This is a genomic window from uncultured Thermanaerothrix sp. (genome assembly GCF_938028735.1).
Classification (GTDB): domain Bacteria; phylum Chloroflexota; class Anaerolineae; order Anaerolineales; family Anaerolineaceae; genus Thermanaerothrix.
On the sequence record NZ_CALIMF010000002.1, the window covers coordinates 1 to 57509 of the forward strand.

Annotated in this window: 54 protein-coding genes, 1 tRNA gene and 1 pseudogene (1 of these 56 running past the window's edge); 25 read left to right on the forward strand and 31 right to left on the reverse strand. The window is 52.3% G+C overall.

Going from position 1 to position 57509, the window contains the following annotated elements; translation table 11 throughout:
- Positions 1-784: COX15/CtaA family protein (locus tag Q0721_RS00725; protein WP_299024282.1), on the reverse strand; the 784-nt coding region annotated here is incomplete at its 3' end.
- 232 nt (positions 785-1016) lie between these two features.
- Here Q0721_RS00725 and Q0721_RS12310 point away from each other — a divergent pair.
- A pseudogene (locus Q0721_RS12310) lies at positions 1017-1211 on the forward strand (4Fe-4S binding protein); the annotation flags it as partial.
- A 310-nt stretch (positions 1212-1521) separates the two neighbouring features.
- Positions 1522-2976, forward strand: coding sequence for an aspartate ammonia-lyase (locus Q0721_RS00735; RefSeq protein WP_299025153.1), 1455 nt, complete (start codon positions 1522-1524; stop codon positions 2974-2976).
- Here the strand turns inward: Q0721_RS00735 and ppgK are convergent.
- Genes ppgK through Q0721_RS00760 form a run of 5 tightly spaced genes read right to left on the reverse strand, consistent with a single transcriptional unit; the run spans position 2973 to position 7479 of the window.
- Positions 2973-3716 carry a polyphosphate--glucose phosphotransferase gene (ppgK, locus tag Q0721_RS00740; protein ID WP_299024287.1) on the reverse strand — a complete coding sequence of 248 codons (744 nt, stop codon included), beginning with the start codon at positions 3714-3716 and terminating at the stop codon, positions 2973-2975. The genes Q0721_RS00735 and ppgK overlap by 4 nt on opposite strands.
- A gap of 24 nt (positions 3717-3740) precedes the next feature.
- Positions 3741-4883 carry an endolytic transglycosylase MltG gene (gene mltG, locus Q0721_RS00745; protein WP_299024289.1) on the reverse strand — a complete coding sequence of 381 codons (1143 nt, stop codon included), beginning with the start codon at positions 4881-4883 and terminating at the stop codon, positions 3741-3743.
- Complete coding sequence (ruvX, locus tag Q0721_RS00750; RefSeq protein ID WP_299024291.1) at positions 4880-5347, reverse strand: Holliday junction resolvase RuvX; 468 nt, start codon at positions 5345-5347, stop codon at positions 4880-4882. Before ruvX ends, mltG begins: the two co-directional genes overlap by 4 nt.
- A 9-nt stretch (positions 5348-5356) precedes the next feature.
- Positions 5357-6868: a baseplate J/gp47 family protein gene (locus tag Q0721_RS00755; protein ID WP_299024293.1), complete on the reverse strand. Its 1512-nt coding sequence runs from the start codon at positions 6866-6868 to the stop codon at positions 5357-5359.
- Positions 6869-6903: 35 nt separating this feature from the next.
- Positions 6904-7479, reverse strand: a complete 576-nt coding sequence (locus Q0721_RS00760) for a pseudouridine synthase (protein ID WP_299024295.1) — start codon at positions 7477-7479, stop codon at positions 6904-6906.
- An 81-nt stretch (positions 7480-7560) separates the two neighbouring features.
- Here Q0721_RS00760 and Q0721_RS00765 point away from each other — a divergent pair, with 81 nt between their 5' ends.
- Both Q0721_RS00765 and Q0721_RS00770 read left to right on the forward strand, forming a co-directional pair.
- Positions 7561-8397, forward strand: coding sequence for a hypothetical protein (locus Q0721_RS00765; protein WP_299024297.1), 837 nt, complete (start codon positions 7561-7563; stop codon positions 8395-8397).
- A gap of 4 nt (positions 8398-8401) precedes the next feature.
- The gene (locus tag Q0721_RS00770; RefSeq protein ID WP_299024299.1) at positions 8402-8974 is read left to right on the forward strand and encodes a 3'-5' exonuclease; all 573 of its coding nucleotides are present in this window, start codon (positions 8402-8404) and stop codon (positions 8972-8974) included.
- Positions 8975-8985: 11 nt separating this feature from the next.
- Here Q0721_RS00770 and Q0721_RS00775 read toward each other — a convergent pair whose 3' ends face one another.
- Complete coding sequence (locus tag Q0721_RS00775) at positions 8986-9666, reverse strand: TIGR00266 family protein (RefSeq protein WP_299024301.1); 681 nt, start codon at positions 9664-9666, stop codon at positions 8986-8988.
- Positions 9667-9867: 201 nt separating this feature from the next.
- Between Q0721_RS00775 and rpsF the strand changes: the two genes are divergently transcribed.
- From rpsF to Q0721_RS00795, 4 genes are all read left to right on the forward strand, one after another.
- On the forward strand, positions 9868-10152 hold the full coding sequence (rpsF, locus tag Q0721_RS00780) for a 30S ribosomal protein S6 (RefSeq protein WP_299024303.1): 285 nt from the start codon (positions 9868-9870) through the stop codon (positions 10150-10152).
- A gap of 36 nt (positions 10153-10188) precedes the next feature.
- Complete coding sequence (gene ssb / locus Q0721_RS00785) at positions 10189-10614, forward strand: single-stranded DNA-binding protein (protein WP_299024305.1); 426 nt, start codon at positions 10189-10191, stop codon at positions 10612-10614.
- A gap of 11 nt (positions 10615-10625) precedes the next feature.
- The gene (rpsR, locus tag Q0721_RS00790) at positions 10626-10910 is read left to right on the forward strand and encodes a 30S ribosomal protein S18 (RefSeq protein ID WP_299024307.1); all 285 of its coding nucleotides are present in this window, start codon (positions 10626-10628) and stop codon (positions 10908-10910) included.
- An 80-nt stretch (positions 10911-10990) separates the two neighbouring features.
- Positions 10991-12310: a peptidylprolyl isomerase gene (locus Q0721_RS00795; protein WP_299024309.1), complete on the forward strand. Its 1320-nt coding sequence runs from the start codon at positions 10991-10993 to the stop codon at positions 12308-12310.
- A 75-nt stretch (positions 12311-12385) separates the two neighbouring features.
- Here Q0721_RS00795 and smc read toward each other — a convergent pair whose 3' ends face one another.
- The 5 genes from smc to moaC form a co-directional block, all read right to left on the reverse strand.
- Positions 12386-15988, reverse strand: coding sequence for a chromosome segregation protein SMC (gene smc / locus Q0721_RS00800; RefSeq protein ID WP_299024313.1), 3603 nt, complete (start codon positions 15986-15988; stop codon positions 12386-12388).
- A 19-nt stretch (positions 15989-16007) separates the two neighbouring features.
- Complete coding sequence (rnc, locus tag Q0721_RS00805) at positions 16008-16739, reverse strand: ribonuclease III (RefSeq protein ID WP_299024314.1); 732 nt, start codon at positions 16737-16739, stop codon at positions 16008-16010.
- Between the two features lie 83 nt (positions 16740-16822).
- Positions 16823-17926: a pyridoxal-phosphate dependent enzyme gene (locus tag Q0721_RS00810; RefSeq protein WP_299024316.1), complete on the reverse strand. Its 1104-nt coding sequence runs from the start codon at positions 17924-17926 to the stop codon at positions 16823-16825.
- A gap of 4 nt (positions 17927-17930) precedes the next feature.
- Positions 17931-18635: a molybdopterin converting factor subunit 1 gene (gene moaD, locus Q0721_RS00815; protein WP_299024318.1), complete on the reverse strand. Its 705-nt coding sequence runs from the start codon at positions 18633-18635 to the stop codon at positions 17931-17933.
- Positions 18636-18657: 22 nt separating this feature from the next.
- Positions 18658-19140, reverse strand: a complete 483-nt coding sequence (gene moaC / locus Q0721_RS00820; protein WP_299024319.1) for a cyclic pyranopterin monophosphate synthase MoaC — start codon at positions 19138-19140, stop codon at positions 18658-18660.
- Positions 19141-19324: 184 nt separating this feature from the next.
- Between moaC and Q0721_RS00825 the strand changes: the two genes are divergently transcribed.
- The 6 genes from Q0721_RS00825 to Q0721_RS00850 are packed head-to-tail and all read left to right on the forward strand — an operon-like array spanning position 19325 to position 24256.
- Positions 19325-19915, forward strand: a complete 591-nt coding sequence (locus tag Q0721_RS00825; protein WP_299024321.1) for a class II aldolase/adducin family protein — start codon at positions 19325-19327, stop codon at positions 19913-19915.
- 24 nt (positions 19916-19939) lie between these two features.
- Positions 19940-20881 carry a hexose kinase gene (locus tag Q0721_RS00830; protein WP_299024323.1) on the forward strand — a complete coding sequence of 314 codons (942 nt, stop codon included), beginning with the start codon at positions 19940-19942 and terminating at the stop codon, positions 20879-20881.
- Positions 20882-20909: 28 nt separating this feature from the next.
- Entirely contained in the window at positions 20910-21479 is a 570-nt protein-coding gene (locus tag Q0721_RS00835; RefSeq protein ID WP_299024325.1) for a glucose-6-phosphate isomerase family protein, read from the forward strand.
- 31 nt (positions 21480-21510) lie between these two features.
- Positions 21511-22503, forward strand: a complete 993-nt coding sequence (locus tag Q0721_RS00840; protein ID WP_299024327.1) for an ROK family protein — start codon at positions 21511-21513, stop codon at positions 22501-22503.
- A complete protein-coding gene (locus Q0721_RS00845) occupies positions 22504-23478 on the forward strand; it encodes a sugar-binding transcriptional regulator (RefSeq protein ID WP_299024329.1) in 975 nt (324 codons plus the stop codon).
- A 22-nt stretch (positions 23479-23500) separates the two neighbouring features.
- On the forward strand, positions 23501-24256 hold the full coding sequence (locus tag Q0721_RS00850; protein ID WP_299024332.1) for an SDR family oxidoreductase: 756 nt from the start codon (positions 23501-23503) through the stop codon (positions 24254-24256).
- Here the strand turns inward: Q0721_RS00850 and Q0721_RS00855 are convergent.
- The 4 genes from Q0721_RS00855 to Q0721_RS00870 all read right to left on the reverse strand — a co-directional run bounded on the left by Q0721_RS00855 (position 24253) and on the right by Q0721_RS00870 (position 27431).
- Complete coding sequence (locus Q0721_RS00855) at positions 24253-24864, reverse strand: hypothetical protein (protein ID WP_299024334.1); 612 nt, start codon at positions 24862-24864, stop codon at positions 24253-24255. The two genes, Q0721_RS00850 and Q0721_RS00855, sit on opposite strands and share 4 nt — an antisense overlap.
- Entirely contained in the window at positions 24809-25492 is a 684-nt protein-coding gene (locus Q0721_RS00860; protein ID WP_299024336.1) for an FGGY family carbohydrate kinase, read from the reverse strand. The genes Q0721_RS00855 and Q0721_RS00860 overlap by 56 nt, the downstream gene beginning before the upstream one ends.
- 68 nt (positions 25493-25560) lie before the next feature.
- Positions 25561-26577, reverse strand: a complete 1017-nt coding sequence (locus Q0721_RS00865) for a transketolase C-terminal domain-containing protein (protein WP_299024338.1) — start codon at positions 26575-26577, stop codon at positions 25561-25563.
- Positions 26574-27431 (reverse strand): transketolase, encoded by an 858-nt coding sequence (locus Q0721_RS00870; RefSeq protein WP_299024340.1) that lies wholly within the window; start codon positions 27429-27431, stop codon positions 26574-26576. Before Q0721_RS00870 ends, Q0721_RS00865 begins: the two co-directional genes overlap by 4 nt.
- Positions 27432-27616: 185 nt before the next feature.
- On the opposite strand from Q0721_RS00870, the gene Q0721_RS00875 reads away from it, so the two are divergent.
- A complete protein-coding gene (locus Q0721_RS00875) occupies positions 27617-28417 on the forward strand; it encodes a segregation/condensation protein A (RefSeq protein ID WP_299024342.1) in 801 nt (266 codons plus the stop codon).
- 9 nt (positions 28418-28426) lie between these two features.
- On the opposite strand, the gene Q0721_RS00880 is transcribed toward Q0721_RS00875, so the two are convergent.
- A complete protein-coding gene (locus Q0721_RS00880; protein WP_299024344.1) occupies positions 28427-29371 on the reverse strand; it encodes an aldo/keto reductase in 945 nt (314 codons plus the stop codon).
- 105 nt (positions 29372-29476) lie between these two features.
- Here Q0721_RS00880 and mutS point away from each other — a divergent pair, with 105 nt between their 5' ends.
- Positions 29477-32056: a DNA mismatch repair protein MutS gene (mutS, locus tag Q0721_RS00885; RefSeq protein ID WP_299024346.1), complete on the forward strand. Its 2580-nt coding sequence runs from the start codon at positions 29477-29479 to the stop codon at positions 32054-32056.
- Positions 32057-32069: 13 nt separating this feature from the next.
- Here mutS and Q0721_RS00890 read toward each other — a convergent pair whose 3' ends face one another.
- Entirely contained in the window at positions 32070-33524 is a 1455-nt protein-coding gene (locus tag Q0721_RS00890) for a DUF3536 domain-containing protein (protein ID WP_299024348.1), read from the reverse strand.
- Positions 33521-34453 (reverse strand): NAD(P)H-binding protein, encoded by a 933-nt coding sequence (locus tag Q0721_RS00895; RefSeq protein ID WP_299024350.1) that lies wholly within the window; start codon positions 34451-34453, stop codon positions 33521-33523. Before Q0721_RS00895 ends, Q0721_RS00890 begins: the two co-directional genes overlap by 4 nt.
- Before the next feature lie 119 nt (positions 34454-34572).
- Here Q0721_RS00895 and Q0721_RS00900 point away from each other — a divergent pair, with 119 nt between their 5' ends.
- From Q0721_RS00900 to Q0721_RS00920, 5 genes are all read left to right on the forward strand, one after another.
- Entirely contained in the window at positions 34573-35679 is a 1107-nt protein-coding gene (locus Q0721_RS00900) for a Xaa-Pro peptidase family protein (protein WP_299024352.1), read from the forward strand.
- A 20-nt stretch (positions 35680-35699) separates the two neighbouring features.
- Positions 35700-36464, forward strand: coding sequence for an alpha/beta fold hydrolase (locus Q0721_RS00905; protein WP_299024354.1), 765 nt, complete (start codon positions 35700-35702; stop codon positions 36462-36464).
- Positions 36461-37615 carry an MFS transporter gene (locus tag Q0721_RS00910; RefSeq protein WP_299024356.1) on the forward strand — a complete coding sequence of 385 codons (1155 nt, stop codon included), beginning with the start codon at positions 36461-36463 and terminating at the stop codon, positions 37613-37615. Before Q0721_RS00905 ends, Q0721_RS00910 begins: the two co-directional genes overlap by 4 nt.
- Before the next feature lie 3 nt (positions 37616-37618).
- A complete protein-coding gene (locus Q0721_RS00915) occupies positions 37619-38266 on the forward strand; it encodes an MBL fold metallo-hydrolase (RefSeq protein WP_299024358.1) in 648 nt (215 codons plus the stop codon).
- A gap of 118 nt (positions 38267-38384) precedes the next feature.
- On the forward strand, positions 38385-40310 hold the full coding sequence (locus Q0721_RS00920) for an immune inhibitor A domain-containing protein (protein WP_299024359.1): 1926 nt from the start codon (positions 38385-38387) through the stop codon (positions 40308-40310).
- 15 nt (positions 40311-40325) lie between these two features.
- Here Q0721_RS00920 and Q0721_RS00925 read toward each other — a convergent pair whose 3' ends face one another.
- Positions 40326-40553 (reverse strand): YtxH domain-containing protein, encoded by a 228-nt coding sequence (locus Q0721_RS00925; RefSeq protein WP_299024361.1) that lies wholly within the window; start codon positions 40551-40553, stop codon positions 40326-40328.
- A gap of 3 nt (positions 40554-40556) precedes the next feature.
- Positions 40557-41558 carry a phosphatase PAP2 family protein gene (locus tag Q0721_RS00930; RefSeq protein ID WP_299024363.1) on the reverse strand — a complete coding sequence of 334 codons (1002 nt, stop codon included), beginning with the start codon at positions 41556-41558 and terminating at the stop codon, positions 40557-40559.
- Positions 41559-41691: 133 nt separating this feature from the next.
- On the opposite strand from Q0721_RS00930, the gene Q0721_RS00935 reads away from it, so the two are divergent.
- Complete coding sequence (locus tag Q0721_RS00935) at positions 41692-43992, forward strand: transglutaminase domain-containing protein (RefSeq protein ID WP_299024365.1); 2301 nt, start codon at positions 41692-41694, stop codon at positions 43990-43992.
- 9 nt (positions 43993-44001) lie between these two features.
- On the opposite strand, the gene Q0721_RS00940 is transcribed toward Q0721_RS00935, so the two are convergent.
- The 5 genes from Q0721_RS00940 to clpB all read right to left on the reverse strand — a co-directional run bounded on the left by Q0721_RS00940 (position 44002) and on the right by clpB (position 49532).
- On the reverse strand, positions 44002-45126 hold the full coding sequence (locus tag Q0721_RS00940) for a M20/M25/M40 family metallo-hydrolase (protein ID WP_299024367.1): 1125 nt from the start codon (positions 45124-45126) through the stop codon (positions 44002-44004).
- On the reverse strand, positions 45123-46133 hold the full coding sequence (locus Q0721_RS00945) for a carbohydrate kinase family protein (protein WP_299024369.1): 1011 nt from the start codon (positions 46131-46133) through the stop codon (positions 45123-45125). The genes Q0721_RS00940 and Q0721_RS00945 overlap by 4 nt, the downstream gene beginning before the upstream one ends.
- Positions 46134-46174: 41 nt before the next feature.
- The gene (locus tag Q0721_RS00950) at positions 46175-46381 is read right to left on the reverse strand and encodes a hypothetical protein (RefSeq protein WP_299024371.1); all 207 of its coding nucleotides are present in this window, start codon (positions 46379-46381) and stop codon (positions 46175-46177) included.
- A 13-nt stretch (positions 46382-46394) separates the two neighbouring features.
- Positions 46395-46853 carry a hypothetical protein gene (locus tag Q0721_RS00955; protein ID WP_299024373.1) on the reverse strand — a complete coding sequence of 153 codons (459 nt, stop codon included), beginning with the start codon at positions 46851-46853 and terminating at the stop codon, positions 46395-46397.
- 87 nt (positions 46854-46940) lie between these two features.
- Positions 46941-49532 (reverse strand): ATP-dependent chaperone ClpB, encoded by a 2592-nt coding sequence (clpB, locus tag Q0721_RS00960; protein ID WP_299024375.1) that lies wholly within the window; start codon positions 49530-49532, stop codon positions 46941-46943.
- 137 nt (positions 49533-49669) lie between these two features.
- On the opposite strand from clpB, the gene lipB reads away from it, so the two are divergent.
- On the forward strand, positions 49670-50425 hold the full coding sequence (lipB, locus tag Q0721_RS00965) for a lipoyl(octanoyl) transferase LipB (protein ID WP_299024377.1): 756 nt from the start codon (positions 49670-49672) through the stop codon (positions 50423-50425).
- Here lipB and Q0721_RS00970 read toward each other — a convergent pair.
- The 4 genes from Q0721_RS00970 to Q0721_RS00985 all read right to left on the reverse strand — a co-directional run bounded on the left by Q0721_RS00970 (position 50420) and on the right by Q0721_RS00985 (position 55626).
- Complete coding sequence (locus Q0721_RS00970) at positions 50420-52144, reverse strand: alpha-glucosidase (protein ID WP_299024379.1); 1725 nt, start codon at positions 52142-52144, stop codon at positions 50420-50422. The two genes, lipB and Q0721_RS00970, sit on opposite strands and share 6 nt — an antisense overlap.
- Before the next feature lie 67 nt (positions 52145-52211).
- The gene (mtaB, locus tag Q0721_RS00975) at positions 52212-53501 is read right to left on the reverse strand and encodes a tRNA (N(6)-L-threonylcarbamoyladenosine(37)-C(2))-methylthiotransferase MtaB (RefSeq protein ID WP_299024381.1); all 1290 of its coding nucleotides are present in this window, start codon (positions 53499-53501) and stop codon (positions 52212-52214) included.
- 9 nt (positions 53502-53510) lie between these two features.
- Positions 53511-54092 carry a hypothetical protein gene (locus Q0721_RS00980; RefSeq protein ID WP_299024384.1) on the reverse strand — a complete coding sequence of 194 codons (582 nt, stop codon included), beginning with the start codon at positions 54090-54092 and terminating at the stop codon, positions 53511-53513.
- 52 nt (positions 54093-54144) lie between these two features.
- The gene (locus tag Q0721_RS00985) at positions 54145-55626 is read right to left on the reverse strand and encodes a tetratricopeptide repeat protein (RefSeq protein ID WP_299024386.1); all 1482 of its coding nucleotides are present in this window, start codon (positions 55624-55626) and stop codon (positions 54145-54147) included.
- A gap of 55 nt (positions 55627-55681) precedes the next feature.
- Between Q0721_RS00985 and Q0721_RS00990 the strand changes: the two genes are divergently transcribed.
- A complete protein-coding gene (locus Q0721_RS00990) occupies positions 55682-56149 on the forward strand; it encodes an NUDIX domain-containing protein (protein ID WP_299024388.1) in 468 nt (155 codons plus the stop codon).
- 43 nt (positions 56150-56192) lie between these two features.
- Here Q0721_RS00990 and Q0721_RS00995 read toward each other — a convergent pair.
- Positions 56193-56265: transfer RNA gene (locus tag Q0721_RS00995), tRNA-Thr, on the reverse strand.
- 48 nt (positions 56266-56313) lie between these two features.
- Between Q0721_RS00995 and Q0721_RS01000 the strand changes: the two genes are divergently transcribed.
- Positions 56314-57509: the 5' portion of a glycosyltransferase gene (locus Q0721_RS01000; RefSeq protein WP_299024390.1), read on the forward strand. The gene runs 88 nt beyond the window's last position; only the first 1196 of its 1284 coding nucleotides appear in the window; the start codon lies at positions 56314-56316; the stop codon falls past the right edge of the window.

Sequence of the window (57509 nt, forward strand, 5' to 3'; positions counted from 1 at the left end):
CGATCCCCACCCCCCACTGTAAAAGGATCAGCGCCACCAGAACGCGTTCAAGGAGCAAGAAAGACCCTCTCCTTGCCCGAAGGGCTAACACCACTCCAATAATATACCCCCCGACCAGGACCGCAATTCCAGGATGGAAAACCCGCAACCGCAAAAAGAGATGGGCCGAGGGAGAGAAATCCTGGGCCAGGCCTTCATGTAGGCTAGATGCTGGAAAAAGGGTATCTCCCAGAGCCGTAATCGCTCCACTGACTCCCAAGAGTCCCATTCCCAACCAAGCCCCTAGAAACAATACCCAATTGGAACGATCCCAGCGCCAGGACTGCCCCTCTGCCCATCCTGAAAACCACGCTGCTCCTGTTAGGGCAGCCAAGAGGAACAAGGTGTTAAGCAGATGTAATGACATTGCCCAGCCGCGTTCTAACGAGGTATTGTCGGCTACCAGTTCAAACAGTACTAACCCCGCCCCGATCAGGGCTTCGGTAAGGGTAAAAAATAGCGAGGCATAGGCCGCAAAGCGGATCGGATGGCGACGAGAATAGAGCTTAATTGCCCCACCTACCAGGATGATCACCAAAAGCAGAGCCAAACCGCTGGTCACACGATGGGCGAATTCAATGAGAGTCTCAACCTGAGGCGAGCGCGGAAGCACCTCACCATTACATAATGGCCAATGCGAACCACAACCCGCCCCTGATCCGGTAGCCCGTACATAAGCCCCCCACAGAATTACCAAAACGTTGTACGCCAGAACGCTCCAGGCAAAGCGGCTAAAACCTTTCATAATCACCTTGCAAGAATTTATAAGTAGTGTCAAAGCGGTTGATAATATATCACAAAGTATACACATATTCACCCCCGAAAATCATCACATCCTCGCGCTTGACACTGTCCTTGGCGAAGGCTAAAATCGTTTTTAGTTGGATAATCCCTTAACCCATCGCCGCTAGGGAAGGAATCGATTATCCACGTCTAATGCGTAGGGTTCACCTTCAATTTCAAGAAAGGAGGATCTCATGAGCCATATTATCACCAGCCTCTGCCTGCGTGATGCAGGCTGCACCACTGTATGTCCTGTGGATTGCATCGTCCCCGGTAAACCGGTTGAACAGTGGCCGTGGTACTACATTGACCCCGACACCTGCATTGATTGTGGGGCCTGTGTCCCCGAATGTCCTTTCGCCGCCATCTTTCCTGAGGATGAGGTGCCTTCCGCCTACGTTGCTAAAGGTGGTGAGCGGCTCTCCATGCCTGTGGGCACACCCGGCTTTACTGAAGTTTACGATGGTGTGAATCACTTTGGTGAACCTGTTCATCTGGAAGCGACCCGCACCCTGAAACCAGGCGAAACGGTGGATCTCACCCCCGATATTGCCAAAAATTACGCGTACTTCAAAGAGGGGCCCGGCTACAGCGCCTTGGAGAAGTAAAAAAGGTGGGTCAACCAACAAGAGGGAGTCGTCAAACGGCTTCCTCTTTTGTTCATCCCTATTTGCACCAAGGAGGTTCCCTTTGTCCGCTATGCAAGAGGTCTATCGCATCGAACGTGACTCCTTGGGGGAAGTTCGTGTGCCTGTTCAAGCCCTATATGGAGCACAGACACAACGTGCTGTGGAGAACTTCCCCGTCTCCGGTCGCAGACCCTATCGAGCATTCATCTGGTCCATGGGACTAATCAAACGGGCTGCGGCAGAAGTTAACAGCGCCCTTGGGTTGCTCGATTCCACCCGTGCCCAGGCGATCGTTCAGGCTGCCACTGAGGTCATGGAAGGACGCTGGGACGAACAGTTTGTGGTGGATCCTTTCCAAGCCGGTGCCGGCACCAGCCACAACATGAACACCAACGAGGTCATCGCCAACCGTGCCACTATAATCCTAGGCGGCAATCTGGGTGAGTATCGTGTTCATCCCAACGACCACGTTAATATGTCCCAGTCCACCAATGACACCATCCCCACCGCCATTCGTTTAGGATGTTTATGGCGGCTGGATGAGTTGTTGCAAACGATTGACGAATTAGCCGGCGCCCTTCGCGAAAAGGCTGTGGCGTTTGATGATATCGTCAAATCCGGGCGTACCCACCTCCAAGATGCAGTTCCCGTGCGCTTGGGCCAAGAATTTGGCGCCTATGCACGAGCAGTTGAACGTGATCGTGAGCGCATTGAGCGTGCAGCCGAAGGGCTGCGGCGACTAGGCATCGGGGGCACCGCGACGGGTACTGGCCTGAATGCTCATCCGGAGTACCATCCTCGCATGGTGGCGCGTCTCTCCGAGATTAGTGGGCTACGCCTCTACACCTCGGACGATCTTTTTGAGTCCATGCAATCCATGGCAGACATGGCCGATTTCTCCGCTGCCATGCGCACCCTGGCGTTAACCCTAACCCGCATCGCCAACGATATCCGCCTGCTTTCCTCGGGGCCAACTACCGGTTTGGACGAGATTCGCCTACCGCCGGTCCAGCCCGGTTCTTCTATCATGCCCGGGAAGGTCAACCCCGTCCTGGCCGAGATGCTCAACATGGCCATGTACCACATCATCGGCCTGGATACAGCCGTAGCTCTGGCCTCTCAGGCAGGACAGCTTGAGCTCAATGTAATGATGCCCATTATTGCACATGATCTCTTTGAAATGATGCATGTCATGATCGGCGCTGTGCGTGCCTTCACCCAGAAATGCGTGGTCGGCATCCAGGCTAACCGGGAGAAAGCCGAAGGATGGTTGGCTCGCAACCCCATCCTGGTGACTGCTCTCAATCCCTTGATCGGCTATATGGCGGGTGCCGCGCTAGTCAAGGAGGCACTGAGCCGTAATCTGACCATTCAAGAAGTGGCTCTAGAGAAGGCGCGTAAGGGAGAACTGCACCACAAAGACACTGGTCTCGCCTTAAGCGAGGAAGATATTCGAGCGGTGTTCCGCGATCTACGGCGCTTGACCGAAGGAGGGCTTGTGGGGGGTGGCGGGGGCGGGGGTTAAACCCTTTCCCCCGCATACAAGGCAGCCCCAATAATTCCCGCCAAGTTTTGGAGTTGGGCGGGCACAATACGGGTACGTAGAGAGAGCAAGGGCAGGAATTTGTCTGCCTGCTTGCTCAGCCCGCCCCCCACAATAAACAAATCGGGCCAGAAAAGATTCTCCATCTCATTAAGGAATTCCTGCAAGCGTTTAGCGTATTTCTTCCAGGTCAATTTTTTGCGCTTACGGGCAGCATCCGAAGCACGCCATTCCGCATCTTTGCCGCGAATTTTGAGATGTCCAAATTCTGTATTCGGCACCAGGTGCCCATCGGTAAAAATTGCGGAGCCAATTCCCGTGCCCAGCGTGAGCATGATCACTACTCCCCGCGAATTCTCCCGCCCCACCCCAAAACGCATTTCAGCAATCCCAGCCGCATCGGCATCATTGAGCGTATAAGTAGGGCAACCGGTTGCTTCACTCAGCAAGCGGTTAACATCGGTGCCAATCCAGTTCTTATGCACGTTGGCCGCTGTCAGGGCAACCCCTTGATGGACGACAGCCGGAAAACCACAGCCTATCACCCCGTTCCAGCGCAGAGAACGCACCAAATCCGCCACGACCTCTGCCACAGCCTCGGGCTTGGCCTGATCGGGTGTTGGCAGACGCACTCGCTCGGTGAGTAATTCCCCACTCTCCAGGTTAACCACCGCCCCTTTGATCCCGCTCCCGCCAATATCAATTCCCAAGGCCGTTTTCATGATTCACCTCCGCCCCAATTTATCTCACTGACATGCATTGGATAAATGTTCATTATAAGTCTCCGCAAAAATATGGCGTCCTGACTGATCACAACGTGCCCGGAAGTAATAATAGGGCGTTTGAGCCGGATGGGCCACAGACTGCAACGCATCCAGCCCAGGGTTACAAATAGGTGTTGGGGGCAACCCCGAATAGATATAAGTATTATAGGGGGAATCAGCCCTTAAGTCGTCTGCAGATAGCGGATTTTTCCACCAGGTCTGCGCACGAGCATCATACCCCAAGGCATATTGCACTGTCGGATCGCTATCTAATTTCATGCCTGCCTTAAGGCGATTGAGAAATACTGAGGCGATTAATGGGTATTCTTCCTTAACAACCCCCTCCCGCTCCACAATAGACGCTAAGATAATCCCCTGATACAGAGTTAGGCCTTGTTGCATAAACCCCGTGCGAATCTCGGGGGTAAGTGTTTGTGCAAAGCGCTCCAGCATTTGCTCAATAATCTGCTGAACAGGCGCGTCTCGCCGAAAGGTATAGGTGCCTGGCATCAGAAATCCTTCCAACATCTGCGGATGTTCGAGAGATTCGAGCACTGGTAAAGCAGGCGGATTGCGCACCATATCTAAAAACTCCATCTCATTATCCAGCAATCCCGAAAGACGCAGCACTTGGGCAATTTCCTCAGCACGCCAACCCGCTAGGATGGTAACCGTCACCTCAAAGCGCCCACCCTTTTGGAGAGCATAAGCCACTTGAATCGCATCCATGGTGGGTGAAAGTTCGTACTGTCCCGCTTGAATGCCTTTGTCCAATCCCGAGTAAATTAGAAATGTGCGAAAGGTCTCAGCATCACGAATGATCCCGACCTGCTCAAGGCGTTGGATGACAGAAAGGGCTGATTCCCCCTCATTTACCGTGAAAAGCAGCCCAGATACCCCTTGAGCACTCGAGGGTGCAGACAACTGCGACTCGTTCAGAAACAATATCCAGGCTAGATACTTTCGTTCGGGCCAAGAAAGATGTGTAGCTGGGGGACCCAATCGGTCGGCGACTTGCTGGGGAACATCCACCAACACAACTAACCCCACCAGTGCGAATAAACATCCCAGTAGCAGAAAAATGAAAAGCCCTAAACGAAAAGGTTGTTTCCTGTGCGAAGTCATACAAATTGATCTCCTTGTTTAGAGCTACCCTTGCCGGAAAGATCTTTCTTCAAGGTGGCTTGGGTATCTAGGAAATCTTGGAGAATGATAGCAGCCGCTCGATGATCTAATGGCTCACGTCGCTTCTTACGAGAATGTCCCATCTCACGCAATAGGGCTTGAACCCGCTGAGTGCTTCCGCTTTCATCCCAGGTAGCGACAGGGATAGGGGTAATGTTACGAATGGCTTCAGCCAGCCGTAGCGCACGCCGCGCGGCAGGGCCTATCTCTATGCCCAAGTCATAAGGAACGCCAACGACAATCAGACCCACCTCCATGGATTCGGCCAAAGCCACAATCTCGCGCGCATCCTCGTCCCGTGAAACGTGGTCAAGAATCGTCAACGGTCGAGCAACAACTCCGTTCGGATCACTGATGGCAAGACCAATGCGCTTTTCGCCCGGATCAACACACAGCACACGCATCGCCGAGTTTTACCTCAAGACAACCTGGATTCGCCAGGGTAAAAATGGAAAACGTCCCCACCATGCTGGCGTCAGTGCAATCTGGGTCACTTTTCCTCCCTTTATGAGCGGATTCAAAATTTCCTCGGTCTCTTCTACAGGTTTGCCCACTAGTAGCTGAGTTATATCATCGGTTCGGATCGAGGGAATCAGCCACCAGCTTCCCCGCAATCTCAATCCCACGGAATCGGTTTTTGCAATTGCGCGTTCCTCGAGGCGTTCAACTCTCACCTCGTCGCCCAATGCCCGATATTCACTGGGAATCTGCACCCTAAGCATTGCCCGAGTTAGATCCTCTAAATCATTTTGCCTGACCACACACCCACGATAACGAGCTTTCATCCGTACCTGGAACCGATTAGCAGGCTGCCCCACATTGGGGAAAACATGCTCTTCTAAAATCTCCTGCAATTGCACGGTAGATGCCACAAGAATCTCGTCTGCTTCCAACCTCTCTTCCATTATCCTAATGGCCTCACGTGGCTGAACGATCAACACCCGCTCACGAGCCCGCTGCAAGTCCATTTCACTCACCACTGTTACGGTGGATTCGGTTCCACCAAGGGCGGGTGTGGGGTTAGAAAGACGTATAACTAGGCCTAAAGCCCCCTCAGCTTCCCAGGTGACGCCAGCAGGCACATTTCCACCACTCCCCGCCTGAATCGCCTGTACCGGAACCGAAGCAGACTGACCGATCCCAGCTGGGAGAACCACCTCTTCCAAGGCCTCGAAGCGCACCGGCTGCGTTCCGATTGCTACAAAGGGGCTTCCTTTTGGGATGAGATGAGAAACATCGGTCAGGTTTTGGGCTATAAGGGTAGCCCGAGCATAAGTCGCAGGCCACGGAGCTATCCCGCTGGCAGTTTCCTCTACCTGAGAATCAACCTCGGCATCTACTTCTTTACAGGGCACCACACCGCTCATCTGCACAACTCGTGTCTGAGGTGAGAGACGAACATACATCTCCACTTGTTGCTCACGCTTAGGTAACTCGATCTCAAGAATGGCGCTAGGTAAAAGCAACGCCATTAATACCAGAACAGCCCCCACGCCCAGCAAGAAGAACCCCACGCGCCGCCCCACTGAAAGGGGCTTAGGAGTTATCGCAAGAAGCAAAGCCCGGGCTTCTTCCCTTTGACGTCGAACGGATTGGAGTCGCGCAGAAAGCCAGGCATGGCTCAAAAGAAACGATGTCCTGTGGCGCCGCCAACGTCCTTTTTGGGCTGCTTCCACAGTCCTAAAAACAGGAATACCCACCTCCCTACACAACCGGGCAGTTTCAGGATCCCGATTAACGACTGCGAGCAGAGCACCTAAACTTTGAGCATGATGCTGTAAGCGTACCCAATCTAGACGGGTAAACCGAGGGGAACGCTTCAGCGGCAGGATCAGGATGATGCGTTGAGCTTGCGCCCAGGCCATTTTATCCCCCACTGAAATCACGTCATCATAAGGTTCAACCCGAATCATATAGGTCTTCATACTTGGTTATTATAACAATCCCGCGGCTGGCGTTGTCATCGCGAAACCCTTTGAAGGCGCTCGATTTCCAGCGGAGAAAGAAAACGCCACTGACCCGGCAACAAACCTTCCAAAGTAATAGGCCCGACAGCTACGCGGACAAGACGCAACGTGGGGAATCCTACAGCCGCAGTCATGTGGCGAATCTGACGCTTCATCCCTTCAAAAAGCACTATACGTAACCAGCTGGTAGGCCCATGAGGCGTCACCGGCTTCTGGCGCGGGGGCAGGGCTGGTTCCGGGATCACTACCACTTGGCAACGCTGCGTTCGCCGACCTTTGACAACCACCCCGCGCTGCAAGGCAGCTACCGCCTCGGGGGTAATAATCCCCTCAACTTGCACTAGATACGTCTTAGGTACATGATGACGTGGATGGGTCAAACGATGGATCAGATCACCGTCATTGGAGAGAAGAAGCAAACCCTCACTATCTAGATCCAGACGTCCCACCGGATAAACATCTGGCACATGGATGTAATCTTTCAAGGTGGAGCGGCCGGCTGTATCGGTAAAGGCGCTCAACACACCATCCGGTTTGTAAAACGCAATGACTACACAGGGCTTTGACATCAGTAGAGAGTGGCCTCTTGAGGAGATCTGCCCCAATTTTAGACTATAATTCCCGATAATATGATCCCTGAGGAGACTCTCGTGCCTAAAGCAATTTTTCTGATATTGGGCTTATTACTGATCACAGGCCTGGCCTGCAATCTGCCGGTAAGCACTTTACGTGCTACTCCGGACGAGATTGGAACCCAGGTGGCCCAAACCCTAACCCAGCATGCCTTGCAACCCATTTCCACGCCATCTTCTCCGCCCGCACCGCCTCCTAATACCCCTTTCCCATCACCCACCCCAACCTCAGAAACGTCACCAACCCTTACACCCGCATCAGCCGAAGATCCTCGCATAATCTTGGGGGCTCCCATTTATGTGGATACCCTGGATAGTGGCCGCTCATTTGGGCTTGAGGGTAAAATTTACGAGGACGAGAACACATTAATTCGCGTTCAAAACGGCTCCATGATTCTGACCAGTAAATATGCCACTGGGTATCATGGTTGGCGAACAGGGGGGCGTAAGCTTCAGAATGGTTACGTAGAAGGGCTCTTCCGCACAGGAGATTGCAATGGACAGGATACTTACGGGCTTATCGTTCGCTCGCCAGATTTTATCCAGGGATACTGGTTCACGCTTACTTGTGATGGACAGTATGGATTCGGATACTGGAATGGCGAAAAATATGTTAACCTCCTCAGCCAGAAAGACGATCGCTCTATTCTGCACACTGGGTCTCAGCAAACCAATCGCATTGGGGTGTGGATGAAAGATAGCATCTATCGCCTTTTCGTCAATGGAGCCTTCATGAATGAAATCAGCGATGACCAATTTATTGTTGAGGGGTATACCGGTGCCGTCATTGCAGCTCACAGCACACCTGGTTTCACCGTGTTTCTTGACGAAATTTCCTACTGGAATCTGCCCTAGCACCATGAATGAGATGACTTACCGCAATCAGATTAGAGAATTTGCACGACGACAAATTGAAAAGCGCCCCGTGTACCTGGATACAGAAACCACTGGCCTAGATAAAAACGCCGAGATTGTTGAAGTTGCCGTAGTGGAGTATGATGGAAGTCTTTTGTTTCAGTCTCTGGTCCGTCCTTCTCGCCCCATCCCTCCAGAAGTCATCGCGGTTCACGGGATTCGAGACGAGGAAGTGAAAACCGCTCCGCCCTGGCCAGTGGTGTGGAACACTTTACGCCCTCTAATAAGAGATCGATTGGTTGCTGCTTACAATGCTGACTTTGATCGCCGCATAATGGAACAATCCCTCACGCGCTATGGCCTCAGATGGCAGGATACCCTCAGCACCTTGGATATTATGCAGGTTTTTGCTGAGTTCCGTGGAGAGTGGGATCCCGCTCGGCGCGCCTACCGTTACTTTAAACTGGAAGAAGCGGGACGCTATCTGGGCATCCCGCTTCCTAACAGCCACCGCGCTTTCGATGATGCTCTACTGGCGCGCGCCGTTCTCCATGCAATTGCTGGGTTGCCTTACTGAACCCAATCCTTTCAATCTGACGATCGCTTGGGAATTTTGGGGATCAACCAATCCAGGAAGGCGCCTTCGCTCCGGGTCTGAAGCAGAACTTTTCCCGGCCCGGTCAGATCCACCACAAGTCCCTCACCACCGAACAGGGTGGATTTTAATCCCCCTACTGTTCGGACGTGGAAGCCAATGTTCTCCTTGAAAGCCACCAGGTGTCCGGTATCTACTGTGTAGGTCTCACCTGCCTTGAGATCCAGTTCGTGCATAGCACCATAACTGGATAACAGAAGCACACCGCTCCCGCTACACCGAAGCATGATGAGACCTTCCCCGCCAAAAAAGGTTCGCGCTCCCGACCACTTGGTATCGGTTTGTACTCCCTCGCTAGAGGCCATAAATGAACCCGATTGTACCAGATAGGTTTCATTGTTGAGGGACAACATAAAGACATCACCGGGAAGGGTAGGGGCGAGCAGGAGCTCCCCACCTTGGGAAGGAGCTCGGAAGGTGTTGACAAAGAACGACTCCCCTCCTAACACAGAACGGCTCAAGGACTTTAGGAACCCCCCGCGCATTTTGGTCTCCAACTGAACCCCCGCCGACATCCCCACCATGGCTCCGGTTTCGGCTAGCAAGGCTTCATTAGGCGCAAGCTTCACCCGGGCTACTGAGTAAGATGGACGATATAAAATTTCCACTTCCATGCGTCTCCTCCAAGAACTAAGAATTAGCAGATCAACACTTCAATGATTGTAGCACACCCCTTCATTCTTCAAACACCCTTTCCGAATCCCAGGATTCATAGTAAACTAAGGCTCGCCAAAGCAGACCTCATGGCTGCTTTCCACCCTTCGTCTTAAAGACGAAGGGCAAACCCAAGGAAAGTAAGGAGGAATAACTTTTACATGCGAGCGTACGAATTGGTTTTCATTGTCCAGCCCGAACTGGACGAAGCGGCCCTTCAGGGCGTGATCGAAAAGGTCAAGGGGTGGATAACCGAAGCAGGCGGAACCATCAATAAAATCGACTTATGGGGCAAACGCCGTTTGGCCTATCCGATTCGCAAACGCCACGAAGGCCACTATGTGCTCCTCGAGATGCAAATGCCCCCCACCTACAGCGCCGAACTCGAGCGCAACCTACGCTATTTTGAACCCGTTATGCGCTTTCTAATTGTCAACCGTGCCTAAAACAGATTTGCAGGGGAATCTCAGCGGAGTGTAGAAATGAGTCGGGGCTTGAATAAAGTCATGTTGATTGGCCATCTCGGCCGTGACCCAGAAATGCGTTATACGCCTTCAGGGCGACCCGTGACCACGTTTACCATTGCTACGACGCGCACCTGGAATACCTCCAACGGTGAACGCCACACTGAAACCGAGTGGTTCAACGTAGTAACCTGGGGAAACCTAGCTGAAATTTGCAAACAATATCTGAGTAAAGGCCAGCAAGTCTATGTGGAAGGACGGTTGCAAACGCGTCGCTGGGAAGATAGCGAGGGCAATAAACACACCTCCGTAGAAATCGTGGCTAACGAGATGATGATCTTGGGCGAACGTCGCGAGCCCCTCTCAAACAATCATTTCACAGAGCCGCTGCAGAATACTCATAGTGCAGACGAAGAAATTGAAGAAGACGAATACCCTTTTTAGGAGTTTGAAGCATGACCGACGTGGAATTAATTGAACATGAACAGGTAGCGGCTCCGCGCCGCTTTGCTGCACGACCCAAAATTTGTCAGTTTTGCGCCGACAAAAACGCTACCATTGATTACAAGCAGGTAGACTTACTGCGCCGTTTCCTTACCGAGGAAGGCAAAATCCGCCCGCGGCGTCAGACAGGTACCTGCGCCAAACATCAGCGCCTGTTGGCCCGCGAAATCAAACGGGCTCGTCACTTGGCTTTGCTACCTTTTGTGGCTAAGGATCTGAGTGAGGGCTTGCTCTAAGTATATCGTTGGTCTCCCCAAGGGCATGTAGCCGACTGCGCATGCCCTTTATTTATGTATGTCTCTTTTGAGGCTCACTCATGGCAAAAAGAACAAAAACCAAAGTCGTCTCGCGTAGGCAACAAAGTCGGGTTGAGCGTGAACTGCGCAATCGCCGCCTCGTGTTATGGGGAACGCTAAGCGTCATTGCCCTCACTGTTTTAATAATCGTTTACGGGCTGCTGGATCAATTTGTCTTGCAACAGCAGCGTCCTGTGGCCCGGGTTGCCGGCAACCCCATCTCGCTAGCCGAATTGCAAAAACGCGTCAAGTTTGAGCGCTACCAGCTCATTCAAAGCATCACCACACTAGCTCAATATAAACAACTATTCAACTTTGATCCCGCTTCCCAAGCCTACTTTGACGCGCAGATTCAACAAAGTGTCTCTGCGCTCAACGATACCAATGCTCTGGGCTCAAAAGCCCTGGATGCATTGATCGAAGCCCGCATCCTTGAGCACGAAGCAGCCTCACTGGGGATTGCTGTGAGTGAGGAGGAAATCACCCAGGCCATCCAGGAAGCCTTTGGATATTATCCTCACGGAACACCCACCCCGATTCCTACGAATACCCCATATGCAACCGCTACCCTAAATGCCCTCCAACGGACTCTCATCCCCCCCACTGCTACGCCCACGGCCACCCTCACTCCCACCGAAGGGCCAACCTCGACACCGGTGCCAACCAGCACGCCAACGGCCACCCCAGACTCCAACGTAACCCCAACCCCCACAGAGACTCCTGTTCCCACCCCAACGCCCCTCACCGAAGAGGGTTTTCGCACCAGTTACACCCAATATTTAGAGGGACTAACCTCAGCCACAGGATTGAGTGAGGCCGACCTACGAGCGCTCTTCAAAGCGTTCCTGTTGCGGGATAGGCTTATGAAGAAATTGGAAGCCGAAATTCCTTATGAAGAGGAACAGGTATGGGCGCGACACATTCTGGTTAAGACCGAGGAAGAGGCCAAAAGGGTTTTGGATCGCCTCACTGCAGGGGAAGATTGGGTCAAAATTGCTGCCGAGGTCTCTCAGGATACCAGTAACAAGGACCGTGGGGGAGACTTGGGGTGGTTTGGCAGAGGCGAAATGACCCAGGCCTTTGAAGATGCTGCTTTTGCTCTGACCGAGATTGGTCAGATCAGTCAACCAGTCCAAACAGAGTATGGGTGGCACATTATCCAGCTCCTGGGACGGGAGGTGCGCCCCATCTCCGCCGACCGCCGCCAACAATTACTGAATCAGAAATATAAGGAGTGGCTCGACGGTAAGAAAACCGAGCTCAAAGTTGAGCGCTATGACAGTGTCTGGCAGAGCAAACTACCCGCCGAACCCACCCTGCCCCCTGGCATCCTTCAATAAAATTTGGATCACAAAACAGCCCTCGTTCAGATTGCGAGGGTTGTTTTTTCCTTCTTCTCCTCTTTTCAAGCTGGTTCAGACCAGCACTTCAGCCAAGTTTTCTAGACGCAATGAGATCACCTGACTGGTCATGTCTTTCCCCATGGTCACTCCATAAATCACATCTGCCGTTTGTACGGTGTTGCGATTATGGGTGATAACGATAAACTGAGTCTCCTGACTTAATTCCTTGAGCAAGTCGCAGAAACGGCCAACATTAGCCTCATCTAGCATGGCATCCACCTCGTCCAGGATGCAGAACGGCGGAGGGGAGACTTTCAGCAAGGAAAACACCAGTGCCACCGAGGTCAAACTACGTTCTCCTCCAGATAGTAGGGCTAAGCCTTGTTCACGTCTGCCAGGTAAACGCACTTCAATTTCAATGCCCGACTCCCCTGGTTGAGATTCATCCTCCAAATACAAACGTGCCTCCCCACCCCCAAACAAACGCACAAAATTCTGCTGAAATTCGCGTGCTACGGCCTTGAAGGTCCTCATAAAGGCCTCTCTAATCAATCCGTCTAGTTCCGCTATGATCTCGCGCACGTCACTCTCGGCTTTTTTCAGGTCCTCCATCTGACCGCGCAAGTAATCATAGCGCGTCTTAAGTTCCTGATACTCTTTTAGCAGATCGGGGGAAATATGCCCAATACGTTTCAACTGGCTTCGATAACGGGCGATGCTCTCCTCAATATCCGGGGGCAATTGTTGAAGTGCTGGCAGGGCTTCTACCATGCCATTAAGAGGTAGAGGCTCCTGGCCGGCGACTGTTTCAATGTAGGTGAAGGACACCAGCCCCAAATCCTCCTCGATGCGCCGTTGTAAAGAAGCCAATGCTTCTTCCTCGCGCGCATGCTCAAGTTGGGCCTGTTGCGCTTGCTTTTCAAGAAAAGCAAGTTGTTGTTGCTGAGCACGCCACTCCGCCGTGACTCGCTCCTGCTCAGTCTGGAGGCGACGATATTCGGCTTCCAAAGGCACCCATTGCTCCCGCAATTCAACTTCCATCCGTTCAAATTCATTCAGACGGAGTTGAAGGCCCTCCGCTTCTTGCTCCAAAGCAACTAAAGCCGATTGGGTCTGAAGCATCCTCGCTTCCAGTTCATTCAGGCGGGATGTTGTGCGCTGCAGGGCTTGCTGGTAATCACTCAGACGCTGGGATAGGTGATTTAGGCGTTGCGTGGCCATCCGCTCTACCGACCGCCAATGATTTATTTGGTCCTTAAGCGTCCCCACCGCCAGCGCTTGGATGGCCACATTGACCTGCTCTAGCTGTGTCTGCAATTCTTTTATTTCCATTTGTGCAGTTTGGGCACTTTGTTCCAGAGCCTGCATTTGCTGCTCAATCACAGCCCTCTGGGCCTCCGTCTGACGCAGAGTCTCTTCCGCGCGTTGCAAATCCTCTTCCTGGCGGCGCATCCGTCCCACGAAGCCTTCATATTCTCGCCGTCTCTGCTCCAATTCTCCGCGCAGACGCTTGAGTTCACGCTCGACCGCCACGCGTTCGTTCTCCAGCCGCGCCAGTTCGGCCTCTCGGACAGCCCTACTCTGCCCAAAAGAGGCCATTTTCTGTTCCAGCCGTTGTAGCGTTGCCTGAAGCTCACGCTGTCGCCGACTCCGCGAGATCAACATGGCACGTTGATCTAGACCAGCAATGATCATGCCATCTGCAGTAAAAACTTCGCCCTGGAGGGTTACCAATCGTCCCCCCGCCGGGAGAGCGTCCCACAAATGGCTAGCATCACGGCGGTGGCGAACTATCCAGGTGTTTTCCAAAAGCGTCTGAAGTACTTCTTGATTGATGGTCCCCACCTGTACAAAATCAATCGCCCGCCCGAGACAGGCCTCATCATTAGGAAAGGTAGCCTTGAGCCCAGAGGTCTTCTTTCGCCCAAGCAATAGAATCACACGTCCCTTCTCGTGGCCCTCCAAAAATGCCAGTACTGCCTCTGCGGACTCCGGGTCTTCTAGTACCAAGCCCTCAATGCGCTCTCCCAACGCCGCGGCAATAGCCCGTTCGTAGTCCGGGGCAATGCTCAGGATTTGACTTAGACGTTGAACACGCCCTGGCAATCGTCCATCTTGGATGGCGCGGAGCAATGTCTGGGTACCTTGGCTTAATCCATCAAAGGTTGCCTCAGCTTGCTCAAGCACAGAAAGTTCTGCACGGGCTTTCAAAATGGCGGCTTCAACAGCATCTTGTTCCTTCTGAAACCCCCTTAGCGCTTCACGCGCTGCCTCAAGGTGCTGCAAAAGAGCCCCCAACTCTGTAGAAAGTTCGCGGACCCTGGTTTCCAGCGCCTCTACCCCTTGGCGTCGCTGAGCCAATCGTTCTTTTACATCCTCTAGAACCTGAAGATGTTCCCCTTTCTGCTGTGTAGCGCGTTTGATTTGATCCTGCAGGTCAGAAAGTCGGCGTTTATAAGATTCGTATTCAACTTCATAGGCATACTGGCGCTTTGCCAGCCCGCTCAGCGTCACTTGAAGCGAATTTTTCTGTACGATCAATGCTCGTTCCTCAGATTCCCGACTTTCGAGTTGCTGACTCAGGGCTCGAATCTCTCGCTGGGCCGCACCTAACTCAGCCTGAACTTGCTCATGCTCACGTTGCAGGGCTAGAATCTGCACCTGGATCTCAGTGCGTTCGGCTTCCAAGCGCTCCCGATCTGTGACGATGCTCTGCTGCTGAGTCAACAAAGCTGCGCGACGTTCCTCAAGCACAGCGGCACTCCGCTCCAATTGGGTCTTCTCACGCTCCAGCCTTAGCGCGCGTTCTTTCAAAGCCTCGATTTGAGATCCTACCTCAGTCCATGCTTCGCGAATTTCCTTGAGACGATTTTCCTGTTCTTCAGTGCGCGCGCGTTGCTCGGCTAAACGTTGCTCAATCTTGCGAACAGTCTCCCGGCTTTGAACCACCCGTTGTTGGCTTTGGAACCAGTGGTACCCATACCATTCCCGCAATAGTAATTTCAGATCCGCAGAAATACGCTCATACTCCTGGGCTCGCTGTGCCTGTCGCTCAAGGCTCTTCACACGTGGCTCGAGTTCGACCAGGATGTCTTGAACGCGCTCTAAATTACGGCGTGTAGCATCCAGGCGATTGAGGGCTTCCTCCCGTCGAATACGATAAAGCCCAACTCCCGCCGCTTCTTCAAAGAAACGCCGCCGCTCCTCAGGGCGCAACGAGAGAGCGGCATCTATTAACCCTTGTCCGATGATCGTATAGGTGCGCTCTGAAAGCCCGGCGCGTGAAAGTAGCTCAGTAATCTCTTTTAGGCGGACGCGTTGCCCGTTGAGTAGATACTCGTTCTGACCATCTCGATAAGCCCGCCGGGTAATACTGATCTCGCTAAATTCGAGGGGTAACCATTGATCCTCATTATCAAAAACGATGCTTGCCAGCGCCATTCCAGCCCGTGGACGATGCTCCGAGCCCGAAAAGATCATGTCCTCAGTTTTGCGTGCCCGCAATAGTGAAAAAGACTGTTCGCCCAATACCCAACGAATGGCATCCGCAATATTTGACTTCCCCGATCCATTCGGCCCTACGATAGCCGTAATGCGCCCAGGAAACTCAAACAAAATGCGTGAGGCAAAAGTTTTATACCCTTGCAATTCCAACGACTTAAGCCGAGAAGCCATAGACAGCGCTTTCACTCCTTCAGGACATGGTTTCGGAAACGATGCCCAACCGCCGAATCGCATCGCGCGCTGCCGACTTAGTGGCTGCGTGTTTGCTTGACCCACTGCCCCAACCACATACTTTGCCGTTGATCAATACCTCTACTTCAAACACTTTGGCGTGCTCAGGACCGTAGACATTACGGGTCACATAGCGCGGCGCAGCCAACCCCTGTGACTGTGCCCACTCCTGTAACAGGCTCTTGGGGTCTTCGATACGATGATGTAGAAGAACATCCTCTGCGGCTTCCTCCAGAAAGGGGGCGAGGAAGGCTTCTACCACTTCAAGGCCCTGATCCAAGTACAACGCCCCAATGAGCGCCTCAAAAGTATCGCAGAGCAAAGAAGGGCGATCTCTTCCGCCGGCCTGGGCTTCACCTCGCCCCAAACGCATAGCCCGCCCCAGTTCAATCCGCCGCGCAAACTCGGCCAGTTGCTCGGTATGTACCAAGGCCGAACGCATGCGGGTAAGATCACCTTCGGGCATCTCGGGGTAACGATGGTAAAGCCACACCGCCACCAAGAAATCCAGCACGGCATCCCCTAAAAACTCCAGACGCTCATTGTCTTCAAGCGCTTCAGGATGCTCATTGAGATAGGAACGGTGAGTCAACGCGCGGCTAAGCAGTAGCCAATCTTTAAAGTTTAAATTTAGACGTTTGGCCAGTTCCTGAGGGGACTCCACTTTTTCCATGGGGGTCTCGTTTCCCATGTTTTACCTCCTCGGAACCCGAGAAGCGCAAACCTCCTACCCGGTTGGAGTAAGTGAGTTGCGTTCCGCCGGTTCCCATCACCTTAAGATGCGTATTTCAAACCTGAGCCAGTCATGATCAGAACAATGGGCTCCGGTAACTGTGCGTCTAAGCGCTCCAGCGCTGCCCAGGTCAACGCGCTGGTCGGCTCGACATAGATTCCGCTATGACATAATGTGATAAAAGCACGTTCAATTTCAGCCTCGTCAACCGCCAGAAAAGTGCCTTGATCCGGCCCAATCTCCTTGAACAAAGCCTCCATACGCACAGGCTGGCGCACCCGCACCCCCTCAGCTAGGGTTGGACGCTCCTCCACATCATCACGGATATCTCGGCCCCCTCGTTGTTCAAAGGCCGCGACAACCGGCGCACATGCTGCTGCTTGAACCCCCACAAAATAGGGCAATTGAGGGATTCCCCCCCCTTGCCGTAGTGCTTGGAATCCCCGCACTAAACCCAGCAGAAGCCCTCCATGTCCCACCGGGGCGATAACTGTCCCGGGCATGCGTTGTCCTAACTGTTCCCACACCTCATAAGCAATTGTGGCAATGCCAGGCAAACCAAAAGGCAGATAAGCATGGCTGGCATAAACAGCACCTTGCCGAACAACCTCCAGTACGGCCTGCGCAGCCGCCGACCGTGGGCCAGGCACACGAATGAGAGTCGCTCCATAACGCTCTATCTGCAAGCGCTTGGGCCCTGAAGCACTTTCTGGCACATAAACCACGGCGCGCAAACCGGCCCGTGCGGCATAAGCCGCAAAAGAGGCCCCAGCATTCCCAGAAGAGTCCTCAACTGCTTCTGTCACTCCGCGCGCACGTAACCAGCTTACCAGCACAGCACTTCCACGGTCTTTATACGAACCGCTCGGATTGAGCGACTCGAGTTTCAGATGAACCGTATGGCCTCGATAGGATTGAGGGACCAGAGGAGTATTCCCCTCACCTAGCCAAAACACCCCCGCCCCTGGAGGCAGGGCTAATGCCATCCAGAATCGCCACAGGCCAGGGAGATCATTACGCAGGGTGCCCCAATCAAGAAGGGGCGGGGCATCAAAATCGTAAATGCCACCACAACGGATACACCGATAGGGAACCCCTTGTTCAGGATAGGGTTGACCGCACTGTGTGCATATGACTCGCCCCATGGGTTTACTCCCCCCGCTCCGGGTGATAGTGCCCTTCGACCCAAGTCTCACCCAAAGGGCCTATTTCTTTTTTCCAAACGGGCACAATCTCTTTGAGACGATCAATTCCATAACGTGCTGCCTCGAAGACGCCCATATCCCGATGAGCGGCTGCACAAGCGATTGCCACCGTTGGGCTACCGGGTTGAAGCCTCCCCACACGTTGGATCATAGCAATCCCTTCTACATTCGGCCAGCGCTGGCGGATCTCATCGGCGATCTGACGCATTTTGGCTTCGGCCATGGGGATATAGGCCTCATACTCGAGAGCAACCGTCTGATGAGGATTGCCACGTTGCGTTTCTCCGCGCACAATGCCAGTAAACACACAGACAGCGCCCGTATTAGGCTGAACGATCTGAGCCACCAGCACATTCAGATCAAAAGCCTCATCTGTAACCGCTACAATGGTGGGGGACAATGCCCCCCCACTAACCGGAGGGAAAAGAGCCACCTCTGCCCCATCCTCAAGAAGATCCCCATCATCTGCAAAAACCTGATTCACCGCCACGATGATATTGTCCAACCTTGAGCCCAATTCTGGATAACGATTCTGCAGAACCTGTTTCAGATCCCGCACGGATGAGCCCTGGGGAAGAGAGAACGCCAGATGATTCTGCCCTACTGCCTCGCGCAGATGAGCAAAAAGAAGCACTCGGATATGGACCAAGGATATCTCCTCGTGCTGTGGGTTATTCGTTGATGACATCACCACTTTGTCCACCGTGTTTTTCAACTAGGCGAATATTGGTAATTTGCGCTGTCTTCTCAACCGCTTTCACCATGTCATACACAGTCAAAGCGCTAACCGCCACTGCGGTTAACACTTCCATCTCTACACCTGTTTTAGCAGTTGTGCGAGCTGTTGCCGTGATAATAACACCAGGAAGCGCATCTTCAAGAGACACGTGAACATCCACCTGATCCAAGGGCAATGGATGACACAAAGGGATTAATTCTGCAGTGCGCTTGGCTGCCATGATTCCGGCCACCTGAGCCACGGCCAATACATCGCCTTTCTTCATCAATCCCTGCCGGATCAAAGTCAGCGTCTCGGGCTTAAGTCTGACCTCGCCCTTCGCGACAGCAACCCGCACCGTCTCGGGCTTGGCAGAAACATCCACCATATGCGCCCGACCTTGCTCATCTAGATGGGTTAGCGCCTTTTCACTCATATACTCTAATTATACCCAATTGGGACAGAGGCCTCAGCATTTGCTTTTACTACCTACGACACCTATTCACGCCTAGAAGAGGGCCCATGAAGCAAGTCAAAAAGTACTTCTTGACTTTTGACACTAACTTTTGACAATATGCTATAATTTTCTAAATAAAAATTGCACCAACGGAGGTTCTTTTATGGCTTCCCTTCCCGAACTGATTGCTCAAATTGGGCAGAGGATGTTTGAACGAAAACTTACTGATATGTCAGGGGGAAATATTAGTGCCCGTGATGGAAACACACTTTACATCACTCCCAAATTCAGCGGAAGTCGCCACCATTGGCAACTCTCTCCAGAAGATATTTTAAGTGGCCCCCTTAATCTTACCTACTGGCAACAACAACCCCTTTTCTCACGAGAAGGTAAAGCCCACTTGTTAATCTACAAAACCTTCCCCGAGGCTCAAGCGGTTATTCACGCCCACCCATTTCACGTCCTCCCCTTTTGCACAGTATCTCGCCCCATTCCTCCAGTGTTGGAAAATACCCAAAAATTTGGCGTCATTGAGGTAATACCACCAGCACCTGCCCACAGTCAGGAATTAGCAGATAATATAGTGCTGGGTCTGCGAGGCAAAGAAGCCCGTATTCGACAGCACGCAGCGGCTGTGCTTATCCCGCAGCACGGTATCATTGTGGCTGCCAAGGATTTGTGGGCTGCCATTGACACTGTGGAACGAATTGATTGGAACGCCTGGTGCATTTTAGCCAGCAAATGGCTGGATTAGATGATCCAAGAGAGGTAGCCATTAATGTTCCTAACCGTTACTCCAAACTCCGCTTTGGATCGAGTTTACTTTATCGATTCGTTTATGCCTGGAACTCGGATGGTGGCTATAAAAAGCGTGGAAAGCGTAGGTGGGAAGGGATTTGATACTTCTGTAGCGCTAAGAGGATTAAACCTTGAAACCTTAGCCCTAGGTTTTGTTGCAGGGAACAACGGACGCACGCTCGTTAGTCTTTTAGATCAATATGGTATCCACCATGATCTTATATGGGTGGAAGGAGAAACCCGCTTAGCAATGGTTATCGTGGAACAAAACTATCATCGCCATAGTCATATTATGGTTGGAGGTTATACCGTCCCCGTATCGGCTCAGGAAGAACTGATCAACCGCCTTAAGCGCCACCTTAGTGAAGCACATTGGGTGATCCTGGCTGGCTCCTTGCCCCAGGGGGTTAGTTCCGACCTCTATGCTCGCTTAGCCCTCACAGCCAAGCAGTTCGGAAGATCCGTATTGATTGATTGTCCCGGTGAGCCAGCCCTCCAATCTATCCAAGCCTCTCCCACGGTGCTTAAGATGAATTGGCAGGAATTCAGTCAAACCTTTGGGGTTTTCGCAGACTCCTTGGGAACGCTCGCAAGACAAGCCATAGAGATTCGACTTTCACAGAAGATACCTTCCCTTGTCATTACCTGTGGTGAGGACGGGATATTGGCAATAACTCCCGAAAAATCCCTTTTAGCCACCGCCCCTAAACAGAATGCCATCAACGCTGCTGGCGCAGGCGATGCCACTTCAGCAGCGTTAGCATGGCGACTTTCACTGGGTGATCCATGGTCTGAAGCACTGCGATGGGCTGCTGCTACTGGTGCTGCCGCTGTATTGACTGAGAGGACCGGTGAATGCAATTCTGAGGATATATTGAGAATATATCCTTCGGTTCAAGTCCGCGAAATTCAATTGTCCTGAGTCCTAGTACCATGAGGAGAGCCTAACAATGCTCAGTAGCACAGATTATCCGGTCAGTCTAAATTTTGACACCGAGAACGGTACTTTTGATCCATGCCCTCAAGTAACTCCTCGCCATCTTAGTGATCTAAAAAAGATGTTCAGAGATCAACACCTTGTTGAGAAAATTCTTCGAGATGATGATCCTTTAATTTATGAGATACGTTACTATCCCTTCACCACTACCAAGTCTGATATGGCATTAGCCGTCACACGCATTTTTCCTGGCACTATTGGCGATGAATACTATATGACCAAAGGGCATAAACACCAACGAGATGACCAAGCCGAGGTATACTATTGTGTAAAAGGAGAGGGTTTCCTGCTTTTAGACACCCTAGAGGGAGATTTTCAAGCCATCCCTTGGCAAGCGGGAATTATCACCCATATCCCCCCTATGTGGGCTCACCGCGTAGTAAATACTGGGAATGACTTACTCGTGTTTATTGGCATTTTTCACTTAAGTGCAGGTCACGATTACGACATTGTCGCCTGTAAAGGATTCTCATATCGTGTGCTTTCCAGGAACGGCAGGCCCCAATTGGTAAAGCAGGGTTAATTCATTCCAGAGTATCATTAAGGCAGGCTCTATGCCTCAGGAATCAGTATTTTGCATTGGAATAGATATAGGGGGTACGAAGATATCTCTTGGGGTGTTTGACTCAAACGGCACGTTGTATGGTCAAATACAGAACATACCTGTTCCCTTTGACGAAAGAAGAGTCGCCGACCCCAACCGTATGATAAATCTGATTACCCCATTCATAGAGGAAGCCAAAGAGCATTACTCACCGCTTATCGGTATTGGTCTCAGTATATGTGGAAATGTCAACAAGCAGACCGGGGAAGCGGTCTTGACCCCTAACCTACATTGGTCTCATATGCCTTTCGGTGCTATGGTCAGAGAAGCATTCAATTTGCCTGTGTTTGCAGGTACTGACGTACGGGCAGCCGCCTTGGCAGAGCGTTTGTGGGGAGTGGCAAAACACACTCGTTTCTTTGCCTGGTGCACAGTAGGTACAGGTTACGGAGGATACTTTTTTCTAGACGGGAAACTCTACGACGGTTTTCATGGGTTTGCTGGGCCATTTGGACATATTATCTGGGATGAAGAAGGTTACCCGTGTGGCTGTGGTGGACGCGGTTGCTTCGAGACGTTTGTTGCCGGGCCGGCTATTGCTCGCGCTGGACAGGCTGCGGTTGATGCTGGTCAGAGTCCTTTGATGGCATCTCTCAGCCACGGAAGTCGAGTTACGACACATATTGTCATTCAAGCGTACTATCAAAATGATCCTGCTGCCGTGGCCATTATTGAAAAAGTGGCTCGCCTAATCGCCATTAACCTCTCGGGGCTAGTGAATGCTCTAGATTTGGAAATGATCGTTTTAGGTGGGGGTGTAATTCAGGCCTGTCCTGAATTAATTGATCGTATTGATCACCATATTCGAAAATACCTTATGTCCGATGAAGCGCGACGTGATTTACGCCTAGAACGAGAAACTTTTGTTAATTCTGCCCTTTACGGGGCCGCTGCCGACGTATTTGCTCGAAGTGGGATAATCTGCGAGATATTAGGAGCATAGGTGAGACGGCTCTCAACAGAGGACAAGAAATCAGCCAATCGTCCAGATTTATTAGCAACCCTGGTCGAGGTCGCGCATCTCTACTATGAAGAAAATCTATCTCAGCAGGAGATCGCGGATCGTCTAAATGTTTCCCGGTCCTTGATCGCGCTCTATCTCAAAAAAGCCCGCGAACAAGGAATTGTCCAAATAACCATTCGTGACCCTCAAAACGTATTCCAAAATCTTGCCCTTCAACTGCAAGAACGTTATCACCTGCGCTATGCAGAAGTGGTATCCAGCGCTCATCTTTCAAACATTTTGACTCGCCGTGCATTGGGTAATGCCGTAGCACAATACCTTGACCGTGTTCTCCAAGATGGCGATGTCTTGGGTTTAGATTGGGGACGGACAATTATGGAAGTGGTAAACCTTCTAGCCCCCAGTCGCCCTCGGCAAATCGAAATAGTGCCTCTTCTTGGAGAGAGCAGCTCTACTGGAAGTTACACCCAGCTCAACCAAATCGTATTACAGGCTGCACGAGCCTTCAATGCCACACCCTACTTTCTCTTGGTTCCCCTGCTGGTAGGATCAAAGGCTCTACGGGATGCTCTTATGGCAGATATTACTACTCAAGAGGTCATCTCACGCTGGAATCGCTTAACGTATGCCTGTGTAGGAATTGGTCCTATCCCCCTAATAGAAGGGCAAGTGGTCTATATTGGAGATGAAAACCTATCTGAACTAATTCGACAAAAAGCAGTAGGAAATATCTGCGCCCATTATTTTGATCAAGAAGGGCGCATATTGTCTCAGGAATTTAAGGACCGCATAATTGGGATCAGTGCAGAGCAATTAAAAAGCGCAAAAAATGTTATTGCCGCTGCGGGAGGCATTGAAAAAGGGCGTGCTGTCGCAGCGGCACTCCGCACAGGCTTGATTACCCACCTTTTTGTGGATGAGGCACTAGCTCGCTTATTGCTGGACAAACCCTAAATAATCGTGGAGGAGGAAGACGGTGGAACTAAAAAATAGAGTAGCCATTATCACTGGAGCAAGCGGTGGCATAGGGCGCAGCATTGCCCTGGAATTAGCAAACGCTGGGGTGCGGATGATGTTAGTTGGGCGCTCCAGGCAAAAACTGGAAACAGTTGCCCAAGAGGCAGCCTCAAAGGGTGCTCTCATTGCTTGGCGTTCAATCGATATTCGAGATGCAACCGCCGTGGAACATATGGTAAACGAAACACTTGAGTATTTTGGTCAAATTGACATTCTTGTTAATTCCGCTTTCTGGGGTCCACCTGCTAGCCTAGAAGACACCACAGAGGATTTTTGGGATCAAACTTTAGACACTACGCTGAAAGCTGCTTTCCTGTGCACCCGTGCGGTTGTCCCTCAGATGAAACGACAAGGATATGGACGCATTGTGAATATAGGTTCACGGGCCGGGAAAGTTGGAGAAGATAACCGAAGCGCTTACTGCGCAGCCAAGTGGGGATTAGAAGGATTAACGGCGGCTCTCTCTGAGGAACTCCACCGTTACAATATTCATGTTCACTTGATATCCCCCGCGGCTACGAATACTCCCTGGTGGCGAGAAGTCTCTGCCAATCTAACCCCTGAGGTTGTTGAGAAAATGATCCCACCTGAGGTCATCGCCCAAGCCGTTCGATGGGTGCTGAGTTTGCCGGATCAAGTCCATGTTCCCGACCTACCAATCTACAATTTTCAAAATCCCTTTGAGGGGAAAAGATCTCCTTTTGAAGGCCTCTAACAAGTTCGCCTATGACATATAGTACAGATTTGAAAGGCCTCAGCCAGGACCTCCGGCACATTACCCAACGTAATAGCCACATGATGTTCAAATCCATTTTTATAGACATACTTGAGCAAAGTCTGCAAATTCTTAACATGTGCAACTGCCCGTTGCCCAAAAGTATCCAAAGGGTCATCAGTTAACTCGCCAGCGCCAACATAGGCTCGGATACATCCATTTGCATCATCCGTACTGATGCGGGCAAAGGTGAAAGGACCGCTCTTTGCTCGCCCACTTAAAGCTCCAAATGTATTCTCTTCACCCAGGGTAGTACCCAGAATAGGAGCAGTTTTAATCTCAAGATCAGGGGTGAAAGTTTTAGCCCAGTTACCACAATGGAAAATCATACATCGTTCAGGATCATCCCCATAATTGTTGTTCCAATCTACGAGTGCACCAGGATTTCCAGAAGCCAGTTGCAGCGCATACATTGAAAGTACCCCGGTCACATCCGTCTCGCAGGCAGAGGGCATTAAGTGCTCACTCATCATGCTCATCAAGGTACACACATTAATGCCATAGTTTAATCGAAGACCAACATTGAAGAGCAGTTGCGTGAATATCATTGTCTTGCATCCATTTTTCAATGACGATCGCCAATTTGGCCATACGGATCATAGACCGGGAGGATAATTGCGTCCGTGAGGCGTTTGTGTGATCACATGCAAACACTTTTCCCCCTGTTAAGTTCCACAAAATCCAACTATCCACAGTGCCAAGACAGATTTCTCCCGCACCAGCCCCAGTTTGCCCATCCATGATATTCTCAAGCAACCAACGCATCTTACTGCCAGAGAACATCGGATCAATGGTCAAACCGGTGCGCTCACGAATAAACGGTTCGTGACCAGCCTCGATAAGGGCGTTGCAAAAGGGTAAAGAACGGCGACATTGCCAAATCACCGCAGGACCAAGGGGTTTGCCACTAATTCGATCCCAAGCCACCGTGGTCTCGCGCTGGTTAGTAATGGCAATCGCCACAATTTCTCCCAGCGCCTTTTTTACGCAGTCACTGATAGCACAATATGTGGTCTCCCAGAGATCCAATGGGTCTTGTTCAACCCAGTCGGGCTGAGGGTAAAAAATTTTGGGGGCGTAACTGGCATGTGCTATGACTTCGCCCCTTTGGTTCACCAAAACGGCTTTGGTGTTTGTGGTTCCCTGATCAATAGCCAGAATGAGTGGTTCCTTCATAGATTGACCATCACACACAAGGTTAGTTTGGGTCTGAAAAACTCACTGAGCATAAGCAAGAACTCCCTTTAATCCGAAGGCGCATCTGGTCTTAATTGTTCATCAAGCCGCTCTGGCACGTAAAGGAAGGTTTGGTGCGAGGCTTCCAATAGAGCCAGTGCCGTTTGAGCCAAGCCCCCTGGTGTGATTCCATAATGATTGAAAATCTCTTCCTGACTCCCCGTCACTATATATTCATCTGGAATGCCTACCCGTTTAAACGGGCGAAAAAGTCCTGCTTCCATAAGAATTGCTGCAACGGTACTTCCCAATCCCCCATAAACGCTATGTTCCTCCACAGTGATAAGCGCACGGGAGGATGCGGCTACCTCAAACAAGGTTCCCTTGTCAAAAGGACGCAGAGTATGGAAGCTTACTACGCCGCAAGAAATCCCATTTTCTTCAAGCAGATAACTGGCGAGCACAGCAGGAGCAACGGTTTCACCCATCGCAATGAACGTAACATCTCTGCCTTCTCGAATGGGGATGGCGTTACCTATTTTGAAAGGAGTGCTGGGGCCATGTAAATGATAAACTGGGCGTTTGCCGAAGCGCAGATAAATAGGACGCCCATAATCTACCGCCTGAAGAATCGCCTGCGCGGTCTCAAAATTATCTGCCGGCACCACAATATCAATGTTATTGATGGCTTGCAAGGCAGCCAGATCGTGTAATGAGTGATGCGTGCCACCCAATGCACCATAAGATACCCCAGCACTAATCCCGACCAGCCGTACTGGTTGATCAGAATATGCCACGTCGTTCTTAATCTGCTCCAAAGATCGCGCAGTAAGAAAGCAGGCTGGTGAAAAGGCAAACACTTTCTTACCGGTCGAGGCCAAACCCGCTGCAATGCCTACCAGATTTTGCTCAGCTATACCAACCTCCACAAGTTTGTCGGGAAACTCTTTTCCAAATCCAGTCATTTTAGCAGAACCGCGCGAATCGCCTGTTACCACTACTATATCTGGATCCTGGCGGGCTACCCTGGATAGGATTTCAGCCACCACATCTTGATTGGGCTTGCCTAATTCTAAAGTGTTCATCGCAATCTGGTCCCCGACAATTGAGTTTCCACCTGCTCTAACTCTTCGACGGCCTGTTCATATTCCTGATCGTTGGGTACCCGATGGTGCCACAATGCGTTGCTCTCCATAAAACTCACGCCCTTCCCTTTAACGGTAAACGCCAGGATCAAGCTTGGTTTGCCTTTCTCAAAAGGTATCTGCTCAAACACCTGAAGTAATTGGGGAATGCTATTACCATCAACGCTACGTACCGCCAAGCCAAAAGCCCTGAACTTTTCCTCCAGGGGTTCCAAACGCATGACCTCTTCGGTAGGCCCGGTTATTTGCAGACCATTTCGATCCACAATAACAACTAGATTATCCAGTTGATAATGTGAAGCACTCATACAGGCTTCCCAGACTGAGCCCTCGGTCAATTCCCCATCGCCCAATAAGGTGAAGACTCGATAATTACGCTGATCCTTTTTCGCTGCTAGGGCCATCCCCACCGCAACCGAAAGCCCATGTCCTAACGCACCTGTGTTTTGCTCAATTCCTGGTACCTTGCGGGTTGGATGCCCAATCAGTCGTGACCCATATTGCTCAAAAGTGTAGATCTCCTCTGCGGGCAAAAAACCGCGATCAGCCAACACAACGTATAACGCTTCGACCGAATGACCCTTGGAATGAATGTAACGATCCCGGTCAGGATCACTAGGGGAGTTAGGATCAACGTTTAACACATGGTTATAAAGCACATTCAAAATATCAATACATGACAGGCTCCCCCCTGTATGCCCTGAATTGGCATGCTTAATCATTGAGAGAATAGATTTCCGATAGCGAACCGACTTTAATTCTAGGTCATGGATCAAAGAGGATAGTTCTGACATTGGGATACCCATGGCCAAACAAAGTAAGGATAATTATTCCATAAGACATTTTTTATTCTTGCGCTCACTTTACTGATTTGAGGAATTAGCGTCAATAGGGCTCGAATAAATAATCTATATTGAATATTTATTCACATTCCCGTGCCAAAGGACGCCCCTCATAATGTTATATAATTCAAAAAGTTATGCTCTCCTCTGCTATCCATCCTGGTGTTGCATATACGGTGGTCACCGAGGTCTTTCAAGGACCACTCGACCTCTTACTTTATCTAATCGAACGCGCAGAGCTGGACATTACTCGCCTTTCATTGGCTCAGGTCACCGACCAGTACCTTGAGCACCTTAAACATCTTGAGAATCGGGATCCAGAAGAAGTTTCCGCTTTTCTGGTAATCGCTGCGCGCTTGCTTCAAATTAAGTCAACTGCATTACTCCCTCGCTTGGCCGCTAATTCCGAACTCAACCTACAACCCGAAACGGAGACCGAAACGGGTGAAGATCTAGTAGTGCAACTGAAACGCTACAAGCGTTTCAAAACAGCGGCCGAGCACCTGCAGACGCGCGAACAGCAAAACCTACGTACCTATACCCGCAACAGACCACTTGCTCTTCACCATCTCAATCTCAGGCCCCATCTAGAGGGGCTATCTCTTGAAGAACTAGTGGCCGCTGCTCGCAACATCTTGACCAGTCAGCCCTCTCCTGAAGATCTTGAAAAGGTGGTGATGTTTCCACGTATTACTATTCGGGAGAAAATTTCCCATCTGCTACGCACGCTACGCCAAATCCCCCGCGTTTCCTTTCGCCACCTCCTGGGCCCCCGGGCAACCCATACTGAGGTAGTGGTGACCTTCTTAGCAATGCTAGAACTTATCAAACAACGCCTGATCATTGCCCACCAGCCAGCCCTCTTCGCCGAAATTGAGGTGGAATCTACTGGTGAGCTCCCAGACGAGCAAAACCTGGCAATAGAATTTGAAGACTAGTCCCTCAGCCTACTCAAAGCGAGCCACACGAGCGCTCGTCTCATCTAGTTGAGCCACTTCCTCCTCAGAAAGTCGCCAGCCCAGTGCCCCCAGATTTTGCTCGGCCTGGGCGCGATTTTTAACGCCAGGAATCGGTAATGCTCCCTTGCAAATGAGCCAGTTAAGTGCCACCTGTGCAGGTGTGCGTCCGCCGCGTGCATAACCTATATCTCGTAATGCTTGAAGCAGAGGCTGTATTCTCCTTAAGTACTGACGGTTATAGCGTCGCCCACGAAAACCTGAGGGAGGATTTTCAGGGGTATATTTTCCGGTTAATGCTCCCATAGCCAATGGACTATACGCAATCAGTGTGATTCCAAGCTCCTGACAGGCACGCAGAATACCATTCCTCTCCACACTGCGATTTAGCAGATGATACTCAACTTGATTGGAAACCAGCGGAATGCCATGGCGGGTCAACACCTCATAGGCCCGCATCATTTGATCGTAGTTGTAGTTAGAGACCCCCACTGCCAGTGCCAATCCCCTTTGGACTGCCTCTATTAAGCCTTCCATCCACACCTCAATCCGTACAGGCGGGAGTGGCCAGTGGATCTGATAGAGATCCACCCGTTCCCGGCGCAAACGGCGTAAACTACGCTGCAACGCTCGCAATAAATCTTGCCGACGCAACCGCCACGGATAGGGCATGAATTTGGTCGCGATACGAATGGGCTGTTCGCGTTCAGCCGCAAACTCTCCCAAAAGGCTTTCAGAGAGCCCCTGCCCGTAAACCTCGGCTGTATCAAAAAAGGTCAACCCCGAGTTCACACAAAAAATGAAGGCCTCTCTAAGATCTTCGCGTTGATAGCTACGCCCAAACCCCCACACCAGACGATCCCCCCACGACCACGTGCCCACTCCCATCTCTACGCCCGAAAAAACAGAAGGCCGAGATTGCACATTACTATCCATGTTGCCTCCAGTCAAACTAAAGGGCTTTTGTCTTCAAAGATTATATAGCCGATCCTCTCAATTGCACCCTTGCCGAAAACCATTGAAGTTCATAGAATGATAAGCATGACTCAAGATGACGTCTCTCCCATTCGCCAGCAATATCTGGAGATCAAGCGTCAGTACCCCCATGCCATTCTATTCTTTCGTCTGGGCGATTTCTATGAAACCTTTGATGAGGATGCCGAGATCACAGCGCGTGAGCTCGATATTGTGCTCACCTCGCGGAATGTTGCCAAAGGGGTACGCGTACCCATGGCGGGCATTCCCTATCATGCAGTTGAGAATTATCTTTCGCGACTGATTGAAAAGGGCTACCATGTGGCTATCTGCGAACAAGTGGGGGAACAACCCACGCGAGGTCTATTCCCGCGCGAGGTTGTGCGCGTGGTGACGCCTGGGACGGTTGTTGAGCCCGCCTTGCTCAAGACCGACTACAACAATTACCTAGCCGCATTGATTGTCCAGGAAAATGCGGCAGGGATTGCTTATGTGGACATCACTACGGGGGAATTCCGTGCTACTGAACTAAACGGAGGCAATCTGGAAACCCTTCTCCGGGCAGAACTCACCCGCATTCAACCCACCGAAACCCTCCTGCCCGAAAACCAAACAGCGCTTGGCGAGCTCATCCCCAACCATACCACCACTCTCCCGGCCTGGCGCTTCGAACCCGCCCGTTGTCAGGAGATATTAAAAGATCATTTTGGTGTAGCCTTGCTGGATGGCTACGGCCTCACAAAGAAACCCTTGGCAATCGGAGCAGCGGGGGCAATCCTCCAGTATTTACAGGAAACCCAGCCTAATGCTCTCAGGCTACTGACCAGCCTTGCTACTTACACAGCCTCCGATTTTATGCTGTTAGATGCTAACACCCGGCGCAGCCTGGAACTCACTGAAACCATGCGTCAAGGAGAGTCGCAGGGGTCGTTGCTCAGTGTATTGGATTACACTGTTACCCCCATGGGGCGGCGCTTGCTGCGCCAGTGGCTGAGCAAGCCCCTCATCAACCCTGAGGCCATCCGCCAACGCCAGGACATTATCGAGTACTTTTTCATCCGGGGGATACTTCGGGCTGACTTGCGTGTCCGCCTGCGTGGCTTGGGCGACCTTGAGCGTCTGACCAATCGCGTGATTGCCGGGCACGCCGGCCCTCGCGATCTAGCGAGCCTGCGCAATATTTTACGGGCGCTACCAGCAGTGCAAGGTCTGTTTGAAGAAGGAACAGAGTCCCCCCTCCAAGCCGTGCTTGCACGGTTTCATCTCGAAACCGATCTGCGTGAGGCCCTGGAAACCGCTCTTGTGGAAGATCCCCCTGCCACGCTCCAAACCACCGGCGTCATTCGAGCGGGGTACTCTGTAGAACTGGATGACCTTATTCAGACCACTCAGCACGCCCGTGACTGGATCGCTAACTTGGAAGCCACCGAGCGTGAGCGCACTGGCATTAAGACTCTCAAGGTGGGTTATAACAAAGTTTTTGGCTACTACATTGAGATCTCGCGCGCCCTGGCTTCACAAGCCCCTCCCGAATACATACGCAAGCAAACCCTGGTTAACGCTGAGCGCTTTATCACCCCAGAGATGAAGGAATACGAGGCGCTCATTTTGAACGCAGAGGATCGCATCCGCGAGTTGGAGTCCCAATTATTCAAAGAATTGTGCCAAAAGGTTATCGCCAAAAGCCGCGACCTCCTGGAAACCGCACAAGCCCTGGCGGAACTGGATGTTTATGCCGCACTAGCCGAAGCAGCTGCGCTAAATGGGTACACCCGCCCCGAAATCACAGAGGATCTGACCCTAGATATTCGTGAGGGACGCCACCCGGTCGTGGAAAAGATGCTCAAAGGCGAGCGTTTTGTCCCTAACGACGCCGTTTTTGAAGAGGGTGAGATCATTCGTATCATCACCGGCCCTAATATGAGCGGGAAATCTACCTTTTTACGCCAAGTCGCCCTCATTGTGTTAATGGCCCAGATCGGCGCCTTTGTCCCAGCGGCCTCGGCTCGCATCGGGTGGGTAGATCGCATCTTCACTCGCATCGGCGCCCAGGATGAAATCTTCGCCGGCCAATCTACCTTCATGGTCGAGATGACCGAAACTGCCAACATTCTCAACCACGCCACTCAGCGTAGTCTCTTGATCCTGGATGAAATTGGGCGTGGTACTTCAACTTACGATGGGCTTTCGATCGCCTGGGCCGTCGTAGAATATCTTCATAATCACCCTCGCCTGCGCCCACGAACCCTATTTGCCACCCACTACCACGAGTTAACCCAGCTGGCTGATCTTCTTCCTGGGGTACGCAACTACAATGTGGCAGTCACCGAAGCCGAGAATCGGGTCGTCTTTCTGCACAAAATTGTCCCCGGTGGCGCCGACCGCTCCTACGGGATTCATGTAGCCCAACTGGCCGGCCTACCACGGCCGGTTATTCAACGCGCCAGCGAAATTCTTGAACAACTTGAACGCACTTCGGGACGCGCAATTACCCTCAAACCCGCCTTGCCTCAGCAACTCGCTCTCTTTCCTGAAACCAATCCCCTGCTTGAAGAGTTAAAAGCGCTGGATCTCAACGTGCTAACCCCCCTTGAAGCGCTCAATAAACTCTACGAGTGGCAAAGAAAATATCTGGATTCCAAATAAACCCAGGTACCCCTTAAGAATGGCTCGGCTTGATATTGGCAAAATGAAACGGCAACGCTCGCTCAAAGAGCGGAAACGGGGCTTGAGCCGCGCGAGCATAGTGGGCGGTAAAAACATCGGCAGCACATAAATCCGTGGAGTTACTGCGAACTCCCGCCAGCGCATTGAGGGTCTCATCAAAAAGATTCACCCCAGTTGCCAGCCCATTCCACCACACTGCCTGGGCTGCATAACGCACGTTAATCTGGGGCTCCGGCCGATCAAAGTCGTCGAAGAACCACCCACACGAGGTGTACATGCGTTGTTTGTTGAGCTGGGCGCGCAACAAATAATCCACCTGACACAGCACTCGCGCTCGAGGTGTTTCGCCAGTTAACCAGAAGAACAATTCGCTCAAACTCACGCGGCCCATCAACACCTCAATATAACGCTCAACCAGCATCCAGGGATTAGTTAGATAACGCCCTACAACTTGAACAAAGAGGCCATCCAATTGCTCACCCAAATGACGCAATGCCTGCCAGAAGAGCGCTTTCCAATCGCTTCGCGGAGTGCACGCGCAACCATATGACCATCGTCCCAGACCGTGGGGACAACTCCATGAAGTGGCTGGAACGATAGCCATCTCTTCCCGGGGAGGGTGATCCTTCAGCCAGAGCCCCAAAAACGTCCTCTGCAATCTCTCGTTCCCCTTCTCTGTGAGATGAGCCAAGAAATGATCGCGGAAGGGTTGATGATGCCCGTATAACTCACCATCTGAGGCAACCAGAACCAGGCGATTCTCTCCACTCCCACGAGCAATGGCTTCTATTATGAAATCTCGAAAGTGTTCTGCATTTAACGTGGCTTGAGGATCGAAACTCACCCGGCTACTGAGATCAGCGTGGTAGAAGAAGAGCACCAAAGGTCTATCAGTCTGATGGTCTTTCCACCTGTAAGGTTGGGTTACATCTGGATTGGGATCTGCTGCTTGCCAGGGGGCAAGAATAGTGTATTGCACGCCCAGTTCAGTACACAGCCTCAAGGTTTCCTCGTCTACTGCGGTCTCAGGCAGCCACAACCCGCCAGCCCGATGACCAAAACGATGTTCAAAGGCTCGCAATCCCCACAGGATTTCGACCTTGCGATCATACAAGGGCAATAGGGGTAGGATAACGTGAAAGTAAGGCTGCGCCATGCCATTTCCCACACCATGGTGCCGATAACACTGGCGCTCCTGGGCTACGATCTTAGCCAGGGTAATCGGATCATAGCCACTCATCCAGTTTAACAAGGTCGGGCCAAAGTCAAAGGAGATGCGCTCAAAGTTACCGAGTTCAGCATTGGGTTGATAACAGTGGGCATGGATGCGCTGGTTCCAGTTCTGGAAGGGGGCTGCACCACGCTCATCTGGGATTTCTCCCGTAATGGGATCCTCGCGCGGGGGTTGGTAGAAGTGACCATGGACACAAAACGCGGAAATGCTCACAAGACCTCCTGCATTCCCAGCCACTCGGTAGAGGTTCTTAATGGCCTTGTCAAAAAGGAAATTTGCTGATGAAAACGCGCCGGCATAATTCCAAACACCCGCGGTAAGCCGTCCAACGAGGTTGTACGATCAGAGGAGAGATAGTCCAACCAATAAATTGGTATGGGAAAACCGCGCCACTGGTCTAGAATCAAGGCCAAGATTTTGAGGTTTCCCAACGGAATGTTGAGGACCCAACGCCTTAAGTGCAACGTTTCCATAATGAGCCCTACAATCTGGCGCAACGAAAGATACTCCGGACCACCAATAGAGACAACCTGATTTTCTAAAGGCGGATAATCGAGAGCAATATCCAGGGCTTCAACCAAATCCCCCACCCACAGGGGTTGAAGCAGCATTTCCCCATCTCCAGGCATCAGAAAAAAACCAGGAACTCGGCGCAGCAGTGTGACCAGCCCGGTAATAAATTGATCGCCCGGGCCATAAGTTACTGCCGAACGCAGAATGGTATAAGGTACCCCACTGTTAATCACCAGCGCCTCAGCAATCCCTTTGGCTTTGAGCAAAGGAAAGGCAGAGGCACGATCAGCCCCCAAATGGCTTAGATAAACCAACCGCCGCACCCCGGCTTTGGCAGCCGCCTCGGCCAGGGTGCGCGTGAGGCGCACATCTACTCGCTCAAACGAAGCCCGACTCCCCTCACGTTCTGCACCTACTAGATGAACAATGTGAGTCACACCCTTGAGGGCTGCTGCCAGTGCCCGTTCGTCCCCAAGATCACACACAACCGCATCAATAACCACCCCTTTAGGCAACTGAAGAGACTTACGTCCTGGCCTCAATAACAAACGTATCGGTCGCTGCCGCGCCACCAGATGACGCACCAACGCCCGACCGACAAATCCCGTCGCACCAGTCACCAGGATCATGACTAGCATTATTATACTTGCATTGCCCGATTCACCCCGTTCGCTCATCATCCCATTTGCGTGCCAGCCAACGCCACAGACGGATTGCGATATAATCTCCCTTGGAGGCTTAACCCATCATGGCAACGACTTTAGAGCGCTTATTGGATTCTCTACGACATGCTGGACTGGATGCCCTGGTACTCATTCCAGGCCCCAACTTTTTCTATTTGACCCGCCTTCAGATGCACTTATTAGAACGCCCAATCGCCCTTCTTCTGATCCCGGGCGAATCCCCACGGCTTGTTGTTCCGGCTTTTGAGATTCACAACGCGGAGAAGAGCAGCATTGATCTACAAGTCGTGCCCTATCCGGATGACCCCATGGCTTGGGAAGGCGCTTTTACTCAAGCCGTTCGCCCTCTCCAAGGGAAATCCTGCCGTATTGGAGTGGAGCCCACGCGTCTGCGATTTTTAGAACTAAGTTTGCTACAGAAAGTGCTTCCTACCGCCACTTTTCTCTCTGCAGAAGAGGCACTATCCTCTCTCCGCATTCAAAAATCCGACACAGAAATTGCCGATTTGCGCAAAGCCGTTGCAATCGCCCAGACAGCACTTCAGGCCACCCTTCCGGCTATCCGTCCAGGCGTCTCGGAACGTGAGATTGCCAGTGAGCTATACATTCAACTTTTGCGCGCGGGTTCAGAACCTGTGCTCCCATTCGCACCCATCGTTGCCAGCGGCCCTAACGCTGCCAACCCCCATGCCACGCCAGGAGACCGCCTTTTACAACTAGGGGACGTAATATTGATAGATTGGGGCGCCACTTGGAATGGGTACTGCGCCGACCTGACTCGGGTATTTGCGTTAGGAAACATCCCCCCAGACCTCAAGGTGGCGCATGAAATTGTTATGACGGCTAATCAGGTAGCCCGTTCCAAAGTACGCCCAGGCATCCCGACAGGCGAGATTGATCGAGCCGCGCGTAGCGTGATAGAGCGCGCCGGCTATGGAACCTATTTCACCCACCGTACTGGTCATGGTTTGGGCTTAGAAGCCCACGAACCACCTTACATCTATACTGAGAACACCCTATCTCTGGCAGTAGGAATGGTCTTCACGATTGAACCCGGGCTATACTTTCCCGGTCTGGGTGGCATCCGAATCGAGGATAATGTGGTTGTAACCGAAACGGGTTGCCTGACGCTTTCCGATTTCCCTCGAGAATTGATCAATCTTCTCGAATAGATCCCGGAGGAAAAATCCCCATGCTTGTAATGCCTGACGCCCAACCCTTCTTCTTTCCCCGTGGCCGTACGGCATGTCTGTTGATCCATGGCTTTACTGGCACTCCCAAAGAGATGCGCGGGCTGGGTGAATTCCTGGCTAATCTTGACTATACGGTGCTGGGAATCCGCCTAGCAGGACACGCCACACGCGTGGAAGACCTGATGCGCTGTCACTGGGAAGATTGGCTGGCAAGTGTCGAGGACGGACTAGCCCTCCTTCATTCCACCTACGAGCAAGTGTTTGTCATCGGACTTTCAATGGGTGGAATCCTGGCGCTTTTAGCGGCAGCCAATTATCCTGTAAACGGGGCAGTAGCCCTCTCAACCCCCTATGCTCTGCCTGCCGATTGGCGTCTGAATTTCATCCGCTGGTTTAAGTATCTGCAGCCCTTTGTGCCCAAGGGAAATCCTGACTGGCATAATCCTGCTTTGGCAAAGGAGCATCGCGAATACCCGGCTTATCCCACAGCGGGCATTGAGCAGTTACGCACTCTGCTAGCCAAAATGCGCCAAGAGCTTCCCCTTATCCACGTCCCGGTATTACTCATACACTCCCGACAGGATCGTGCCGTGTCTCCCGAAAACGCCATCCGCATTTTTGAGACACTGGAAACCCCTGAGAAAAAACTCATCTGGGTAGAAAACAGCGGTCATGTGCTCACCTGCGATACCGACCACCCAATTGTCTTTCATGAGATTGCGACCTTTTTGAAATCCTTCTCCCAACCCAATTCGGTGACATGACCCGCGACCTGGCCTTGGTGATCATTTCCTTATTCGCCTGGGGCGTTGGGGAAGGGGCTTTCACCTTTTTCCAAACCCTTTATATGGAAACCCTGGGGGCTACGCCTCTGCTTATTGGGGCGATTCTGAGTGTCTGGGGGCTGGCCATGGCTTTAACCCAGCTTCCGGCCGGCTATTTGACCGATCGCCTGGGACCGCGTCCATTGATGTGGTTCTCGTGGATTATGGGAACGGTAGCCGCAGCCTTAATGGCTGCAGCACGTAATCTGCAGGGATTTGTCATCGGCCTGGTCATCTACGGCCTCACCTCTTCCGTACTGGCACCCATGAACACCTACATCACTGCGGCACGCGGCACATGGACACCTGCGCGAGCGCTAAGCGTTGCCTCCGCCAGTTTCACCCTGGGTGCCGCCTTGGGACCCATGGTAGGTGGTTTCATTGCCCAAACCTGGGGGCTACGTCAAATTTACGTTTTCGGCTTCTTCACGTTTGGGCTTTCCACCTTGCTAGTGCTATTTATTCGTTGCATTGCCCCTACTTCATCCGCGCCCCTGCCACGTTTGACGCTGCCCACAACGCGCCCTTTCCTCAACCTGTTGGCATTCAACGGACTGGGAATTATTGCGCTTTACCTTGCACAACCCCTCACCCCCAATTACCTGACCAGCTATCATGGTATCACCATGGAGCAAATTGGACTCTTTGGGAGCCTATGCAGCCTAGGTACCACCACGCTGGCACTCGCCTTTGGGCATCTCAAACCAACTTCGGGGATGATATTAGGGTTGGTAACTAGCATGTCCTTCGCCCTCATTACTTGGTTAAGCCACTCGTTATGGGGGTTCGGAGTGGGATACTTTCTCCTCGGAGGGTTCCGGTTTTATCGGTCAATGATCCTGGCTTGGGCACGTTCGTTGGTAGGAAGCCACCAGGTAGGATCTGCCTATGGGCTGATCGAAACTGTCAACGCCTTGGGAATTGTGATTAGTGCTGCGCTTGCGGGTTGGCTATATCAGCGCTCCCCATCACTGGTATATCTGGCGACCCTGCTACTAGGTGCGCTCGCTCTTGGGATCAGTCAACGTTTTAGCGCTGGAGAATCTCTTCACCCCGGTCCTGCATTGGTTCCCGGTCGGGGGGAGGATTGATTTATGCCCGTTGAGGTCCGCTCATTCCAATTAGGCCCCTTAGCCAATAACACTTACCTGCTTGTCGAAACTAGCCACCGCGAGGCCATCATTATTGATCCATCCTTCGAGTGCGAGGCTCTCCTCGACCTATTAGAGCAGGAACATCTCCAACTTACCCAAATCTGGATCACACATGCGCACTTTGATCACATCGCTGGGGTACAATCCCTTGCCGACCATGTCGCCCATCTTCAGATCGGATTACACCCTGCCGATTTACCCCTTTGGCGCGCCAACGGCGGAGCCAATTGGCTGGGTTGGCTACTGACCCTCCAGGTGGAGCCCAACATGGCCTTCTCCCATGCTCAGATTCTGACTTGGGGAGACAATTTGATTGAGGTACGCCATACTCCCGGCCATTCCCCCGGTCATGTGATTTTCTGGCTGCCCTCACTGAACCTTGCTTTTTGTGGCGATCTTATTTTCTACCACGGCATCGGTCGAACCGACCTCCCCGGTGGTGATTTTGAACAACTCCGCCACAGTATCATCCGAGAGGTGTTCACTTTGCCTCCACACACGCGTTTGCTTCCAGGGCATGGCGCGGAAACATCGGTCGCCGAAGAACGTTTACACAATCCTTGGCTGAAAGACGAACTGTTTCCTTGATAAACCTAACTTTACAGGTAAAGGAGATCCTATGAATCGGAATATTTGGTGGATTGTCCTCGGTATGATCCCCCTCATACTGTGCTGCTGTTTGGTTCCAGTTCTGTCAGGTACAACCATGGGATGGCTCTTGTTCCAGGTCACCCCTTCCCCCTCTGTGCCTACCCCCCTAGTTCACCTTAACACACCACCCACTCTCCAGATTACCTTTACCCCCCACCCCACCCCTCTAGATCCGGCTTTCGGTGAGGCTCTCGAAACGTTAGAACGCCTGCGTAATACCACGGTTCCCAGCCGTAACTTAAACGACTTGGCACGTCGCCTTGAAGGCAAACGCTCCATTCCCTCCGTACAACCAGCACGCTCCTATCGCCAAGGAGATCGTGAACATTTCTGGGTGGCTAATGTCGATACTAATCAAAACTTCAACGTGGCGGCTAACCTTGCCTACGTCGCCGATTGCGCCTATTTCTGGATCGAAGAGGGAATTAGGTACAACGCTAGCGATCTGCAAGATTTGGCCGAGACATTCTGTAAGCACATTTACCCCACTACACGTGAATTCTTCGGCAGCGAGTGGAATCCAGGGATTGATAACGATCCGCGTATTTACATCCTCTACACTTCCGGCCTAGGTAACTCGGTAGCCGCTTACTTCTCTTCCTCCGACTCAATACATCCTCTGGCTCAGGAATATTCCAACGCCCATGAAATGTTTATCGTCAACGCTGACAATACTCCCCTGGATGATCCTTACACTTACGGCGTTCTGGCCCATGAATTTCAGCACATGATCCATTGGTACCGTGACCGCAACGAGGAATCCTGGCTGAATGAGGGTTTCTCAGAATTGGCTGCCTTTCTCAACGACTATGACCCTGGGGGCTTCGACTATCTATTTGCCCGCGAACCCGACTTACAGCTAAATGACTGGCCAAATGATCCTAATGCCACCACACCCCATTATGGCGCCTCATTTTTATTTGTTGCCTATTTTCTGGATCGCTTTGGTGAAGAGGCTACCCAAGCCTTGGTGGCACACCCGGATAACGGTATGGACAGCCTCGACGCCGTACTTAGGGATCTAGGAGCCACCGACCCGCTGACAGGGCAACCTTACACCGCCGATGATGTCTTCGTGGACTGGACAGTTACCAATTATTTGCAAGACCCATCACTGAACGATGGGCGATATGCCTACTACCGCTATAAGATCCCACCGGTTTTTTCCGCTACCGAAAACCTTCAGCAATGCAACACCACGGAGATCTCCGGAACGGTCAACCAATACGGCGCTGATTACATTCGGATTGCCTGCCCCGGGCGCCTGCGCTTGCTTTTCGAGGGCAACCAGAAAGTTGGTGTGCTTCCCGAAGGCGCCTACTCGGGAAACTATGCCTTCTGGTCGAACAAAGGGGACGAATCGGATATGACATTAACCCAAACATTCGATTTTACAACCGTTGAAGGGCCCATTACGCTCACTTACTGGACTTGGTACGACTTAGAAAAAGATTACGACTACCTTTATCTACTGGCTTCCGAGAACGGCGAGGACTGGCAAATTCTCACCACTCCCTCCTGCACGACCGACGATCCTTCAGGAAACTCGTACGGATGCGGATACAACGGCAGCAGTTCGGGTTACATTCAAGAACACGTTGATCTATCTCAATTTGCCGGCAAGCGCGTGACCCTTCGCTTTGAGTATATTACAGATGCCGCTGTCAACGGTGAGGGTTTCTTGCTGGACGATGTAGCCATCCCGGCCATTGGCTACTTTAGCGACTTTGAAAAAGATGACGGAGGTTGGCAGGCAGAGGGGTTCGTGCGCATCCAAAACCAGTTGCCCCAGACTTTCCGCCTCACCCTTATCCGTCAGGGCCCAACCACAGTCATTGAGCCTCTGGTTTTAGATGCAAACCAGCGTGCCGAATTTGAATTCACCTTGAATACACAAGAAACGGCCACGCTAATTATCAGCGGTACCACCCGCTTTACCCGCCAACCTGCCTCCTACCGCTTGTTCGTAGAGCAACGATGAGAACAAGAGACGCTCCTACAGTGTTGAGGAGCCTCCAGCTCTGCGCAAGCGCTCTAGTTCCTGTTCCAATTCCTGTCGCCGTGCCTTTGCGGCTTCTTGAATATCCGCCAAAAACTTTTGGTAAGCCTGGACAATCCGCTGTTGCGTGCTTGGACCCGGCGCTGGCGCCAACAGCAGGCCCACCAAACTCCCCACAACCCAGCCGACCAGTAGACCCATTAAGAAACGACCAATCTGGCGCATGGTTCAACCTCCTTCTGCACCGTACAGACGTAGCATTTTGAAAATCCAGGGAGCACCTGCAGTCACCCATACCCCCACGATCCCATACCTAAAATAACGCAAGGCCATTGCGAACAGGCCCTCACTACTGCCTCCCAGCGCGCTTAAGAGCTGCCCAAAGACCATGCCCAATCCCGCATAGAACACTCCAAGTCCGACCAAGCCAATGCTGTAACGCAGGACCCGCTGTGCTAGAGTGCCTCCTGAGGGATAACTTTTCCATTGGTGGGTGCAGATAATCCATCCCACCAGAGCTCCAAGCCACGTCCCCGCGACGGTAACCAACCCCTCCAGCGAGAAGGGATGAAGGTGAATTAATCCAATTTTACTCTGGGCAATTGTCACCCACTCTTCAGGTAGCCTCCAGGTTCGAAAGATCATGGTGAAGCCCCAACCAATAACCGGAATAGCCACCGAAGAGAGCACCGCCATCGCCAATTGCCCTGTCACCGACAGGGTAACCCACCATTTAGAAATGCGCGGCGCTATTCGCAAGAAAACCCACAACAAGATAGCTCCGACCAGCCACCCTACGATTACATCACCAACAAAATGAACCCCTAGATAGACGCGCGAGATCCCAATAGCAAGAATAATCAACCCGATCAACCACTTTACTGCCTTGTTCTTGATCAGCACAGCCCCAAACCCCCATAAACTGGCAGCATTTTGGGCATGCCCCGAGGGAATGCCAAACGAAGTCTCCACCGCCAGTGCCTGAACCCGGCTATCCACCCAGAAAGGGCGCGGAGCATGGAAGATAAATTTCAGATAGGCGTTGAGTGCACTGCTAACTAATAACAATAGGGCAAACTGCAGGCCAATCGTGGCATCCACACACCAGAATATCCACGGCATCACTAGCAAATAAAATTGCTCGGTTCCTAACGTTGAAATAAAGGACATCAAAGGCTGTAGCCACAACCCCAGATTTTGGAAGACGATCACCCAGGCGATCTGATCCATAAAAGGACACCTCTGGTATGATTTTCGACCAGGACAATTGACGAACTAATTGATATTATTGTACACTCAAATTATGAAGGCTACCCCGAAACGCTGGTTTTCCTTTCCAAGCGCGGTTTGCCTTATTGCCACGATGACAGTAGCTGCCTCGCACTTGAGCAGCACTGGCTGGACCGACAACCTCGAGAAAGTGACCCAGGCCGCTCTAGTGGGTGGAGTATTGGGACTGGCGTTGGGATATAGCCGTTTTCCCCGCCGACTGGCTTCAGCTATTGGGGGAGCATATACGGCCTTTTTCATTCCCTGGCAGTTGGGGCTATTGATTCAAGATCAATCTCTCTGGCTCGCCCGCTTAAATGTGCTCTATGCCCGCCTATATTGGGCCACCCAACAGTTTCTCAGCAACCGGCCTGTGACCGATCCGCTGCTTTTCTTGAGCAGTATGCTGTTGCTTTTTTGGGGAACTAGCCTAAGCGCGGGTTATTTACAGGTTCGCTATGGCCGTCCCTGGATTCCCCTGATTATCGGTGGTGTTTCCATCGTACTGGTGGACATCTACCATCCCACTTTGGGGCAAAAAGGTACCGCCCTCGCAACTTATGGGGTTCTGAGCCTGCTCTTAGTCACCTTGCTCCATTACCAACGCAACGCTGTCCAATGGGAGCAAAATGCCACAGCCGTGGATATGGAAACCGAGTTTACGCTTGGCAAATGGGCACTGGGCATTGCTCTGGCGATGGTACTGCTGGCCTGGAACGCTGCCAATCTGACCACTTCTGTTGTTGAGACACCGGAGGGGGCAACGTGGTTGCGCTCCTCCTGGTTGACTATGCGCAAACGCATGGAAAACCTCTTTGCGCCTCTGCGTGGGCCGGCTGTGATCACGGTACAGGTTTACTCAGCCAACCTGAATCTGGGTACAGGCGTTCCCATCTCTGAAGATGTGGTGTTCACCGCCCGGGCCAGCCAACCCCGCCCCGAGGGAGCAGTATATTATTGGCGCGCCTATACCTACAACGAGTACGAGAACGGCGTCTGGAGGAACACCTTTGAAGAAGAGGTACCCTTTGAAGCGGAGGAATTCCTTACGTCTCCCGATCTTTACCGAGATCGTGCTAACATCGAATTTACCATTGAGGCTAAACATCACCTGGAGACCCTTTATGCGCCTACCATCCCCCTCCGCATCGATCGTTCTGTCACTGGCCTGATTGATCAGCGCCCAATGCCAGATGTTCCTCCAACCGAAACCCTTGCCATCAAAGTACAACCCTTGCTTCGCCCTGGCGAACGCTATACCGTCCAATCCTTGATCGCCCATCCTACGGAGGCCGACTTGCGTGCGGCGGGCCGCGATTACCCAGACTGGATACGTGAGCGTTACCTAAGTGTGCCAATACCCTTCACCTTTTCTAAACTAGCTGGCGCCATCGCTGGGGGATTGGATAACCCCTATGATCAGGTAGTTGCCATCACCCAATACCTACGCGAAAATTACACATATTCAGCCACAATCCCCACCCCTCCGCGCGGTCGCGATCCGATTCTGTGGTTTTTATTCGACCTCAAACGTGGGTTCTGTAATTATTATGCGACTGCCGAAGTGTTGTTGGTGCGTTCCTTGGGAATTCCTGCCCGCCTGGCGGTGGGTTATGCCCAAGGAGAGCCTGACCCCACCAATACTCAGTTTACGGTTCGCCAGAAACACAGCCACGCCTGGCCAGAAGTTTACTTTCCTGGAATCGGATGGGTTGAATTTGAACCCACTTCGGCCCAGCCGCTTATTACCCGTCCTTCGGGTGTCCGTCTGGAAGAAGGCAGTCTCCCGCCTGTGGCCAACCCCTCCCGCGGCAATACACGCGAACTGGCTGAGCAATTTAATCGCCTTGAAGAAGCAGAGATAGACGGGAACAGCAACATTTCCCCTTCCCCACCAAGTCCCACCTTTATTGATCAATATGGGTCAATTTTTCTGCTTGGTCTTGCTCTAGGGGCACTAGTGTATGCCGTGCTACGCTTAAGTCAAGTTCTACGTACCACGCCGGAGCGCTCCTTCCCCGTTTATCTCGAACAACAACTCCTGAACCGGGGCTGGCAAGCTCCCAAATGGCTACATTTATGGGCCAACTACGTCCGCCTTACTCCCATGGAGCGCTTGTTCCTTCAGGTTGAACTGATCGGTCGATTGCTTCATCAGGCTATTCCTTCTGGCACAACCCCCGCAGAACATATTTATGAGTTGATTCGTAGCCATCCCCACCTCGAAGCTCCTGCACGGGCATTTCTGGCCGAGTACGAAAAAGCACTTTATAGTCTCTACACTGCCGACCTCACCAGCGCGCGCCAGGCGCTCAAGATGCTTTGGCGAGAGGCCCTACGTCTGTGGCTTAGGTGGAAACCCCAATCCGACGAGGTTAAACCAAGCCTTCCCTAAACCAGCCTCTTAGTTCCACAGACTCTGAAGTAGGCATACAACCTGCTGAAGCCCAATGGCTACACTTTCGGTTTCAATATATTCATTGGGGGTGTGAGCGTGACCGCCGCGTGCAAGACCAATGCAAATAGCCGCATAACCCTGGCTCAGCGGAACATTGGCATCAGTCGAGGCTTGCTCTAAGGCCGCATTCACCCCTAGGCGAGCTAAGCATTGCCGGGCTTTCTGCACCAAAGGATGAGATGATAGTATCGCCCCCGCCGGTCGATGCCCCATCCGCATCAACTCAATGCTTATCCCCCTACCCCACCCTTTGTACTGGCGTAATAATCGTTGCATCTCCTCCTCAAACGCGGCAAGAGAGTCCTCTTCTTCACTACGTAACTCCACGTCCATCCAGGCTTCCGGAGCGCGGGTGTTCACAGAAACACCCCCTTGAATAACCCCAATGTTTAGAACGGTGCGAGACGAGGCAGGCAACGGCAAACGCAATATCTCGTGGGCAACAGCAATTAGAGTATGAATAGCCGAGGGGGTCTCCGGCACTGCCCAGGGATGCCCGCCAGGCGCCCGCACATAAATTCGGTAGCGCCTAACCGCCAGAGCGCGATGCACCACTCGCCCTAATCCAATCCCCTCCAGCACTAAATACGCCACTGGGCGATCCATAAAACGCCGTACAATAGCCTTCATGCCCCTTAAGTCGCCATGCCCCTCCTCCCCAACCGTAGCCACCAACCACAGATCACCGGATAGCCGCCATCCATGGCATACTCCAAGACGCCCAATTCCAAGAAGGGTTGCCACTCCCAAGGCATTATCCCCGATGCCGGGACCGGTTATCTTGCTTTCAGAACGATTCAAAGATAAGGCTTGCCCCTCCGGAAACACCGAGTCCATGTGCGCCGTCAGAAGCAACGGGGCGCCACTTCCGCCGGGCAAACGAGCCAACACGTTACCCACTTCATCCTGTTCAACGTCCAGAAGGCCCAATTGGGTAAACTGTTCTTTTAGATAACTGGCACGCCGGGACTCGCTTAGCGAAGGCGCAGGGATAGCTTGAATAGTACAGGCTTGTTGCAAAACATATAGGCTAAGCTCTTTGATCAGAGAAGTGGGAACGGAGTCGCTCACGGCACGCTGACAGAATCCCGTAGAATCTCAAGACGAGCCCGGGCAAGCCCGGGCAAGGTGTCTAATGCATAAAATGGACCACTTCCTTCCACCACTAGAGAGGCTGAGATATTTCCATACAAGGTTGCCTCGAGAGGATCATACGTTTGGCGATACCCAGCCAAAAATCCTCCCCCAAACGCATCTCCGGCACCGGTTGGATCAGTAACCCGCGCCGGATACGCCGGTATCGCCCACCGTTTCCGACCAGCCCTTTCAAACAAATACTGTCCCGCTTCCCCCCGCTTAATCACCACAAACTCACACCCCCAGCTGGCGATGACTTCCGCCATTTCCCAAAGATCTGTGCTGCGCCCCTGAAACAGACGCCTAAGATCCTCTTCTGCAACGAGAAAAGCCGTAACGTCGCGAACCAGCGGCGGTATTTGCTCCCACATGGCCGGATGCATGTACTCACGGCCCGGATCTAGCGTGATCGTAGTTACATTTCCCTTGCGCAGCGCAGAAGGAAGCAAAGCATGGCTCAAATAGTCCATTGGAGCCAAGTGAGCAGCCGTGGCTTCTAGATAGTCCATCGGGATATCGTTCAGACGCAAAGTGAGCGGCGTCGAATCCCCATGGTGGTTATGGCTTTGGCGCGGCGGCACATAACCCAATAACACTTTAGGGACCGGTATCCCTAATTGTGCGAACCACGCCAGTGGATTGGTCGTTTCCTCGGCATTTTCCAGATGACAAATGACTCGACGCAGGTCAACAGCCTGGGGCAAAATGCGGATGCCTCGCGTATCCAGACCGTATGTTGCAAAACTATCCAGCCATTCTTGTGGGTAGTCCTCGCCCACACGGCTGATCAATCCAACCGCATGATCCCAGATCAAAATCCCCACAGCCGCATAGATAGCGCCTCCTCCGGGCACATCTAGACGCGGTTTCCCTTCCAGCGGGAGGATAAAGTCCCGCTGGAGACGCCCGGCTACCACATAACGCAAATAATAAGAGCCCATGTCGGCTTATTTTCCACCCTTTACCGCCCAACCCCACTTACTCAACGTCGTCCGCTTCCCAATTCAGCAATCTGCCTCAGCACACTCAGCACACTGATCCCCACCTTCACCCCATCTTGAGCGGTGAGTTTCACCTGAGCCTGAGACTGCTCGGCACGCTGAATCAACAAGTAAGCAGCCAAAATTCCCGAAATTAACCCCAAGACCGCCCCTACAATTAGGGCATTACGTTTCCATGATTCCATCATACCCACACACTCCTCAATCGAATCTCCTGATTGCTTCAACGAATTGCCATAAGAGGCCCACGGCACGCTGCCAGGCGGCTATTATACCGTACACAGATAGCACAGGTTGCACGCTGCGATCACCCCAGATCTTCACAATATCTCTTACCCGCTGCACCCCGGTTAATAACCATTGGGTCCAGTTTGGGAGGTTGACCATCAGGCGATAGAACACGACTATCAGGGCTACACTTATAACTATGCCGAATAGAATCAAGACGAAGAAGGGTCCCATTAACCAGATTAAAGCAATCGCTGCCCACTGACCGCTGACTACCCCGAGCGGGCTGGGGGTGAAGATCAACGCCGCTATGGGCAGGATAACGATCAGCAGAAGAGCCAGCGCAATTGGAAGGTAGATTTGCGCAAGCACTTGCTTTTGATGCTGACGAATCGAGATTGGAGAAAAGCGCTTAGGCTGTTTTTCCACCATGTCTCTATTTTAGCATGCTTCACCCCAATAAAACACCAAACCCCAGAGGGGTTGTCATCGCCTCTGGGGTTTGGACTATACACAGCCTCAAACGGCTACGGCTTCGCCCGCAACTATCGCCTGGAAGGTTAATCCATCCGGACCACGATCCACCCGAATAGTATCGCCCTCTTTGAATTCGCCTGCCAAGATCTTCAGCGCCAGCGGGTCCTGAAGTTCTCGCTGGATCGCACGTTTGAGAGGACGAGCGCCAAAATCTGGGTCATAGCCGACTTCGGCCAAGTACTGGCGAGCCGCCTCGGTAACCTCCAAACGATACCCACGGTCTTCAATCAATTTCTCCAAACGGCGCAACTGAATGTTGACAATTTGGACAAGATGTTCACGCGTCAGCGGCTTGAAGACCACAATTTCATCCACGCGGTTGAGGAATTCAGGGCGGAAATAAGCCTGCAGCACGCGAGTGACCTCATCTCGCGTGACCATTCCATGACGGCTTAACCACAACTCACTGCCTAGGTTGCTCGTCATGATAATAACCGTATTACGGAAGTCCACTGTTCGCCCTTGTCCATCCGTCAAACGCCCATCATCCAGAACTTGAAGCAGGACATTGAAGACCTCGTGATGGGCCTTTTCAATCTCATCAAACAGGATGACGCTGAATGGACGACGCCGCACGGCTTCAGTCAATTGACCGCCTTCCTCATAACCCACATAGCCCGGTGGAGCTCCGATCAGGCGTGAGACCGTATGCTTCTCCTGATATTCGCTCATGTCAATACGGATCATAGCGCGCTCGTCATCAAAGAGCAACTCCGCTAGAGCGCGTGCCAGTTCAGTCTTACCCACGCCAGTCGGCCCTAGGAAGATAAACGAACCAATGGGGCGATTGGGGTCCTGCAATCCTGCCCGCGCACGGCGTACGGCATTGGCCAAGCTACGTACCGCTTCTTCCTGATCCACCACGCGCTGGTGCAAGCGGTCTTCCATATGGATCAATTTTTCGGTTTCACCCTCCATGAGGCGCGCCACCGGGATGCCTGTCCACCGCGAGACGACCTCAGCGATCTCTTCAGCATCTACCTCTTCCTTCAGCAGCGCACCCTCGGCTTGTAGTTTGCGCAAATGCTCCTCCGCCGCGCGAAGCTGGGCTTCCAGTTCGCGCAGGGTGCCGTAGCGCAAGCGGGCAACTTTCTCCAGATCGGCACGCCGTTCAGCATCTTCGATCTCTATACGAGTCTGCTCAATCCGCTCCTTGATCGCACGCAATTGAGCAATGGCCTGCTTCTCAGCCTGCCAGCGCTCATGCAATTGGCGCGAGCGTTCCTTAAGCACCTTGAGTTCCTCTTCGATCTTTTCTAAGCGCTCGCGCGATCCTTTGTCCTGCTCTTTTTGGAGTGCCTGACGCTCAATCTCCAGTTGCATGATCTGGCGGTCAACATCATCCAGTGCTTGCGGCTTGGAGTCAATCTCCGTGCGCAGGCGGGCTGCGGCTTCGTCAATCAAGTCAATGGCCTTGTCTGGCAAGCGGCGATCTGGGATGTAGCGGTGCGATAGCGTGGCTGCTGCAATGACCGCCGCATCCGTGATGCGCACACCATGATGGACCTCATAACGTTCTTTCAACCCTCGCAGGATGCTAATCGTATCCTCCACTGAGGGCTCAGCCACATAGACGGGTTGGAAACGGCGTTCCAAGGCTGGATCTTTCTCCACGTATTTGCGATATTCATCTACCGTGGTGGCGCCGATCATGTGAAGTTCACCCCGCGCCAACATTGGTTTGAGCATATTGCTGGCATCCATGGCACCTTCCGCAGCGCCAGCCCCTACTACCGTGTGCATCTCATCTACGAAGAGGATGATTTCGCCTGCCGCAGCCGTAATCTCTTGCAGTACGGCCTTAAGCCGCTCCTCAAATTCACCTCGGTACTTTGCCCCCGCAATTAAAGCGCCCATGTCCAATTGGATAATGCGCTTATGTTTCAGACCCTCGGGGACATCGCCCTTGACAATACGCTGGGCCAATCCCTCAACAATAGCAGTTTTACCTACGCCCGGGTCACCGATCAGAGCGGGGTTATTCTTCGTTCGCCGCGAGAGAATCTGAATCACACGGCGAATCTCCTCGTCGCGCCCAATCACCGGATCCAGTTTACCTTGGCGCGCCATGGCCGTCAGGTCACGGCCATATTTTTCCAATGCCTGATAAGTTTCTTCAGGATTGGGAGAAGTGACCCGTTGAGTTCCGCGAATCTCAGCCAGCGCCTTGAGAATCGCCTCTTTGGTCAGGCCAAACTGAGCCAAGCGCTTACCCTCAATGCTATCGGCTAGCCCCAGGAGCAGATGCTCGGTCGAAACATACTCATCCTGCATGCCTTTAGCATAACGCTCGGCAGCAGCCAATACGTCCGCGAGGGCTTGCGAGACCCCAATCTGGGTCGTCGTGCCATACACTTTAGGACGACGTTCGAGATCGGCACGTACCGCATCGCGTATGCCGATAACGCTACCAGCCACCTTGGTAATGATTGCCGGGATAATGCCCTCCGGCTGCTGTACCAAGGCTAGGAGCAAATGCGCCGGTTCAATAGCCTGATGACTCAGGTCGCGAGCCAGTTGCTGTGCCTGAAAAAGAGCTTCCTGTGCTTTCTGAGTGTAACGTTCTAGATTCATTGAATACCTCCTTCGAGATTTCTAAATTTACCGCTAAAATAAGTGCGTATATCGCTTTTAGGTATAGCCGTGTTTTGTAGTAAATGTATTAGACCAATGTTAAAAAAACATATACCTTGATTGTAAAGATAGGAATTATGAGGTCTCAACAACGCTGTGAGATTTACTGGTTAGGCCAGGTGGACTACGACACGGCATGGGCGTTGCAGAATCAAATTGCCGACGAAATTCATCGGGGGCAACGCCCAGCGACGCTACTGCTCCTTGAACACCCCCATGTCTTCACCATTGGGCGCCGTGGTTCTCGGGCCCACATTCTGTGGGACGAGGCCGAATGCGCACGTCGTGCCGTCATTCTGCGGGAGGTTGACCGTGGCGGGGATGTCACCTACCACGGCCCAGGCCAGCTGGTTGGGTATCCCATCCTCCCCCTTGCCCAACCCAATTGGGAAGGAGAGCGCCTGCCTCAGATCGATTTTATTGGCTATCTGCGCAAACTCGAAGACTTGCTCATCCGTCTGTTAGAAACCTATGGCATTGTCGCTTATCGCCGCGAGGGGTTAACCGGGGTGTGGGTAACCTTATCCTCCCCCACCCCTCCAGCCCAACCGGCTAAAATTGCTTCCATCGGTGTCAAAGTGGATCGCTTCGGCATTTCCCGCCATGGATTTGCCCTGAACGTTGCGCCTCAGATGGACTATTGGAGCGGTATTGTTCCCTGCGGGCTGGAAGGCGTTAGAATGACCAGCCTGGCCGAACTACTTCCCTCGCCTCCTTCTTTGCTGACCCTGGCCGTACGCACAGCCCGCATTTTTAGCACTCTCTTCGAATATGAACCCGCGCCCCTGAGTGATGGGAGAGGACTTACTACTATCCAAAGTAGTAATTTATGAGAACCCCCCTTTTTCAGCGTTGATAATCTCACCCATCCATACTTCAAAAGGAGCCAATTTCAGGTATTGGTGAAGCACCCTTCCGACAACGGAGTGAGAGGAGAACAAACAGCGTACGCCCTTCCACTCGGTTGGCAGGCTCACCTCTTGAGGCTGCGCCGAGAAATTCAATCCCACCAAACAGGTTTGCCCAGGCGCTGAACGCAGAAAAAGCAAATATTCTTCGGTTTCTTCGCCACTTAAGGGATGAAAATCACCGTGACGTAAGGCTGGACATTGACGCCGAAAATGGAGTAAATCGTGATAGAAACGGAGTAACGAATCACGCGCCTGCTCCTGATCGGCCACGTTGATCCCTTCGCGGTAATTCGGATTAACTGGTAGCCAGGGCTCTACATGGGCTGGACAGAAACCTGCATGAGGAGCATTACGCCACTGCATAGGCGTACGGCATTTATCCCGTCCATAGGCCGCCGCATGACGCGCCGCCTCTGTTGGAGAGGCGCCCAACAGGCGAATTTCCAATTCATAAGCCCGTAGCGCTAATGGGTCACGAAAGCGGGATATCTCGGTAAACAAATAATCTGTCATGCCAATTTCTTCACCGTTGTACAGAAAGGGTGTTCCCTTGAGAGTCAACATTAGCGCCACCAGCACTCGCATCAGCCCCTCGTCATTCACGCCATCCCCAAAAGCACTGCGCAAACGAGACGTATCGTGGTTTCCCAGGGTGTTGCACGGCCAAGCACCTGGCGGCAACGCCCCCAGACGTTCGCGCTGATTCTGGAGCACCCATTGGGGTGTGATGCGCCGCGTACGCATGAGCGGAAAGTTGAATACCAGATGCAACTCGTCTTGCCCGTTCCCGTAAAAGGCAATTTGTTCTGATTCTCCCACCAAGACCTTGTCCGGGAATTCATCCACCACCCCCCTTAACGTCCGCATTAAATCATGGACTTCGGGTAAATCCACCTGAAAACGCACCAAGTCATCAAAAAGCCGTCTGACCAGTTCCTGCTCCTCTTGGGTGCGCGCGTTCCGGAGCATAATATATAGATCATCAACCCCATAGTTCTTCCCATGGTCTGGCAGATAGGGGTCTTCGAAAATGGTGCCCACAGCATCTAGGCGAAAACCATCCACTCCCATGTCTAGCCAGTAGCGTACGACGTCAAACATCACCTTCTTGACCTCAGGATTGCGCCAGTTCAAATCAGGCTGTTCCTTGAAGAAAAAATGATAGTAATACATTTGGGTGGTTGTATCCCATGTCCAGGCACTCCCACCAAAAGTAGAGTACCAATCATTCGGGGGACCACCATTTCGGCCCTCGCGCCAGATATACCAATCGCGATGCGGATTTTCCCGACTAGCACGCGATTCTCTAAACCAGGGATGCTGATCAGACGTGTGGTTAAGCACCAGATCTAAAATGAGCCGCATATTACGACGCTTCACCTCGCGTAATAGGCGCCTGAAATCTTCTAAAGTGCCATACTCGGGCGCCACTCCGTAGTAGTCCGCAATATCATAACCACAGTCAATCTGTGGCGAGGGATAATGAGGAGACAGCCAGATCGCATCCACCCCTAACCATTGCAGATAATCCAAGGACTGAGTGATCCCCTCAATATCACCGATCCCATCCCCATTCCCATCCGCAAAACTACGGGGATAGATTTGATAGAAAACTGCCTCTTGCCACCACGAAAATTGCATGGTTGTATCGCGCTCCCACCTTCGAAGATCGGGGTTGAAGGATTTACATAAAATATATTGTGTGGTTCTAAGAATGTGTTACAGCCGGTATCAGAACCTGGCCCACCACTCCCTGTTCACTCAAATCCACCAGCCGCACCTGGCTGATCTGATTCCACAAGGGCGCGGGGGCAAATGCCTCCACATGCAAGTAATTATCACTCAGTCCTCGTAAGCGCCACCCCTGAGGACCAAGACCGTCCACGGCCTCCCAAAGCACTTGCACCTCTGCTCCCAGAAAGGCCCGGCGGAAACGCAAACTGGCTCGTGCCAAAACCTCACGCATACGACGACTGCGCTCTTTCTTCATGGCAGGGGGAACCTGGCCAGGTAACCGTGCTGCAGGAGTGCCAGGACGAGGGGAATAGGCAAAAACATGCCCCCCAGCAAACGCCATTGCTTCCACAAACTCCAGACTAGCCTCAAATTCTGCCTCATCCTCACCCGGGAAACCCACAATAATATCCGTTGTCACCGCCAGACCGGGGATCGCTTGTCGCGCCTGCTCTAACAAGGCCGCATATCCTTCAGGGGTAATCTTGCGCGCCATGCGACGCAACGTTTGAGCACACCCTGATTGCAAAGGGAGATGCAAATGCCGACACAAGCGCGGATTCTCCCACAACCTAAAGAAAGCCTCATCAAGATCCCACGGCTCTAGCGAAGAAAGGCGCAAGCGTGGCACGTCTGTTTCTTTCAAGATGATTTGAATAAGATGGCGTAGGTGGCGGGGCGGCCGCAAATCCTGCCCCCATGAACCCAGGTGCACTCCACTCAGGACGATTTCCTTTGCGCCGCCTGCCAAAGCTGCCTGCACTTCACGCACCACGGCCTCGGCACTTTCACTACGCCCCTTTCCTCTGGCTATACGGGTAACACAGAAAGTACAGAAATTATCACACCCATCCTGAACCTTGATGAAAGCTCGCGTCCGCCAGTGTGCACCAGGCAGGGGTTCACGGGTAATGGGTTCTAAATCATAAAGAGGCATCCCGGTCAGATCGGCAACCAAGCGCATTTTTTCAGCATTGGGCACCACCCGACTCACCCGCGGCAACGCAGCTGCTTGCACAGGTTCCAGCGTGGCCCAACAGCCAGTCACAATGATCTGCCCAGCCCCTTGGCGAGCCGCCTGGCGGATCTTTTGGCGCGAATCTGAAGCTGCTTCGGCAGTAACGGCACATGTATTGATAACTACTATATCCGCTTGGGCTGCTGAGGCTACGATCTCATGCCCTCCGACCCGGAAGTTGGCAGCCAGTTTTTCAATCTCACTTTGATTGAGCCGACATCCAACGGTATCTAAATAGACTCGCATCTCGTTCCATTAAGGCTTGAGCACATAAAAGTTATCAAAAACCACCTCAACGCCAGTTTCATCAAAGGTGCCTGCAAATACACCTACATCGCCTGAATTATACCGATGATCTTCGATTTCAAGAAGTTTCTGCCGATCCACGTAGAGCGCAAGCGAAGAACCCACACAATCGGCTCTGAGCAAGTAGGTGCTCAATCCACGATCTACACTCGCCACATAAGTTAGACCAGAGTCTGTAAGGATGTGATAGCCGTCTCCATCCACTGCCACAATTCCTGTATAGCCATCACTACTAACCACGAAGGCATAAAATTGATCGGGGCCCTGATAGCGACAAATCAACCCGAAGTCATTATTAGGTGGTCCTCCAACCACCCGTGCTTCCACCGCAAGGATGGCATCTTTAATCTCCAGACCCGCCAATGACCAGTAATCGTAGTGCGGCTCTCCGATAAGAAAGCGCAGTCCGCCTCCCTGATATGCAATTTGAGTTTGACCGCCATCCCACTGAGACCAGCCACTCCGCGGGTTCGAAAAGTCGTCATAGAATAAAAGATTGTTTTGGGAGACGGAGACATCCGTTGAGGTCAATAGCCAACTACACCCCCCAAGACACGACAAAACCAGCACCGAGACCAAGACTCTACCGCTGAGGAAAATACTGCTCCAGCAGTCGCTGAGCCTGCAAGACCAATTCCGAATTGTTAGATTGTGAAACCACTTGAAGCAAAGCCTCATGAGCACTCTCCCACTCGCGTTGCCATAGCCAGATCTGCGCCTGATGCAACAATGCTGGCATATAATGCGTATCCTTGATGAGAGCCTGTTGCAAGAATCGTTCCCCTTGAACCACATCGCCGTTCAGAAAGGTAATCCACCCCATTAAGTCAAGTGTTTCGGGATCATCGGGCTCCAACTCCAATGCCTTTCGAGCCGCCGGGAGAGCGTATGTTTCTAGGTCCAGTCCATAGGCCAACGCAAAGCGCGCATAATAGCGCCAGACAAGAGCATCTTGAGGGGCCAAAGCCACAGCCCAGTCGTAATAATTCACGGCCAATGCTACATCTCCCATTGCCGCGTAAGTCTCTGCCATCTCCATCTGCCAGCGTGGGTCCTCCGGAAACTGACGAGCCAGTGCCTGATAAAAAGGGAGCGCTCGCTCGGGTTGCCCAGCACGGCGCCAATACAATCCCCAAGCGGCTCGAACCGCAGCCGCATCAGGCGCTAATCTATAAGCCATTTCCAATTCCTCCAGACCACTTTGCCCCAATTGCTGGCGGGCTTCACTCAGCAATACCCATCCCTCAGCATACTCGGGGGCTTGTACGACAACCTGTTCAAAAGCCTCCCGCGCCAAGTCCCACTCACTCGATTGGCCCAGCACCTGACCAACACGCATCAATGCCGCCACATCCCCCGGCTGGTGGGCAGCACTTGTAAGCGCTTCCCCAAGAGCCTGATAGACACTGTGGCTCTGTCCGCTAATTGTGCTCACTTTCTGAAAACAATCCAGTGCCAGAGCGGGATCACGCGACGCAAAAAGGAGAATCGCTAACTGTAATGCTTTTGGGTCATCTGGGAATTGTTCCAGCCAAACACGCACAGCCTGACGTGCCAGGTCCAGATTAATCCGGCGCAGATGCGTGACAAGTTCCACTCGTTCCGGCGAGGACACATGAGCATCGCGCATGAGGGCGAGCCATATATCGGCAGCCGCTGCCAAATCACCTGTCTGAAAATAGGCCTCGGCCAAATTGCGTTGCTCCATGGGCAAAAGCGACTCATAAGCCGAGAGTTGCTCCAGGGCTCGAATGACTGTAGGATAATCCGCCGCCTCGTAAGCAAGGCTGGCGATGCCGCGCCAGATCTTAGGATAGTCTGGTAGATACTCTGCAGCCCGAAGCCATAGGGTCAGAGCCTGGGGTTTATCCTCGTGCAGCCGTGCCAAACGTCCTTCCATTACCAGAGTGTCTGCCGCCCAAGGACGAGGCCACAAGTTGAGCCAGAGGGTGACCAGAAAAAGAAAAAAATAGATCCCTTCTTCGATCCAAGAGGCGTAACGCTTCCAGGCCCGCCGGAGCCAAGTTGCCTTCCACCAATTTAACGAGGGACGCCCGCTGGTCATATTGACATTATAATCAACCTAATTCGATCTAGGTGCCTTATAAGGAAACAAGATAATGGCTCGAGATCCGATCCCAACGTGGTTCTTCGTTGTAGTGATCGTCCGTCAGGGCGAGCAGTTTCTTCTTATTCAGGAAAGCCGCCATGGGCAAACTTGGTATTTTCCGGCCGGCCGCGTTGAACCCGGCGAGACAATTTTAGAGGCCGCCTACCGCGAAACTCTTGAGGAATCTGGTATCCCCATTGAACTGGATGGCCTTTTGCGTATTGAGTATACTTCCCTGCCCGTGGGAGCGGTGCGAATGCGCTTTTTCTTTCTGGCGCATCCAGCCACGCCTGCGCCCCCTAAATCTCAACCCGACGCAGAATCACTACAAGCCCGGTGGATCACCCTGGAACAGCTTTATCAATACCCCCTCCGTAGTCCAGAAGTCCAAAAGATCCTGGAATCCATTGCTTCGGGTGCACCTGCCTACCCGCTCTCGCTGCTTACCAGCCAAAGAACCCCCCATCCGCCCCTTTGATACACAAGCCCCTTATTTTATGAAGCGGGGTTAAAATAACTTGAGCCACCGAAGGGAATCGAACCCTTGACCCGCCGCTTACGAAGCGGCTGCTCTGCCGGCTGAGCTACGGTGGCGCAAAGAAAATTATATCTCAGGATTGAAGGTTTCGACAAGGTTGATCTATGTTGAACGTGGCCATGATTTCTTTCCACACTTGCCCCCTGGCAACACTTGGCGGCAAAGATACCGGGGGAATGAACGTCTATGTAGCCGAACTTACCCGCCACCTGGGGCAAATGGGTATCCACGTGGACGTTTTCACACGCTCCCAGGACGAGCATGTGCCTCACGTACTACACAACCTAGGCTATGGAAATCGCGTTGTTCACGTGCCTGCTGGACCAGAAAAACCCCTTCCAAAATCGGAACTTTATACCTACCTCGACGAGTTTAGCCGTGGTGTTTCGGAATTCGCCCAGAATAAACATATTCATTACCATCTTGTACACAGCCACTACTGGCTTTCGGGCCTAGTAGCCGAAAGGTTGAAACGTGAATGGAACGTTCCTGTCGTCCATATGTTTCATACCCTCGGAGTTATGAAAAACCGGGTAGCCCGTTCACCATCAGAACATGAACCCCCGGTCCGACTGGAGAAGGAGACTCACTTAGTGCAAACCGTGGACCATATAGTTGCCGCCACCCCCGCCGAAAAAGCGCAGTTGGAATTTCTGTATCATACAGACTCCCGAAAGATCTCCATCATCCCACCGGGTGTGGATGTTGGGCGCTTCTATCCCATTCCCAAGGACGAAGCCCGCGCGTTTGTGGGAGTACCTGATGAAGCACGCATGATCCTGTTTGTGGGGCGCATCGAACCTTTGAAAGGAATTGAAACCCTGATCCGCGCTCTGCGCCTAATCCAAGATACTGGACGCCTGGCGTGTTGCCCCCATTACTTGGCGATTATCGGAGGAAATCCTCCAACGGGTGCTGAGCAGATGGACTCCGAAATGACACGTTTGCAACGGTTAGCCAAACAACTCGGGGTTAAAGACGTGGTGCTCTTCCTCGGCAAACAGGCACAGGAATCATTGCCGTATTATTACTCTGCTGCTGATGTCCTAGTACTCCCATCTCACTATGAATCCTTTGGCATGGTAGCTCTTGAAGCCATGGCTTGCGGCACCCCCGTCATCGCCTCACAGGTGGGTGGTTTGCCTTTCCTGGTCCGGGATGGGGTAACCGGCTTCGTTATACCTGATGGGGAGCCCGCCATACTTGCTGACCGTCTAACTCAGTTGATTTTGGATAGCAACCTGCGCGAACAAATGGGAAAACGCGCCGTTGAACATGCACAACCATATGCCTGGACTAA

What these genes read in the sequence shown, in the direction of transcription:
- Q0721_RS00735 (WP_299025153.1), top strand. Translation starts at nt 1,522, where the DNA reads ATGCAAGAGGTCTATCGCATCGAACGTGACTCCTTGGGGGAAGTTCGT.
- ppgK (WP_299024287.1), bottom strand. Translation starts at nt 3,716, where the DNA reads ATGAAAACGGCCTTGGGAATTGATATTGGCGGGAGCGGGATCAAAGGG.
- mltG (WP_299024289.1), bottom strand. Translation starts at nt 4,883, where the DNA reads ATGACTTCGCACAGGAAACAACCTTTTCGTTTAGGGCTTTTCATTTTT.
- ruvX (WP_299024291.1), bottom strand. Translation starts at nt 5,347, where the DNA reads ATGCGTGTGCTGTGTGTTGATCCGGGCGAAAAGCGCATTGGTCTTGCC.
- Q0721_RS00755 (WP_299024293.1), bottom strand. Translation starts at nt 6,868, where the DNA reads ATGAAGACCTATATGATTCGGGTTGAACCTTATGATGACGTGATTTCA.
- Q0721_RS00760 (WP_299024295.1), bottom strand. Translation starts at nt 7,479, where the DNA reads ATGTCAAAGCCCTGTGTAGTCATTGCGTTTTACAAACCGGATGGTGTG.
- Q0721_RS00770 (WP_299024299.1), top strand. Translation starts at nt 8,402, where the DNA reads ATGAATGAGATGACTTACCGCAATCAGATTAGAGAATTTGCACGACGA.
- Q0721_RS00775 (WP_299024301.1), bottom strand. Translation starts at nt 9,666, where the DNA reads ATGGAAGTGGAAATTTTATATCGTCCATCTTACTCAGTAGCCCGGGTG.
- rpsF (WP_299024303.1), top strand. Translation starts at nt 9,868, where the DNA reads ATGCGAGCGTACGAATTGGTTTTCATTGTCCAGCCCGAACTGGACGAA.
- ssb (WP_299024305.1), top strand. Translation starts at nt 10,189, where the DNA reads ATGAGTCGGGGCTTGAATAAAGTCATGTTGATTGGCCATCTCGGCCGT.
- rpsR (WP_299024307.1), top strand. Translation starts at nt 10,626, where the DNA reads ATGACCGACGTGGAATTAATTGAACATGAACAGGTAGCGGCTCCGCGC.
- Q0721_RS00795 (WP_299024309.1), top strand. Translation starts at nt 10,991, where the DNA reads ATGGCAAAAAGAACAAAAACCAAAGTCGTCTCGCGTAGGCAACAAAGT.
- smc (WP_299024313.1), bottom strand. Translation starts at nt 15,988, where the DNA reads ATGGCTTCTCGGCTTAAGTCGTTGGAATTGCAAGGGTATAAAACTTTT.
- rnc (WP_299024314.1), bottom strand. Translation starts at nt 16,739, where the DNA reads ATGGGAAACGAGACCCCCATGGAAAAAGTGGAGTCCCCTCAGGAACTG.
- Q0721_RS00810 (WP_299024316.1), bottom strand. Translation starts at nt 17,926, where the DNA reads ATGGGGCGAGTCATATGCACACAGTGCGGTCAACCCTATCCTGAACAA.
- moaC (WP_299024319.1), bottom strand. Translation starts at nt 19,140, where the DNA reads ATGAGTGAAAAGGCGCTAACCCATCTAGATGAGCAAGGTCGGGCGCAT.
- Q0721_RS00825 (WP_299024321.1), top strand. Translation starts at nt 19,325, where the DNA reads ATGGCTTCCCTTCCCGAACTGATTGCTCAAATTGGGCAGAGGATGTTT.
- Q0721_RS00830 (WP_299024323.1), top strand. Translation starts at nt 19,940, where the DNA reads ATGTTCCTAACCGTTACTCCAAACTCCGCTTTGGATCGAGTTTACTTT.
- Q0721_RS00835 (WP_299024325.1), top strand. Translation starts at nt 20,910, where the DNA reads ATGCTCAGTAGCACAGATTATCCGGTCAGTCTAAATTTTGACACCGAG.
- Q0721_RS00840 (WP_299024327.1), top strand. Translation starts at nt 21,511, where the DNA reads ATGCCTCAGGAATCAGTATTTTGCATTGGAATAGATATAGGGGGTACG.
- Q0721_RS00855 (WP_299024334.1), bottom strand. Translation starts at nt 24,864, where the DNA reads ATGATATTCACGCAACTGCTCTTCAATGTTGGTCTTCGATTAAACTAT.
- Q0721_RS00860 (WP_299024336.1), bottom strand. Translation starts at nt 25,492, where the DNA reads ATGAAGGAACCACTCATTCTGGCTATTGATCAGGGAACCACAAACACC.
- Q0721_RS00865 (WP_299024338.1), bottom strand. Translation starts at nt 26,577, where the DNA reads ATGAACACTTTAGAATTAGGCAAGCCCAATCAAGATGTGGTGGCTGAA.
- Q0721_RS00870 (WP_299024340.1), bottom strand. Translation starts at nt 27,431, where the DNA reads ATGTCAGAACTATCCTCTTTGATCCATGACCTAGAATTAAAGTCGGTT.
- Q0721_RS00875 (WP_299024342.1), top strand. Translation starts at nt 27,617, where the DNA reads ATGCTCTCCTCTGCTATCCATCCTGGTGTTGCATATACGGTGGTCACC.
- Q0721_RS00880 (WP_299024344.1), bottom strand. Translation starts at nt 29,371, where the DNA reads ATGGATAGTAATGTGCAATCTCGGCCTTCTGTTTTTTCGGGCGTAGAG.
- mutS (WP_299024346.1), top strand. Translation starts at nt 29,477, where the DNA reads ATGACTCAAGATGACGTCTCTCCCATTCGCCAGCAATATCTGGAGATC.
- Q0721_RS00895 (WP_299024350.1), bottom strand. Translation starts at nt 34,453, where the DNA reads ATGATCCTGGTGACTGGTGCGACGGGATTTGTCGGTCGGGCGTTGGTG.
- Q0721_RS00900 (WP_299024352.1), top strand. Translation starts at nt 34,573, where the DNA reads ATGGCAACGACTTTAGAGCGCTTATTGGATTCTCTACGACATGCTGGA.
- Q0721_RS00905 (WP_299024354.1), top strand. Translation starts at nt 35,700, where the DNA reads ATGCTTGTAATGCCTGACGCCCAACCCTTCTTCTTTCCCCGTGGCCGT.
- Q0721_RS00910 (WP_299024356.1), top strand. Translation starts at nt 36,461, where the DNA reads ATGACCCGCGACCTGGCCTTGGTGATCATTTCCTTATTCGCCTGGGGC.
- Q0721_RS00915 (WP_299024358.1), top strand. Translation starts at nt 37,619, where the DNA reads ATGCCCGTTGAGGTCCGCTCATTCCAATTAGGCCCCTTAGCCAATAAC.
- Q0721_RS00920 (WP_299024359.1), top strand. Translation starts at nt 38,385, where the DNA reads ATGGGATGGCTCTTGTTCCAGGTCACCCCTTCCCCCTCTGTGCCTACC.
- Q0721_RS00925 (WP_299024361.1), bottom strand. Translation starts at nt 40,553, where the DNA reads ATGCGCCAGATTGGTCGTTTCTTAATGGGTCTACTGGTCGGCTGGGTT.
- Q0721_RS00930 (WP_299024363.1), bottom strand. Translation starts at nt 41,558, where the DNA reads ATGGATCAGATCGCCTGGGTGATCGTCTTCCAAAATCTGGGGTTGTGG.
- Q0721_RS00935 (WP_299024365.1), top strand. Translation starts at nt 41,692, where the DNA reads ATGACAGTAGCTGCCTCGCACTTGAGCAGCACTGGCTGGACCGACAAC.
- Q0721_RS00945 (WP_299024369.1), bottom strand. Translation starts at nt 46,133, where the DNA reads ATGGGCTCTTATTATTTGCGTTATGTGGTAGCCGGGCGTCTCCAGCGG.
- Q0721_RS00950 (WP_299024371.1), bottom strand. Translation starts at nt 46,381, where the DNA reads ATGATGGAATCATGGAAACGTAATGCCCTAATTGTAGGGGCGGTCTTG.
- Q0721_RS00955 (WP_299024373.1), bottom strand. Translation starts at nt 46,853, where the DNA reads ATGGTGGAAAAACAGCCTAAGCGCTTTTCTCCAATCTCGATTCGTCAG.
- clpB (WP_299024375.1), bottom strand. Translation starts at nt 49,532, where the DNA reads ATGAATCTAGAACGTTACACTCAGAAAGCACAGGAAGCTCTTTTTCAG.
- lipB (WP_299024377.1), top strand. Translation starts at nt 49,670, where the DNA reads ATGAGGTCTCAACAACGCTGTGAGATTTACTGGTTAGGCCAGGTGGAC.
- Q0721_RS00970 (WP_299024379.1), bottom strand. Translation starts at nt 52,144, where the DNA reads ATGCAATTTTCGTGGTGGCAAGAGGCAGTTTTCTATCAAATCTATCCC.
- mtaB (WP_299024381.1), bottom strand. Translation starts at nt 53,501, where the DNA reads ATGCGAGTCTATTTAGATACCGTTGGATGTCGGCTCAATCAAAGTGAG.
- Q0721_RS00985 (WP_299024386.1), bottom strand. Translation starts at nt 55,626, where the DNA reads ATGACCAGCGGGCGTCCCTCGTTAAATTGGTGGAAGGCAACTTGGCTC.
- Q0721_RS00990 (WP_299024388.1), top strand. Translation starts at nt 55,682, where the DNA reads ATGGCTCGAGATCCGATCCCAACGTGGTTCTTCGTTGTAGTGATCGTC.